This is a genomic window from Lentzea aerocolonigenes (genome assembly GCF_000974445.1).
In the GTDB taxonomy this organism is placed as follows: domain Bacteria; phylum Actinomycetota; class Actinomycetes; order Mycobacteriales; family Pseudonocardiaceae; genus Lentzea; species Lentzea aerocolonigenes.
On the sequence record NZ_BBOJ01000039.1, the window covers coordinates 1 to 54,094 of the forward strand.

General features: G+C 68.9%; 61 protein-coding genes (1 of these 61 cut by a window edge). 30 read left to right on the forward strand and 31 right to left on the reverse strand.

Annotated elements, in window-relative coordinates:
* The coding region (locus AOM45_RS46535) for a transposase (RefSeq protein ID WP_156249780.1) at positions 1–314 on the forward strand (314 nt) is incomplete at its 5' end.
* Positions 315–1,007: 693 nt separating this feature from the next.
* Positions 1,008–2,201: an HNH endonuclease signature motif containing protein gene (locus AOM45_RS46540; protein ID WP_059363048.1), complete on the forward strand. Its 1,194-nt coding sequence runs from the start codon at positions 1,008–1,010 to the stop codon at positions 2,199–2,201.
* A 591-nt stretch (positions 2,202–2,792) separates the two neighbouring features.
* On the opposite strand, the gene AOM45_RS46545 is transcribed toward AOM45_RS46540, so the two are convergent.
* On the reverse strand, positions 2,793–4,439 hold the full coding sequence (locus AOM45_RS46545; protein ID WP_059363050.1) for a glutamate--tRNA ligase: 1,647 nt from the start codon (positions 4,437–4,439) through the stop codon (positions 2,793–2,795).
* A 75-nt stretch (positions 4,440–4,514) separates the two neighbouring features.
* On the opposite strand from AOM45_RS46545, the gene AOM45_RS46550 reads away from it, so the two are divergent.
* Positions 4,515–5,696: a zinc-dependent alcohol dehydrogenase gene (locus AOM45_RS46550; RefSeq protein WP_030473382.1), complete on the forward strand. Its 1,182-nt coding sequence runs from the start codon at positions 4,515–4,517 to the stop codon at positions 5,694–5,696.
* Positions 5,697–5,715: 19 nt separating this feature from the next.
* A complete protein-coding gene (locus AOM45_RS46555; protein ID WP_030473383.1) occupies positions 5,716–6,336 on the forward strand; it encodes an L-threonylcarbamoyladenylate synthase in 621 nt (206 codons plus the stop codon).
* Positions 6,337–6,510: 174 nt separating this feature from the next.
* Here AOM45_RS46555 and AOM45_RS46560 read toward each other — a convergent pair whose 3' ends face one another.
* Positions 6,511–8,322 carry a S8 family serine peptidase gene (locus tag AOM45_RS46560; RefSeq protein WP_051784717.1) on the reverse strand — a complete coding sequence of 604 codons (1,812 nt, stop codon included), beginning with the start codon at positions 8,320–8,322 and terminating at the stop codon, positions 6,511–6,513.
* A 259-nt stretch (positions 8,323–8,581) separates the two neighbouring features.
* On the opposite strand from AOM45_RS46560, the gene AOM45_RS46565 reads away from it, so the two are divergent.
* The gene (locus tag AOM45_RS46565) at positions 8,582–9,544 is read left to right on the forward strand and encodes a hypothetical protein (protein ID WP_030473385.1); all 963 of its coding nucleotides are present in this window, start codon (positions 8,582–8,584) and stop codon (positions 9,542–9,544) included.
* 327 nt (positions 9,545–9,871) lie between these two features.
* Here the strand turns inward: AOM45_RS46565 and AOM45_RS46570 are convergent, their stop codons facing one another.
* The gene (locus AOM45_RS46570; RefSeq protein ID WP_236704086.1) at positions 9,872–10,450 is read right to left on the reverse strand and encodes an NUDIX domain-containing protein; all 579 of its coding nucleotides are present in this window, start codon (positions 10,448–10,450) and stop codon (positions 9,872–9,874) included.
* A 120-nt stretch (positions 10,451–10,570) separates the two neighbouring features.
* On the opposite strand from AOM45_RS46570, the gene AOM45_RS46575 reads away from it, so the two are divergent.
* Positions 10,571–11,677, forward strand: a complete 1,107-nt coding sequence (locus AOM45_RS46575; RefSeq protein ID WP_051784719.1) for a helix-turn-helix domain-containing protein — start codon at positions 10,571–10,573, stop codon at positions 11,675–11,677.
* Here AOM45_RS46575 and AOM45_RS46580 read toward each other — a convergent pair.
* A complete protein-coding gene (locus tag AOM45_RS46580; protein ID WP_035913786.1) occupies positions 11,674–12,561 on the reverse strand; it encodes a ParB/RepB/Spo0J family partition protein in 888 nt (295 codons plus the stop codon). The two genes, AOM45_RS46575 and AOM45_RS46580, sit on opposite strands and share 4 nt — an antisense overlap.
* 69 nt (positions 12,562–12,630) lie before the next feature.
* Complete coding sequence (locus tag AOM45_RS46585; protein ID WP_030473389.1) at positions 12,631–13,023, reverse strand: CoA-binding protein; 393 nt, start codon at positions 13,021–13,023, stop codon at positions 12,631–12,633.
* 129 nt (positions 13,024–13,152) lie between these two features.
* Here AOM45_RS46585 and AOM45_RS46590 point away from each other — a divergent pair, with 129 nt between their 5' ends.
* The gene (locus AOM45_RS46590; RefSeq protein ID WP_030473390.1) at positions 13,153–13,575 is read left to right on the forward strand and encodes a YciI family protein; all 423 of its coding nucleotides are present in this window, start codon (positions 13,153–13,155) and stop codon (positions 13,573–13,575) included.
* A 20-nt stretch (positions 13,576–13,595) separates the two neighbouring features.
* On the opposite strand, the gene AOM45_RS46595 is transcribed toward AOM45_RS46590, so the two are convergent.
* A complete protein-coding gene (locus AOM45_RS46595; RefSeq protein WP_030473391.1) occupies positions 13,596–14,315 on the reverse strand; it encodes a LysR family transcriptional regulator substrate-binding protein in 720 nt (239 codons plus the stop codon).
* 56 nt (positions 14,316–14,371) lie between these two features.
* On the opposite strand from AOM45_RS46595, the gene AOM45_RS46600 reads away from it, so the two are divergent.
* From AOM45_RS46600 to AOM45_RS46610, 3 genes are read left to right on the forward strand one after another with little or no spacing between them, the layout of a single operon-like run.
* Positions 14,372–14,728 carry a DUF5997 family protein gene (locus tag AOM45_RS46600; protein WP_174517978.1) on the forward strand — a complete coding sequence of 119 codons (357 nt, stop codon included), beginning with the start codon at positions 14,372–14,374 and terminating at the stop codon, positions 14,726–14,728.
* Between the two features lie 47 nt (positions 14,729–14,775).
* Positions 14,776–15,720 carry a non-homologous end-joining DNA ligase gene (gene ligD, locus AOM45_RS46605; protein WP_030473393.1) on the forward strand — a complete coding sequence of 315 codons (945 nt, stop codon included), beginning with the start codon at positions 14,776–14,778 and terminating at the stop codon, positions 15,718–15,720.
* Positions 15,721–15,724: 4 nt separating this feature from the next.
* On the forward strand, positions 15,725–16,630 hold the full coding sequence (locus tag AOM45_RS46610) for a DNA polymerase domain-containing protein (RefSeq protein WP_051784730.1): 906 nt from the start codon (positions 15,725–15,727) through the stop codon (positions 16,628–16,630).
* On the opposite strand, the gene AOM45_RS46615 is transcribed toward AOM45_RS46610, so the two are convergent.
* The 6 genes from AOM45_RS46615 to AOM45_RS46640 all read right to left on the reverse strand — a co-directional run bounded on the left by AOM45_RS46615 (position 16,625) and on the right by AOM45_RS46640 (position 24,974).
* On the reverse strand, positions 16,625–17,503 hold the full coding sequence (locus tag AOM45_RS46615; protein WP_051784720.1) for a bifunctional DNA primase/polymerase: 879 nt from the start codon (positions 17,501–17,503) through the stop codon (positions 16,625–16,627). The two genes, AOM45_RS46610 and AOM45_RS46615, sit on opposite strands and share 6 nt — an antisense overlap.
* Before the next feature lie 69 nt (positions 17,504–17,572).
* Positions 17,573–19,261: an ABC transporter family substrate-binding protein gene (locus AOM45_RS46620; protein ID WP_030473396.1), complete on the reverse strand. Its 1,689-nt coding sequence runs from the start codon at positions 19,259–19,261 to the stop codon at positions 17,573–17,575.
* An 88-nt stretch (positions 19,262–19,349) separates the two neighbouring features.
* On the reverse strand, positions 19,350–21,479 hold the full coding sequence (locus tag AOM45_RS46625; protein WP_030473397.1) for a dipeptide ABC transporter ATP-binding protein: 2,130 nt from the start codon (positions 21,477–21,479) through the stop codon (positions 19,350–19,352).
* The gene (locus AOM45_RS46630) at positions 21,479–22,456 is read right to left on the reverse strand and encodes an ABC transporter permease (RefSeq protein ID WP_201780197.1); all 978 of its coding nucleotides are present in this window, start codon (positions 22,454–22,456) and stop codon (positions 21,479–21,481) included. The genes AOM45_RS46625 and AOM45_RS46630 overlap by 1 nt, the downstream gene beginning before the upstream one ends.
* Positions 22,457–22,472: 16 nt before the next feature.
* A complete protein-coding gene (locus AOM45_RS46635; protein WP_236704087.1) occupies positions 22,473–23,435 on the reverse strand; it encodes an ABC transporter permease in 963 nt (320 codons plus the stop codon).
* Positions 23,436–23,852: 417 nt separating this feature from the next.
* A complete protein-coding gene (locus AOM45_RS46640) occupies positions 23,853–24,974 on the reverse strand; it encodes a cytochrome P450 (RefSeq protein WP_035913787.1) in 1,122 nt (373 codons plus the stop codon).
* Between the two features lie 69 nt (positions 24,975–25,043).
* On the opposite strand from AOM45_RS46640, the gene AOM45_RS46645 reads away from it, so the two are divergent.
* Positions 25,044–25,487: a MarR family winged helix-turn-helix transcriptional regulator gene (locus tag AOM45_RS46645; RefSeq protein WP_051784721.1), complete on the forward strand. Its 444-nt coding sequence runs from the start codon at positions 25,044–25,046 to the stop codon at positions 25,485–25,487.
* Here AOM45_RS46645 and AOM45_RS46650 read toward each other — a convergent pair.
* Positions 25,480–26,502: a hypothetical protein gene (locus AOM45_RS46650; protein ID WP_030473402.1), complete on the reverse strand. Its 1,023-nt coding sequence runs from the start codon at positions 26,500–26,502 to the stop codon at positions 25,480–25,482. The genes AOM45_RS46645 and AOM45_RS46650 overlap by 8 nt on opposite strands.
* Positions 26,503–26,520: 18 nt before the next feature.
* Between AOM45_RS46650 and AOM45_RS46655 the strand changes: the two genes are divergently transcribed.
* Genes AOM45_RS46655 through AOM45_RS46665 form a run of 3 tightly spaced genes read left to right on the forward strand, consistent with a single transcriptional unit; the run spans position 26,521 to position 28,982 of the window.
* Entirely contained in the window at positions 26,521–27,063 is a 543-nt protein-coding gene (locus AOM45_RS46655; protein WP_030473403.1) for a DUF6886 family protein, read from the forward strand.
* An 18-nt stretch (positions 27,064–27,081) separates the two neighbouring features.
* Positions 27,082–27,738 (forward strand): response regulator transcription factor, encoded by a 657-nt coding sequence (locus tag AOM45_RS46660; RefSeq protein WP_030473404.1) that lies wholly within the window; start codon positions 27,082–27,084, stop codon positions 27,736–27,738.
* The gene (locus AOM45_RS46665) at positions 27,735–28,982 is read left to right on the forward strand and encodes a sensor histidine kinase (RefSeq protein ID WP_030473405.1); all 1,248 of its coding nucleotides are present in this window, start codon (positions 27,735–27,737) and stop codon (positions 28,980–28,982) included. Before AOM45_RS46660 ends, AOM45_RS46665 begins: the two co-directional genes overlap by 4 nt.
* On the opposite strand, the gene AOM45_RS46670 is transcribed toward AOM45_RS46665, so the two are convergent.
* Complete coding sequence (locus AOM45_RS46670) at positions 28,963–29,457, reverse strand: SgcJ/EcaC family oxidoreductase (RefSeq protein WP_030473406.1); 495 nt, start codon at positions 29,455–29,457, stop codon at positions 28,963–28,965. The two genes, AOM45_RS46665 and AOM45_RS46670, sit on opposite strands and share 20 nt — an antisense overlap.
* Before the next feature lie 116 nt (positions 29,458–29,573).
* Here AOM45_RS46670 and AOM45_RS46675 point away from each other — a divergent pair, with 116 nt between their 5' ends.
* Positions 29,574–29,951: a PH domain-containing protein gene (locus AOM45_RS46675; RefSeq protein ID WP_030473407.1), complete on the forward strand. Its 378-nt coding sequence runs from the start codon at positions 29,574–29,576 to the stop codon at positions 29,949–29,951.
* On the opposite strand, the gene AOM45_RS46680 is transcribed toward AOM45_RS46675, so the two are convergent.
* From AOM45_RS46680 to AOM45_RS46690, 3 genes are all read right to left on the reverse strand, one after another.
* On the reverse strand, positions 29,909–30,154 hold the full coding sequence (locus AOM45_RS46680) for a hypothetical protein (protein ID WP_030473408.1): 246 nt from the start codon (positions 30,152–30,154) through the stop codon (positions 29,909–29,911). The genes AOM45_RS46675 and AOM45_RS46680 overlap by 43 nt on opposite strands.
* 143 nt (positions 30,155–30,297) lie before the next feature.
* Positions 30,298–30,723 carry a DoxX family membrane protein gene (locus tag AOM45_RS46685; RefSeq protein ID WP_030473409.1) on the reverse strand — a complete coding sequence of 142 codons (426 nt, stop codon included), beginning with the start codon at positions 30,721–30,723 and terminating at the stop codon, positions 30,298–30,300.
* A 107-nt stretch (positions 30,724–30,830) separates the two neighbouring features.
* Positions 30,831–31,490, reverse strand: coding sequence for a winged helix-turn-helix transcriptional regulator (locus AOM45_RS46690; RefSeq protein ID WP_030473410.1), 660 nt, complete (start codon positions 31,488–31,490; stop codon positions 30,831–30,833).
* 94 nt (positions 31,491–31,584) lie between these two features.
* Here AOM45_RS46690 and AOM45_RS46695 point away from each other — a divergent pair, with 94 nt between their 5' ends.
* The 3 genes from AOM45_RS46695 to AOM45_RS46705 all read left to right on the forward strand — a co-directional run bounded on the left by AOM45_RS46695 (position 31,585) and on the right by AOM45_RS46705 (position 33,647).
* Positions 31,585–32,730, forward strand: coding sequence for an acyl-CoA dehydrogenase family protein (locus AOM45_RS46695; protein WP_063757199.1), 1,146 nt, complete (start codon positions 31,585–31,587; stop codon positions 32,728–32,730).
* Between the two features lie 67 nt (positions 32,731–32,797).
* Entirely contained in the window at positions 32,798–33,205 is a 408-nt protein-coding gene (locus AOM45_RS46700) for a VOC family protein (protein WP_030473412.1), read from the forward strand.
* Positions 33,206–33,266: 61 nt separating this feature from the next.
* Complete coding sequence (locus AOM45_RS46705; protein ID WP_030473413.1) at positions 33,267–33,647, forward strand: class I SAM-dependent methyltransferase; 381 nt, start codon at positions 33,267–33,269, stop codon at positions 33,645–33,647.
* 7 nt (positions 33,648–33,654) lie between these two features.
* Here AOM45_RS46705 and AOM45_RS46710 read toward each other — a convergent pair whose 3' ends face one another.
* Both AOM45_RS46710 and AOM45_RS46715 read right to left on the reverse strand, forming a co-directional pair.
* Positions 33,655–34,005: a VOC family protein gene (locus AOM45_RS46710; RefSeq protein ID WP_030473414.1), complete on the reverse strand. Its 351-nt coding sequence runs from the start codon at positions 34,003–34,005 to the stop codon at positions 33,655–33,657.
* 46 nt (positions 34,006–34,051) lie between these two features.
* A complete protein-coding gene (locus AOM45_RS46715; protein WP_030473415.1) occupies positions 34,052–34,534 on the reverse strand; it encodes a hypothetical protein in 483 nt (160 codons plus the stop codon).
* Positions 34,535–34,798: 264 nt separating this feature from the next.
* On the opposite strand from AOM45_RS46715, the gene AOM45_RS53960 reads away from it, so the two are divergent.
* The 3 genes from AOM45_RS53960 to AOM45_RS46730 are packed head-to-tail and all read left to right on the forward strand — an operon-like array spanning position 34,799 to position 35,889.
* A complete protein-coding gene (locus tag AOM45_RS53960; RefSeq protein ID WP_030473416.1) occupies positions 34,799–35,050 on the forward strand; it encodes an SH3-like domain-containing protein in 252 nt (83 codons plus the stop codon).
* A complete protein-coding gene (locus AOM45_RS53965; protein ID WP_030473417.1) occupies positions 35,043–35,306 on the forward strand; it encodes an SH3-like domain-containing protein in 264 nt (87 codons plus the stop codon). The genes AOM45_RS53960 and AOM45_RS53965 overlap by 8 nt, the downstream gene beginning before the upstream one ends.
* A complete protein-coding gene (locus tag AOM45_RS46730) occupies positions 35,299–35,889 on the forward strand; it encodes a nitrile hydratase subunit alpha (protein ID WP_030473418.1) in 591 nt (196 codons plus the stop codon). Before AOM45_RS53965 ends, AOM45_RS46730 begins: the two co-directional genes overlap by 8 nt.
* Positions 35,890–35,915: 26 nt before the next feature.
* Here the strand turns inward: AOM45_RS46730 and AOM45_RS46735 are convergent, their stop codons facing one another.
* The 3 genes from AOM45_RS46735 to AOM45_RS46745 form a co-directional block, all read right to left on the reverse strand.
* A complete protein-coding gene (locus AOM45_RS46735; protein WP_030473419.1) occupies positions 35,916–37,322 on the reverse strand; it encodes a serine hydrolase in 1,407 nt (468 codons plus the stop codon).
* Positions 37,323–37,446: 124 nt separating this feature from the next.
* The gene (locus AOM45_RS46740; RefSeq protein WP_035913791.1) at positions 37,447–37,908 is read right to left on the reverse strand and encodes a DoxX family protein; all 462 of its coding nucleotides are present in this window, start codon (positions 37,906–37,908) and stop codon (positions 37,447–37,449) included.
* A gap of 58 nt (positions 37,909–37,966) precedes the next feature.
* Positions 37,967–39,652, reverse strand: coding sequence for a peroxidase family protein (locus AOM45_RS46745; RefSeq protein ID WP_030473421.1), 1,686 nt, complete (start codon positions 39,650–39,652; stop codon positions 37,967–37,969).
* 316 nt (positions 39,653–39,968) lie between these two features.
* Here AOM45_RS46745 and AOM45_RS46750 point away from each other — a divergent pair, with 316 nt between their 5' ends.
* Positions 39,969–40,292, forward strand: a complete 324-nt coding sequence (locus AOM45_RS46750; RefSeq protein ID WP_051784724.1) for an STAS domain-containing protein — start codon at positions 39,969–39,971, stop codon at positions 40,290–40,292.
* Between the two features lie 6 nt (positions 40,293–40,298).
* Here AOM45_RS46750 and AOM45_RS46755 read toward each other — a convergent pair whose 3' ends face one another.
* Positions 40,299–40,853, reverse strand: a complete 555-nt coding sequence (locus AOM45_RS46755) for a chorismate mutase (RefSeq protein WP_030473423.1) — start codon at positions 40,851–40,853, stop codon at positions 40,299–40,301.
* Between the two features lie 9 nt (positions 40,854–40,862).
* On the opposite strand from AOM45_RS46755, the gene AOM45_RS46760 reads away from it, so the two are divergent.
* Positions 40,863–41,219: an RNA-binding S4 domain-containing protein gene (locus AOM45_RS46760; RefSeq protein ID WP_030473424.1), complete on the forward strand. Its 357-nt coding sequence runs from the start codon at positions 40,863–40,865 to the stop codon at positions 41,217–41,219.
* Here the strand turns inward: AOM45_RS46760 and AOM45_RS46765 are convergent.
* Together AOM45_RS46765 and AOM45_RS46770 are read right to left on the reverse strand one after the other, a co-directional pair.
* Positions 41,208–42,074 (reverse strand): NAD-dependent protein deacetylase, encoded by an 867-nt coding sequence (locus tag AOM45_RS46765; protein WP_030473425.1) that lies wholly within the window; start codon positions 42,072–42,074, stop codon positions 41,208–41,210. The genes AOM45_RS46760 and AOM45_RS46765 overlap by 12 nt on opposite strands.
* 1 nt (position 42,075) lies before the next feature.
* Complete coding sequence (locus AOM45_RS46770; protein ID WP_030473426.1) at positions 42,076–43,773, reverse strand: cellulase family glycosylhydrolase; 1,698 nt, start codon at positions 43,771–43,773, stop codon at positions 42,076–42,078.
* Positions 43,774–43,890: 117 nt separating this feature from the next.
* Here AOM45_RS46770 and AOM45_RS46775 point away from each other — a divergent pair, with 117 nt between their 5' ends.
* Positions 43,891–44,277 (forward strand): GyrI-like domain-containing protein, encoded by a 387-nt coding sequence (locus AOM45_RS46775; protein ID WP_051784725.1) that lies wholly within the window; start codon positions 43,891–43,893, stop codon positions 44,275–44,277.
* Here AOM45_RS46775 and bla read toward each other — a convergent pair.
* Both bla and AOM45_RS46785 read right to left on the reverse strand, forming a co-directional pair.
* Positions 44,274–45,152, reverse strand: a complete 879-nt coding sequence (bla, locus tag AOM45_RS46780; protein WP_030473428.1) for a class A beta-lactamase — start codon at positions 45,150–45,152, stop codon at positions 44,274–44,276. The genes AOM45_RS46775 and bla overlap by 4 nt on opposite strands.
* 218 nt (positions 45,153–45,370) lie before the next feature.
* Positions 45,371–45,754, reverse strand: coding sequence for a hypothetical protein (locus AOM45_RS46785; RefSeq protein WP_156094431.1), 384 nt, complete (start codon positions 45,752–45,754; stop codon positions 45,371–45,373).
* 131 nt (positions 45,755–45,885) lie between these two features.
* Here AOM45_RS46785 and AOM45_RS46790 point away from each other — a divergent pair, with 131 nt between their 5' ends.
* Both AOM45_RS46790 and AOM45_RS46795 read left to right on the forward strand, forming a co-directional pair.
* The gene (locus tag AOM45_RS46790) at positions 45,886–46,677 is read left to right on the forward strand and encodes a class II glutamine amidotransferase (RefSeq protein WP_201780199.1); all 792 of its coding nucleotides are present in this window, start codon (positions 45,886–45,888) and stop codon (positions 46,675–46,677) included.
* Between the two features lie 87 nt (positions 46,678–46,764).
* Entirely contained in the window at positions 46,765–47,355 is a 591-nt protein-coding gene (locus AOM45_RS46795) for a DUF4360 domain-containing protein (protein WP_030473431.1), read from the forward strand.
* Between the two features lie 12 nt (positions 47,356–47,367).
* Here AOM45_RS46795 and AOM45_RS46800 read toward each other — a convergent pair whose 3' ends face one another.
* Positions 47,368–48,207 carry a hypothetical protein gene (locus AOM45_RS46800; protein WP_236704089.1) on the reverse strand — a complete coding sequence of 280 codons (840 nt, stop codon included), beginning with the start codon at positions 48,205–48,207 and terminating at the stop codon, positions 47,368–47,370.
* Between the two features lie 37 nt (positions 48,208–48,244).
* Between AOM45_RS46800 and AOM45_RS46805 the strand changes: the two genes are divergently transcribed.
* Entirely contained in the window at positions 48,245–48,625 is a 381-nt protein-coding gene (locus AOM45_RS46805; protein ID WP_030473433.1) for a cupin domain-containing protein, read from the forward strand.
* A 33-nt stretch (positions 48,626–48,658) separates the two neighbouring features.
* Here AOM45_RS46805 and AOM45_RS46810 read toward each other — a convergent pair whose 3' ends face one another.
* A complete protein-coding gene (locus tag AOM45_RS46810) occupies positions 48,659–50,383 on the reverse strand; it encodes an L-aspartate oxidase (protein ID WP_030473434.1) in 1,725 nt (574 codons plus the stop codon).
* Between the two features lie 64 nt (positions 50,384–50,447).
* Between AOM45_RS46810 and AOM45_RS46815 the strand changes: the two genes are divergently transcribed.
* Positions 50,448–51,050: a phosphoribosylanthranilate isomerase gene (locus tag AOM45_RS46815; protein ID WP_030473435.1), complete on the forward strand. Its 603-nt coding sequence runs from the start codon at positions 50,448–50,450 to the stop codon at positions 51,048–51,050.
* On the opposite strand, the gene AOM45_RS46820 is transcribed toward AOM45_RS46815, so the two are convergent.
* Positions 51,038–51,397, reverse strand: coding sequence for a hypothetical protein (locus AOM45_RS46820; RefSeq protein ID WP_030473436.1), 360 nt, complete (start codon positions 51,395–51,397; stop codon positions 51,038–51,040). The two genes, AOM45_RS46815 and AOM45_RS46820, sit on opposite strands and share 13 nt — an antisense overlap.
* 49 nt (positions 51,398–51,446) lie before the next feature.
* Here AOM45_RS46820 and AOM45_RS46825 point away from each other — a divergent pair, with 49 nt between their 5' ends.
* On the forward strand, positions 51,447–52,187 hold the full coding sequence (locus AOM45_RS46825) for a DeoR/GlpR family DNA-binding transcription regulator (RefSeq protein ID WP_030473437.1): 741 nt from the start codon (positions 51,447–51,449) through the stop codon (positions 52,185–52,187).
* Here AOM45_RS46825 and AOM45_RS46830 read toward each other — a convergent pair.
* Positions 52,184–53,320 carry a HEAT repeat domain-containing protein gene (locus AOM45_RS46830; RefSeq protein WP_030473438.1) on the reverse strand — a complete coding sequence of 379 codons (1,137 nt, stop codon included), beginning with the start codon at positions 53,318–53,320 and terminating at the stop codon, positions 52,184–52,186. The genes AOM45_RS46825 and AOM45_RS46830 overlap by 4 nt on opposite strands.
* A gap of 61 nt (positions 53,321–53,381) precedes the next feature.
* On the opposite strand from AOM45_RS46830, the gene AOM45_RS46835 reads away from it, so the two are divergent.
* A protein-coding gene (locus AOM45_RS46835; protein ID WP_030473439.1) for a cytochrome P450 crosses the window boundary here: on the forward strand, positions 53,382–54,094 show its 5' portion. 595 nt of this gene lie beyond the right edge of the window; only the first 713 of its 1,308 coding nucleotides appear in the window; the start codon lies at positions 53,382–53,384; its stop codon lies beyond the right edge, outside the window.

A 54,094-nucleotide genomic window follows, 5' to 3' on the forward strand; every position in this document is an offset into this window, starting at 1 on the left:
CCGGGCTCACCCCGAAACACTACGAGTCCGACCGCACGGTGCGCCGTGGTCACATCACCAAGCAGGGCTCGCGTCTATTGCGGTGGGCGCTGGTCGAGGCGGCGCAGAAGATCCCCGCCAGCGCGGGCTGGCTGGTCGCTACCCGTGACGGCATCCGGGACCGCCGCGGCAAGGGCATCGCCACCGTCGCGGTCGCCCGCCGGCTGTGCACCCTGGTCTACTTCGGCCTGCGCGACGGGCACATCCGTGCCCTGGACCCCCAGACCACCACCACTGGTTCACCGGACACCACATCACCGGACGCCGCGGCATGAGCCGCGGGCCTGGTCGTGACCGGGGCGCGGATCGCCCGAAGTCTGACCCCCACCCTCTGGTGGCGTGGTCGTGGTCTTGATTGACCCCGCCCGGTCACGGTCGCACCCCACCACGCACACACCTGCGAATAGATGACCGGCAACCAGGCAACTGGTCTGCCACCGGGAACAGACCCGGCACGGTGAACGCGACCCCACACAAAGAGCCCTCCGGCAATTTCCGGCTCGAATAGCGTGACGCGTCCAGCGACGGCGTCAAGACCCTCCGGCCCCCTCCGGGGGCGGCCTACGGCCGATCTTGACCCCGCCCGCCGGACACGCCTGCCCGCACAGAGCCGAAAACCCCGAAAACCAGCCTCAGCACGGCACTTGACCGGCCCCGCTCCTTCATAGATGACTTCGGGGCCCTTGCGAGGCGCTGTGTCGGGCGGAAAAGGTCGGATGCTTCGCACCCGCCCGATCCGAAAAGGCTAGCACCTCGCTCCCAAAGTCAAGCCCCAATCGCAGTCGTGCGTGGTTGCGTTGGGTCGTTCGGCCCACCTCATTACCGCTTGCCTGCGTTCGCATTGCCCGATTCGGCTCGCTTCGCATCGCCGCTTGCCTTCGGCTTCGCGGGGTCCCATTGACTAGTTCACCCTATCGTGCGCGGCTTTTCCTGTTATTTGTTCGTGATCTTGCGGTAGGGTAGAACACGTGATCGAAACCCGCCTCCTCTCCACAGACGAGCTGCTCCGCAGTCTCGTCGACGAGGTGACGGAAATCCGGGTTCGTGAGAATGCCGCGTTGCAGATCGTCGCCGAATTGGATCGGCGCGGAGCCGCGAGCGAGCTCGGCTACAAGGATTTGCCGAAGGTGTTGCGGCACGTCGTCCGCTGGGACATTCACGTCGCCAAGCGGTGGATCGACAACGCCGCGCTGCTGACGAATGAGATCACCCCGACCGGTAGTGAGCTCGCCCCGGTGCTGCCGCTGACGGCGCAGGCGGTGGCCGAGGGCGCGTTGTCGATCGACCACGTCGCGGCAATCGCTGCGATCATGAAGACCGTGCCTGCCGAACACGAGACCACCGTGGTCGGCTACGCGCGAGACTTCGAGCCCGTCACAGTCCGCAAGCTCGGCAAGACACTCGCCTACAGCCTCTACCAGAACGACCCGGAGCCTCGTGACGCCGAGCCCGCGCCGCCGACCAACCAGCACTTGATGCAGTGGAAGAACGGGCGGCTGGAGATCCGGGCCAAGCTGGACAAGGTCACCGGTGCGAAGTACGAGGCACTGCTGGATCCGCTGGCCAAGCCCCGCCCCGACACCGGGCAAGGCCCAGACGAGCGCAGCCGCTCCGAACGCGAAGGCGACGCCCTCGCCGACCTGGTCGACCTGATGCTGCGCGCCGACCAGCTGCCCGAACACGGCGGCGAGCCGGTCACGCTGACCGTGACGATGCGGCACGAGGACCTCGTCGAGCAGGTCGGGCAGGGCATGCTCGACAACGGCGATCACATCCCGGCCGACCAGGTCCGCCAGCTGGCCTGCAATGCGGGCATCATCCCGCTGCTGCTGGGCAGCCAGGGCCAGCCGATGGACATCGGCCGCAAGACCCGCACCTTCCCAGCAGGAATCCGCCGGACCTTGGTCGCGAGGGACCGGGGCTGCGCGTTCCCGGGCTGCGGTAGACCGCCAAGACACTGCGACGCCCACCACATCCGACACTGGGCCAACGGCGGCAACACCTCCGTCGACAACGCCGTCCTGCTCTGCCGCCACCACCACACGCTCATCCACCAGAGCAAGTGGGAAGTCAGGCTGGTCAACGGGATGCCGACCTTCTACGCACCCGACTGGCTCGACCCACAGCAAAAGCCGAGACGCAACCCGATCAACATCGCCTGACCGCCGCCAGCCAGGCCCGGCGATGCTGCCTGGCCGAAGAGGAAAAGTATCCGATGGCGAATGGGCTACGACTTTCCCCTCGCCGCGTGGCCCATTCGTCGCGCGTCGAAAATCCGCAATGGCGAAGCCGAGCCGAACCTCCCACTACAACGCAGGCAATGGCGAAGCCGAGCACCCCCAACAACCGCGATGGCGAAGCCGAGCCGGACAGGGCAATGCGAACGCAGGAAACCGGTAATGACGGAAGCCGAACAACAAACGCAACCACGCACGCTTGCGATTGGGGCTTGACTTTGGGTGCGAGGTGCTATGCTGGTTGGATCGGCCGGGCTCCTTATGCCCGGCTTTTTAAGGCCGATGTGCGCCTCGCAAGGGCCCCGAAGTCAAGCCCCAATCGCAATCGTCGCGAAGCGGCGATGACGCAACCAAAGCTCGTCATATGGCCCGCTCAACCACCAACGCAAGGCGACCAGGCCTACAAAAGGCAACCAACCCCGCTGGAACCCGCGCCGACCCACCCAAACGCAACCCCAGAAACGCAAAACGGCCCCCAGCTCCCACAGGGAACCAGGGGCCGCCGCAAACACAAGGTCAGCCGACCAACGCACGCACCCGGCGCAGCACCTCGTCCTTGCCCAACGTCCGAGCCACGGCGTGCAGATCCGGGCTACGGGTAGAGCCAGTCAACGAGACGCGAATCAGCTGCGCCGCCTCCTTGATGGAGCCGGGGTAGGCGTCCGGGTTCTTCTTGTACTCCTTGGCGTTCGGCGCGAAGCCGTGCTTGCCCGCGAGTTCGCGGATCTGGCCGAACCACTCCTGGCCGTCTTCCAGGTCCGCGTAGCCGTCGGCGAAGTCCGCGGCGAACGCGGAGATCAGGTCTGGGGACAGGCCGCCCAGGCGCTCGTCGGTGCGGTCGGAGACCAGGGGGAAGAGCGACGGGAAGAAGAAGCCGTAGGCGGTGCGGAAGTCGGACCACTTGCGGAGGTCCTTGCGGGGGTTGGCCACTTCCGGGCCGCGCTCCACTTCCAGGGCTGCCAGGGCCGCGTCGCGCTCGTCGGACAGCACGGTGACCAGCTCCGGGTCGTACGAAGCCGCCCAGGCCGAGATGCGATCAATGATCTCGGAGCCGGACAGGGTGGCCACGTAGTCGGCGGCGATGTCTTCGAGCTTCACGAGGTCGACCAAGGGGCCGGCCACGCCGCACTCCGCCAGGGAGATCGGCGACGACAAGGCATCCGCGAGAGGAAGCTCGGCCAGGCGGGCGTTCACCAGGCCCCGCATGTAGTACTGGACTGCCTCGGCCGGGAAGCCCGCCTCGATGAAGAACTCGACGGAGGCCTCGGGGTCCTTGCGCTTCGAGAGCTTGCGGCGGGAACCGCCCTGCTGCTTCATCAGCGGGGCGATGTGGGCGTACTCGACGCGCTCGAAGCCCAGGGCGTCGAACAGCTGGAGGTGGGTCGGGACCGAGGAGATCCACTCCTCGCCGCGGATCACCAGGTTCACGCGCATCAGGTGGTCGTCCACGGCGTGCGCGAAGTGGTACGTGGGCAGGCGCGGGGACTGGTCGGAGGCCTTGAGGATCACCACGTCGTTGCGGTTGGCGTCGTGCTCCAGCGGGCCCCGGATCGCGTCCACGAACGAAGTGCGCTCCCCCGCCTTGCCCGGCGAGCGGAAGCGGACGACGTACGGGCGGCCCGCGGCCAGAGCCTCGGCGACGTCCTCGGCGGTCTTGTCGCGCCAGATCGCCCAACGGCCGTAGTAGCCGGTGGGGAGCTTGGTGGCCTGCTGGCGCGCGGTGATGTCCGCCAGCTCCTCCTTCGTGGCGAAGCAGAGGTAGGCCGCGCCGGAACGCAGGAGCTCGCGCACGTAGGTCAGGTAGATCTGCTCGCGCTGCGACTGGTGGTACGGGCCGTACGCGCCGACCGCGTCCGCCTCGTCGGGCTCGATGCCGAAGTACGCGAAGGCGCGGTTGAACTGGTCGACGGCGCCCTCGACCTCACGCGCCTGGTCGGTGTCCTCGACGCGCACGATGTACGAGCCGCCGGAGTGGGAGGCGATGTCGCGGTCGATCATGCCCACGTACAGGCCGCCGATGTGCAGGTACCCGGTCGGCGACGGGCCGAGGCGGGTGACCTTCGCGCCCTCCGGCAGTCCCCGAGGCGGGTACTGCTCCTCCCAGAACGACGGCTCGGGCAGGTCCGAGGGGAACAGGGCGTCGACGACGGCACGGTCGAGCATCGCTGAGGGTCTCCAAACCGGGGAAAGAAGTTCTCCCAGGTTATCAATGCTGGACGGCGGGGAACGCCACTGGGCATGAAGGCAGTCACTTGGCACGGCAAACGCGACGTCCGGGTCGACAGCGTGCCGGACCCGGTCCTCAAGGAGCCGGAGGACGTCATCGTCAAGATCACGTCCAGCGGCATCTGCGGGTCGGATCTGCACCTCTACGAGGTCCTCGGGCCGTTCCTCACCGAAGGCGACGTCCTCGGGCACGAGCCCATGGGGGTCGTCGAGGAGGTCGGCTCCCAGGTCACCGAACTCAAACCCGGTGATCGTGTGGTCATCCCGTTCAACGTCTCCTGCAACCACTGCTTCATGTGCTCGCAGGGCCTGCAGAGCCAGTGCGAGACCACCCAGGTCCGCGAGCACAACTCCGGCGCCGCGCTCTTCGGGTACACCAAGCTCTACGGCCAGGTCCCCGGCGGGCAGGCCGAGTACCTGAGGGTCCCGTTCGGCAACTCGCTCCCGATCAAGGTGCCGGACGGCCCGCCGGACGACAGGTTCGTGTACCTGAGCGACGTGCTGCCCACCGCGTGGCAGGCCGTCGAGTACGCGAACGTCAGGGAAGGAAACGTCGTCGCTGTCCTGGGGCTCGGGCCGATCGGCGACATGGCCTGCCGCGTCGCCCTGAACCGGGGCGCCAGGGCCATCGGCATCGACCTCGTGCCGGAACGTCTCGCGCGCGCCAAGGCCCGCGGGGTCGAGACCATCGACCTGCGCGGAGCCGGCAAGCACCTCACCGACGTCGTCAAGGACCTCACCGCCGGTCGCGGTCCGGACGCGGTGATCGACGCGGTCGGCATGGAGGCTCACGGCGCGCCAGTCGGCAAGATCGCCCAGCAGCTCACCGGGCTCCTGCCGGACACGATGGCGCAGAAGCTCATGAAGGAGGCGGGCGTCGACCGCCTCAAGGCCCTCTACAGCGCGATCGACCTCGTCCGCCGCGGCGGCACGGTCTCCATAGTCGGCGTCTACGGCGGCATGGCGGACCCGATGCCGATGCTGACGATGTTCGACAAGCAGATCCAGCTGCGGATGGGTCAGGCCAACGTGTGGCGCTGGGTGCCGGAGATCCTTCCGCTGCTCACGGACGACGATCCGCTCGGCGTCGACGACTTCGCCACGCACCGCCTGCCGCTCGAGGACGCGCCCAAGGCGTACGAGACGTTCCAGAAGAAGAACGACGGCATGGTCAAAGTGCTGCTCAAACCTTGATCGGCATATCCTGCCCCGCATGGCCAAGTACATGGACGTCCACCCGGTCAACCCGCAGAAGCGCGCCATCGACCAGGCCGTGCGGATCCTGCAGGAGGACGGCCTGATCGCGTACCCGACGGACTCCTGCTACGCGCTCGGCTGCCGCCTGGGCAACAAGGACGGCATCGACCGCATCCGCGAGATCCGCAAACTCGACGACAAGCACCACTTCACGCTGATGTGCGAGAACTTCGCGCAGCTCGGCCAGTTCGTGGTGGTGGACAACGCCGTGTTCCGCGCGATCAAGGCCTCCACGCCGGGCAACTACACGTTCATCCTGCCCGCGACGAAGGAGGTGCCGCGCCGCATGATGCATCCGAAGAAGAAGACGGTGGGCGCGCGCATCCCCGACCACGTCGTCACGCAGGCGCTGCTGGAGGCCATGGGCGAGCCGCTGCTCACGTCCACGCTGCTGCTGCCGGACGAGGCGGAGCCGCTCGTGCAGGGCTGGGAGATCAAGGAACGGCTGGACCACGTGGTGGACGCGGTGATCGACTCCGGGGAGTGCGGCACCACGCCCACCACGGTGGTGGACTTCTCCAGCGGCGAGGCCGAGATCATCCGCTACGGCGCGGGCGACCCGACCCGGTTCGAGTAACTCGCTCGGGTTCTCCGGGTCATCGCGGAGAACCGGCACCCCGATCTGGTGATTTCCGGTTGCGCGGCCGGCGTCAGGTCGACTCCTGGCTGAGCGGTCCGTTCGCCCGCGCTCTCGCCGCGGCGCGGCCGTGAGGTGCGGCGACGGCCGGAGCCACCGCCGCACCACCAGGACCTACGACACGACCAGCGCGTAGTCGGCGTCGGTCGCGGCCGTCTCGACGTGACCGTCCACGTTGACGTCGGTCGCGATCACCTCGATCGTCCAGGTGCCCGCCGCGGTCGACGAGAGCAGCACGTTCTCCACGGTGTCGACGGTGTTCGCGGTGCCGCCCGACGTGGAGAAGTTGCCGGCCAGCAGACCGTTGTTGCCCCAGTACACGGTGCCGTCCGGGGCGGTGACCTTCAACGTCAGGTCGTTGACCGCAGCCTTGGTCGCGGTCGGCGAACCGGCCGGGTCCGTGTACGCCAGCGTCGCGCGCAGCGGCTGGCCGGTGGACGTGAAGGTGTACTTGCGCGACTGACCGGTCGTGAGGAGATCGGTCTCGTTCACCAGCACTGGCAGCTTCCAGCCACCTGCCTTCGCCCGGTCGTACAGGTTGCGGACCGACGCGGTGCCCCAGCCCTGGTGCGTGCGCGTCTGGTCGTGCGTGGTGCCGACGAACGTGTACTGGTTGGCGGTGTTGATCAGCAACGCCTTCGCGGTCGCGGCGTGCGGGCGCGACGCGAACACGTCACGGCCCTTGCCGGGGCCGCCGTCGAACACGCCGTCGGCCCACATCTGGAACATCAGACCGGCGTTGCCGCAGGTGATCGGCGTGGCGCCGGACGTGCCGCCGAACGACGTGGTGTAGGCCGTGTCGCTGCCGGAGGTCGTGGTGTCGATGCGGTCGTAGTAGTTGGAGATCTCGGGCTTGATGCGGCCGTCGGCGGCGGGGCCGATCGACGCGCCGCCGTTCCACTTGTCGTCCGCGCGGTCGAGGGTGTTGTAGTGGTAGTGACCGCCGACCGACAGCACGTTCTTCGCCCACGCCTGGGGACGCGAGCGGGTGCTGCCGGCGTTGCTCTGCGACTGGCAGATCAGGATGTCGTGGTCGAACACGATGCGGTCCATCTGCGCCGAGATCGAGTTGTAGCCCGTGGTGAGCGAGTCGCCCCAGCTGTTCGACTGGAACACCGCGCGGTACCGCCCGGCAGGGTCGACGAGCTGTTTGGTGTGCGCGTACCGGTCGGGGACGGTGGTGGTGCCGTAGACGGCCATGATTCCCTGGCCCTCGGGCAGTACGCCGCGGTGCGCGGACGAGACGCCGGACGCGAAGATCTGCCCGTACGTCGACGTGCCGTGGGAGTTCTCGGTGATGGCCGTGTGCTGCACCGGCGGAAGGGCGCGGAACTCCTGGTGCGTCAGGCGGAATCCAGCGTCCATCACCTCGCCGCGCACGCCCTGGCCGCGGTAGCCGCCCGCGGTCTCGACGTAGTTGGCACCGGAGGACTCCCGTGAGATCGCCATGTCCGTCTCGGGCGCCGACACGGGGTCGATGGCGATCACGGCGGGCAGCTTCGCGACCTGCGCGACCTGACCGGCGTCCAAGGTGGCCATGATGTGCTCGCGACTGTCGGACACGACGTTGACCTTGCCGCCCAAGGACCTCACCTTGTCGGCGACGACCTTCTGGTCGCGGGTGTCCTGCTCGGCCAGCGTGATCAGGTAGTCGGACGAGCCGCCCAGCGCCGCGATCTGCGGTTGCGCCTGGAACGGGCGCACCTCGCGCACGTAGTTCAGCCGCGCGACGCGCGAGGTGCTCGTCATGCGTGCGATGTAGGTGCCGTCTTGGACGAACGCGCCGAGCCGCACGCCGAGCCCCTTGAGCTGGTGGCGGTGGGCGTCGGACAGCGTGGTGCGGAACTGCAGCAGGTAAGCGCTCTCAGCCGGAGCAGCGACGGCAGGAACGCCGCTGATCAGCGCGAACGCCGATAAGACTGACAATGTTGTGCGCAGCACGAATAGAACCTCCACATCGGCAGGGGATGGAGGCGACCGGAGGTCAGTCACCGCCCGTGATCAGGACGTTACCGTGAAACACCAGGTCAGGACATCAGTCGATCGGCGGTGATCATCTTGACGGGCGGTGTAGAACAATCCCTTTGGCGGCCGATATTCACATTCACCCGAATGGTGCATCCGGGGTAACGTCCGGTCAGGTATGCCCGACATGCCCGGCAAAGCATTTCCGCGCGGAGGACGGATGTCTGTCTCACCTGAGCAGCTGATGGAAGAACTGCGCACGTTGTGCCGGGGGCGCGGTGTGCAGACTCCGGGAATCGACTTGCACGTCGGCCCGGCGCTGCGCCAGGTGTGCGGCATCGTGGAGACCGACGGCGCGGAAGCCGTCAGAACGAAACTGAAGGACTGGGTGACGAACGCGGTGCGCGGTTTCCCGGTGGAGGTCCGCAACGCCGTTCTGGCACCGCTCGGACTGCACGAGGAAGCGCAGTTCCGGTTCCTCAACGAACGCATCGAGTGGCTCGCGAAGCAACAGGACCGCGGCGCGCGCACGGTGCGCAGGAGGATGGACGCCGGACTGCAGCGCCTCGTCGAGGTGGCACTGCAGCCGGTACCTTCGACGACGCACGCGGCGCCGTCGGAACTCTGGCACGTCAAGGAGTTCGACGCGCTGCTGAAGCTGGACGGCCCGACGCCCGCCTGCACGGAACGCCGGACCGTCGTGGCTGACACCGACGGTGTCAACGAGATCATCTGGTCGATCACGATCCCCGCCCCCACGCCCGACGGTGCACCGGGGGATCTGGACGTGGAGGTGTTGCACGGGGTGGAGCTCATCGGCCACGAGCGTCCGTCCCCGCGGCGCTTCCTGATGAAGCTGCGGTTGCCCCGACCCCTCAACGCAGGGCAAACACACCAGTTCGCACTGGAGGTGCGGGTACCGCGGGGACAATCGATGCGTCCGACCTACGTGTTCTGGCCGGAGCGGATGTGCGAGTCGTTCCGGTTGCGGGTGCGCTTCGACCGGGACGACCTGCCCGAATCGGTGTGGCGCGTCGAGGAGGCCCTGGCTCGCGACACCGACGACCTGACACCTTGGCCGAGAAAGCTGCCCGTCGACGAGATCGGCGAGATCGACGTGTCGTTCCCGCATCCTCGTCAGGGCCGCGGCTACGGCGTGCAGTGGATGCCACGCGGTGCCTAGTCGGGGTGGATCAGATGTTCATGCAGAAGTGCGGTTCCACGGCTGACACCTCCCTCTCGTGGTCAGGGAGAACCGCAGTCCGAAGTCGGGTCAGAACACCGATACCGTGAAGAAACTGCCGACCACGAATCCCAGGAAAAGGCAGATCGCGGCAACCTTCACAACGGTGGCGAGTGAGCAGATCATTCTCATCGAGAAATTCACCTTCTCATTCTGACTGGCGCTTCGGGCTGATGTTCTCGCCGATGCACCAAGAGTGACTTTTCGCCAGTCGAATGAGAACGGGTTTCCTGTTTCCTCTGAAAGGATGAAACTCTGGCCCCGCTGTTACTGGGCCGTGCGACGCAGGGCCATCACGAGCAACGCGTGGGAACTGCCGGCGTGCGGGAGCATGCCCTGACGGACGAGGTCGAGCGCGCGGCAGAACGGCATGGTGCGCACGCGCAGGTCGGACTCACCGGGCCCGAGATCGGGTTCGCCCTGGGTGAGGCCGGTGGCGAGGAAGATGTGGTCGACGTGGTTGCTCAGGCTGTCCGCGCCGTGGATCTGCCCCAGCCGCTCCCACTTCTCGGCGCGCAGCCCGGTCTCCTCCGCGAGCTCACGACGTGCCGCGGCCAGCGGATCGGCGTCCGTGTCGTCGACGGCACCACCGGGCAACCGCCACTCGGTGCCGCCGTGGGTGTAGATCCACTGCCTGGTCAGCACGACGTGGTCGTCGTCCTGGATCGCGAGGACCGTCACCGATCCCGGCGCCACCACGTGGGTGTAGGTGCCGTGTCCGCCATCCGGTCTTACGACGTCGTCCGCGCGCACCTCGAACCACGGGGACCGGTGCACCACGTTGGTCGCCAAGCGCTGCCAGACCATCACCACACCAGCCGCCTCGTCGGAGCGCGTCATCACCATGACTCACATGGAACCATCGCCGACCGCTTCAATCAGACCCAGTTGATCGTCAATCTCCGGCCAATTAATGGACATTCGGTATCCAGGAGTTTCAACGCGTAGACACTCCCCGAAGAGGGGGTGAAGCCGTTGTCGCCCACGTTCGCACAGGAGGTACGCCGCCTGCGCACGGAGCGCGGGCTCTCACTAAGCCAGATGGCCGGTCTCGTACCGTACAGCAAGGGGCACCTCAGCAAGATCGAGAACGGACAGGTGCACCCGAACCCCGAAATGGCCAGGATCTTCGACAGCGTGTTGCACGCGGACGGCCATCTGATCGAACTGGCGGACGCTCCGGTCCGGCCGATTCCGAGCGATCACACCGCACTGCTCACCTACGACTCGATGTTCGACAACCACCGCGCACTCGGCCACCGGCTCAGCCCGGAGGTGGTGCTCGTCAGCCTGCGTCCGCAGGTGGACGTCCTGAGTTCCATGGCCCGCTCCGCCGACGACCCCGGCCTCGGCCGCGGCCTGTGGCTGCTCGCCGCCCGGTACGCCGAGTACGCGGGCTGGATGGAGCAGGAACGCGGCGACGACGCGTCCGCCGCGGAGCTCACCAAACGCGCCGTCCAGTACGCGGCCAAGGGCGGTGACCTGGAGCTCGAGGCCTGGGCCCTGGTCCGCGCCGCGGAGTTCGCCCTGTACCGGGGAGACGCGCACCAGACGGTCCGGCTGGCCCGCAAGGCGGGCAAGTCCCGTTCGCCGGCGGTGAAAGCCGGTGCGGCACAACGGGAAGCGCAGGGCTACGCGCTGGCCGGCGCCGCGGGCCTCTGCCAGGAGGCACTGGACCGCGCGGACGAGCTCCAGCGGACTGTCGGCGAATCCCCTTACGGCTCAACGAGTCTGGTCGACCAGGTGGCCATCGCGCGCGCCTGGTCGTTCCACGACCTGGGCCGCCACGCCGAGGCCGCCGCGATCCTCGACACCCAGATGCCGCTGATCGCCCCGACCGCCCTGCGCGCCCGCACCCGCTTCGGCCTGCGCCGCGCACTGGCCCACGCGGAGGCGGGCGATGTCGACCACGCGTGCGAGCTGGTCACCGCGCTGGTGGACGACATCCGCCAGGTGCAGTCCGCGACGGTGCACATCGACCTGACCGCGTTCAGCAGGTTGCTGACCCGCCTGCGGCCGGCGGCGGGCCGCGAGGTGATGCGCGAGATCAACGAGATCCTGTTCGCGGGCTAACCCGCGGCACGGTTCTCGTTCTCCAGCGCCTCCGCCATCTGCGCCCACGCCTCGGCACAGCCGCGCGCCATCTCCGCCACCAGTTCACGGCAGTGCGAGGGCACCCCGGACGCGACCGCGGACCACTCCCCCGACGACACCGCGTGCGCCTCCAGCCACCGCAGCACCAGGCGGCCGTGCTCGGTGAACCGCAACGACGGGTCGCGCCGCAGGATCGGCAGGGTGGCGCCCGGCGCCCTGACGTCGGCACGGACCACCGGCACGGTCGTCCGCTCGGCGGTCCGCATCCGTTCCGGCACCGGATCCATCCCCGCGTTCAACCGCCGCCGCACGTCCCTGACCGTTCCCGGGGAGACCCCGGCGGCCCGTGCGATGTCGCGCAGGGAGGCGTCGGGCCGTTGCGAGATCAGCTGCCCTGCCAGGCGGCGCCCCGCGGCCGAGTTGACCGGGCGGACCTTGCCGTCCCGCCCCACCCGCACGGCCGCCTGCCCGCCCACGGCGCGGCGCAGCACACCGACGGACTTCGCGGCGAGCCCGGTCGACGCCGCGATGGCGCGGTCGGACCACTGCGGGTGCGACCGCAGCAACCTCCTGGCCGCCGCCTCGCGGTCGGCGGTCGAGAGCGTCGAGACGTTCAGCGACACGGACAGGCCGAAGACGTCCTCGGCGGGACCGTCGACGTACTCGACCTCGACGGAACGGCAGCCGCGCAGCACCGCGGCTTTCAGCCGGTGGTTGCCGTCCACGACCCTCATCGTGGCGCGGTGCACCACGATCGGTGACAGATGAGCGCCTGAAGACGCCAGCGAACGAACGAAGTCCTCGCTGCAGCCGGCCAGCCGCGGTGAATCCGCCGGCCGCAGCGTGGCGATGTCGACGAGCATGCGAAACCCAGCCCCCCAGGCCGTTTTGTCCGCGGAACCCCCAAAGTGTCCTCGGACGATCTGGGCAGGTTACCGCGAACGCCACTCGATCGCGGGACACACGTCCATCACCATGCGCAGTCCGGCGTCCTTCGCCCGCCGGTAGGCCTCGTCGTCCACCACTCCGAGCTGGAACCAGACCGCCTTCGCGCCGACGGAGATCGCCTCGTCCACGAACCGACCGGCCTCCTCCGAGCGGCGGAACACGTCGACCGCGTCGACCGCGAACGGGATGTCCGCGAGCGTGGCGTAGCCCTGCTCACCGTGCACGGTCTGCGCCGACGGGTGCACCGGCACGATCTTCTTGCCGCGCTGCTGGAGGAACCTGGCCACGCCGTGGGCCGCGCGGGACGGGTTGTCCGAGAGCCCGACGATGGCCCAGACCTGGCAGTTCTCGAGGATCCAGTCGACGTCTTCGCGCATGTCACCAGCCTAACCGCGCCCCACGTGATGTGATGGCGGTCACAATCCGGTCGAGCTCGTCGAAAGGTGGCGCCCCCGATCGACGCCTGGATAGAACGAACCGGACACACCACAGCTGAGGAGATCGAGATGCGGTTCATGGTCATCGTCAAGGCCACCCCGGAGACCGAGAACGGCGCGATGCCGACGACCGAGGAGCTCGCCGCCATGGGCAACTACAACGAGGAGCTGGTGAAGGCCGGTGTGATGCTCGCGGGCGACGGGCTCTACCCGAGTGCCAAGGGCGCGCGGGTCGCGTTCGACGCCAAGGGCGCCACGACGGTCATCGACGGCCCGTTCACCGAGGCGAAGGAACTGATCGCGGGGTTCTGGATCTGGGAGCTGCCGTCGCTGCAGGACGCCGTGGAGTGGCTGAAGAAGGCGCCGTTCCAGAGCGGTGAGGTGGAGATCCGGCAGGTCCACGGCCCCGAGGCGTTCGAGAGCATCGTCACGCCCGAGATCCAGGCGCAGGAGGACCGTCTCCGCGAGCAGATCTCCGCGCAGTCCCAGTGACGCGGGCCCGGTGACGCGGCTCAGCGGCCGCGGCGGGGCTTCGCGCGCTTGGCGGCCTGCTTCGGCTGCCGGGCCTTGGCGGCGCCCTGCCTCGGTTGCTGCTTGCGCGGTGACTGCGGCTTCTTCGCGGCCGGCTCCGGCGCCGGGCCGCGGGTGCTGTTGACCGTGCGGCCGCGGACCACACCGATCATGTGCTCGACCAGCTCGGGGTTCTCGTCCCGGATCGGGAACGAGAACGCCACGCGGGACTGGGGCGCGTCGGTCAGCGGCACGTACTTGAGGTCCTTGCGGTGGTGCAGCCGGGCCAGCGACTGCGGCACGACCAGCAGGCCGACGCCGGCGGCGACGAGCTCGATCGCGTCCGCCGTCGTCTCCGGACGTTCGACGGGCGCCTGACCGGGCCGGGCGTCCCACGCGAGCGGGTCGTCCAGAGGCTGCCACAGGACGTGGTCCTTCAAGTCCTCAAGGGACAGTTCCCCGGCCGCCGCGAACTCGTGGTCCTTCGGGAACACCACGACGGTGGTCTCGGTGTAGAGCGGGATCGCGTGCAGGTCCTCGCGGTCTCCCGGCAGCCGCAGCAACGCGGCGTCGGCCTCACCGGACCGCACCTTCCCGGCCGCTTCGGCCGCGGTCACCTGGAGGAGGTGCAGCGGGGTCTCGGGCAGGCGGTCCTGCCAGACTCGTGCCCACTTGGCCGGCGTCACACCTGGCACGTACGCGAGCGTGAACGATCCGGTCACGTGCTGAGGCTACCGGACGCTGCCGTTACTCTTTGCGCATGAAGTCGCAGCAGACCATGAAGCCCGCCACCGCCGCCAAGAAGCTCGGCGTGTACCTCGAGGCCACGCCCGAGGAGTTCCAGGCGGGTGTCGTGTCGCGCGACGAGCTGAACGAGCTGCAGGCGAACCCGCCGGAGTGGCTGCGGGACCTGCGCCGCAACGGCCCGCACCCCAAGCAGCTCATCGCGCAGAAGCTGGGCATCTCGACGTCGGGCCTGGTTCGCGCGGGCATCACCGAGGCGCTGACCACGGACCAGATCAACGCCATCAAGGACGAGAACCCGGACTGGCTGGTGCGCGAGCGCGCGACCTACAAGGAGTTCAAGGCCGAAGAGGCGCGGCTCGCGGAGAAGGCCAAGCTCGAAGAGGAGTGATCCGCGTTCGGGCTGAGGAAAGGCCCCGGAGCGGTTAGGTTGGCTCCATGGGCAAGTCCCCGGCTGTGGAGCTCGAGGTGGAGGACCGCGTCGTGCGGATCTCCAACCCCGACCGCGTCTACTTCCCCGCGCGCGGCGAGACGAAGCTGGATCTCGCGAACTACTACCTGTCCGTCGGTGACGGAATCGTCCGCGCGCTGCGGGACCGGCCGTGCATGCTGCACCGCTTCCCCGAGGGCGTGACCGGCGAGAAGGTGCACCAGAAAAGGCTTCCGCACGGCGCACCGCCGTGGGTGCGGACCGTGCGGGTGCACTTCCCGCGCTACAACCGTCACGCGGACGAGTTGCGCGTCACGCACGTCGCCGACGTGATCTGGGCCGTGCAGATGTCCACTGTGGAGTTCCACCCGTGGAACTCCCGTGCGGCGGACACCGAGAAGCCCGACGAGTGGCGCATCGACCTCGATCCCGGCCCGGACTGCACGTTCGACCGCGTGCGGCGGGTGGCCCTGGTGGCGCAGGAGGTGCTGGCCGAGCTCGGCGCGACCGGGTTCCCGAAGACGTCCGGCAGCAAGGGCCTGCACATCTACGTGCGGATCAAGCCGGACCACGGGTTCGCGGACGTGCGCAAGGCGGCGCTGGCGTTCGCGCACGAGGTCGAACGGCGCGCGCCCGACGACGTCGAGACCACGTGGTGGCGCAAGGACCGCGATCCGTCACTGGTCTTCGTGGACTACAACCAGAACGCGCGGGACCACACGATCGCGAGCGCCTACTCGGTGCGGGGTTTTCCCGAGGCCACGGTGTCGACGCCGATCCGGTGGGACGAGATTGCCGACGTGGACCCGCGCGAGTTCACCATCGCCACCGTGCCGAAGCGCTTCGCCGAGCTGGGCGACCTGCACGCCGGCATCGACGACGCCGTGTGGTCGATCGAGCCGCTGCTGGAGTGGGCCGCCCGAGACGAACTCGAGGTTCCCGGTGAACAGTGAGCAGATGAAGTTCTCGAGCCTCGACCAGCCGTTGTTCGGGGGCGCGGTCAAGGGCGATCTGGTGGAGTACCTGGACTTCGTCGCCGACCGGTTCGTGCCGGTGCTCGCGGGGCGGCCGCTGTCGGTGTGGAGGATCCTGCGCGGCCAGGACCCGTTCATGCAGAAGAACGTTCCCAAGTACACACCGGACTACGTGAAGACGGTCGAGGTCTGGGCGGAGGCGTCGCACCGGCAGATCAGGTACGCGTTGTGCGACGACAAGCAGACGCTGATGTGGTTCGCGAACCAGCGGGCCGTCGAGTACCACGTGCCGCTGTTCGTCAGTGATCATTCTGGGGACGGCCACCAGACCCACATGGTCCTGGACGTCGATCCGCCGGAGGGCGCGGAGTTCGACGTCGTCGTGAAGTCGGCGTTCCTGATCCGCGAGGCACTCGGTCAGGCCGGGCTGGAAGGCGCGGTGAAGACCAGCGGGGCCAAGGGTGTGCACATCTTCGTGCCGCTCGAGCGGCACGACCCCGACGACGTGGCCGCGGCGACGCGGGCCGTGGCGGCACGGGCGGAGCAGCTCGATCCCGACCTCGCCACGACCGCCTACATCAAGGCAGAACGCGGCGGGAAGGTGTTCCTCGACTCGACACGGGCCTGGGGCGCCACGGTCGTGGCCGCGTACAGCCCGCGGCTGCGGGAGGGTCTGCCGATCTCGTTCCCCGTGCCGTGGGAGTCGCTGAAGGACGTCACCCCGGCCGACTTCACGGTGCGGAGCAGGTTCGACGACGACCCGTGGACGTCGCTGATGCCGGCGCCTCAGCGGCTGCCGGAGGACCTGATCACGCAGGGGCACGGCATCCCGGTCGCCCGCGTCGTCGCCATGCACGAGGGCAAGCGGCGCAAACGCGAGAAGTCATGACGGGTCGGAACCGCGCAGCGCGGCCCACCACAGTCCCAGCGCGGCGGCGACCACCGACGCCGTGGCCCAGCCCGTGAAACCGGTGCCGTCGACGTAGGCCCAGAACAGGCCGACGAACGGCGCGGGCACCAGGAGCACCGCGTCGGTCCGCAGCTGGGTGAGCAGGCCGCGAGGCGCCCGCGTCTCGGGATCGGGCCGCGCGGGGTTGTCCAGCCGCCGACCGCGCGGGTGTCTGGTCACCGGCCGCCCGGACGGGTACACGGTCACGCCGTCGATCACGGCGACCCGCCCGCCCCGCAGCTCCACCTCCGCCGGCGACGGCAGCGTCACGAGCACCGGGTCGTAGTAGACGGGCAGCCAGTGCTCGACCGGTCCCTCGATCTCCAGCCACGACCGCACCATCAGGCCCGACTGCACCCGGATCCGCCGCACCGACGCGGTGACCGGCTCGGCCCGCGCCGCGCGCACCGACAGCAGCAGGCGCACCAGACCGGCGAAGAGCACGAGGAGCACCACCGCGACGGCGAACGTCACGCCGCCCAGCGCGCGATCGGTCTCCAGCACCAGGTCCGCGCCGCCGATCGCCGCACGGTCGGGATGCGCGGGATCGAACGCCACCTGCGCCTGCTTGCCCACGACCCGGTCGCCGTCCTGGTACGGGATGCGGGCGGTACCCGACGGGAAGCGCACCTCGACCGCGCCGTCGGCGTACGAGACCACGGACCCGATCTCGCGCCCGGTCAGGGAGGACAGCTGAGCACGGCCGTCCGAATAGGACAGCCAGCAGAACAGGCCCACGACGAAGCACACGAACACCACGACCGCCGTGGCGAAGACGCCGTGGCGCAGTGCACGAACCCGGGAACGCAACACGGAAAGCTCCAAGCAGAAGCGAACGGCCCGGCGGAGGACCCGCCGGGCCGTTCGGCACCTGACCGCACATCAGCTGGTGAAGCCCATGTGGATGTAGTCGTACGGACGGTTCGCGTACGCGACCGCGCCGAAGTTGGCCACGGTGTTGCGCACGCAGACGGCGCCAGGGGCCTGGTACAGCGGCAGCTGGTGGCCCAGCTCCCAGATCTTCTTGTCGGCCTCGTTCGCGAGCGCGATGCGCTTGGTCTTGTCCAGCTCACCGTTCGCCTGGTCGAGCAGCTTGTTGACCTCTTCGCTGCCGATGTGGCCGTAGTTCTGGTTGGTGCTGGCCGGATCGAGGTAGTAGATGCCCTTGCTGTCCGAGATCGGCGTCGCGGAGGACGTCCAGCGGAAGGCGGTCATGTCGAAGTTGCCGACGTTGATGTACTGCTTGAAGAAGTCGGCGACCGGCACGGCCTGGATGTCGATCTTGACGCCGATGTCCTTCAGCTGCGACTGCGTCAGCTTGGAGATCTGGTCCGAGACCGGGTTCGGCGTCGGGATGACGAGGCGGACGACGAGGTCCTTGCCGTCCTTCTTGCGGACGTCGCCCTCGAGCTTCCAGCCCAGTTCGTCGAGCTGCTTCTTCGCCGCTTCCTTGTCGAACGCCGCGATGGCCGAGTTGTCCTGGTAGCCCTCGGTGCCGATCAGGAAGTAGTGGTTGCCGACGACCTGCGGCGCGCCCTTGAGCATCTGGCCCAGCAGCGCCGTCGCGATCGCCTTGGTGTCGATGCCCTTCATCAGGGCGACGCGGACCTTCGGGTCCTTGAGGATCGAGGTGTCCGCACCGTTGAAGGTCAGGTGCGTGTAGTCCGCCGTGGCGGCCTGACGGATCACGGCGCCCGGCGTGGTCTTCGCGCGCTGGAAGTTGTCGACGCTGGAACCGATGTCGTACCAGTCGATCTGGCCGTTGGCGAACGCGTCCGCGGTCGCGGTGCGGTCGACCTGGCGGAACGTGATCGAGTCGAGCTTCGGCTTGTCACCCCACCAGTTGGAGTCGCGCACGACGGTCACGATCTTCGCGGTGCGGTCGATCGAGCCGATCTTGAACGGGCCGGCGGTGACCTTCGGCGCGTCCACCCAGCCCTTGTTGAACTCCTCGGGCGAGTCGAACATCGACTTCGGGTAGAGGGGCGAGAAGATGCCCTCCCACTCGGCGAACTTCTTCTTGAACGTCACCTTGACGTCCAGGTCGGTCGCGCCCTTCTCGACCTTCTCGATGTCCTCGTACCCGGTGGTCGTGGAGACCTCGTAGGCCTTGTTGGTGCCGTTGAGGGCCTTCCACATGGACTCGAAGTCCTGCCACGTGATCGGCTTGCCGTCCGACCACTTGGCCTTGGGGTTGATCTTGAACTCCAGGACCTGGGGGTCGGTCGAGGCTAGCTTCGCCTCTTCCAGGTAGTCCTTGTTGGGCTCGATCTTGGCGTCCGCCGACTGCTTGAACAGGCTCGGCATGAACGTGCGCATCATGTCGGCGCCATCACCGACCGTGCCGTCGAGCTGCCAGTTGTTCCAGTTGTCCGCCATCGTGGTGATCGGCCAGTTGAAGTTGCCGCCGTCCTTCACCTTGGACGCGTCCTGCGGATTGATGTCCGCCTGACCGACAGCCTGATCCGCTCCCTTGAGCCCGGTGTCGTTCTTGGCGGGCCCCCCACACGCGGTAAGCGTGAGGGCGACCGCGACCAGCGCGGCCGCTCCCACCTTGGTACGTCGACTCACTGCCGTGAACCTCCCTCGTGCCCGGACACCATGGCCGGGGACAACTGTCTGTTCGTGCTCGCAGGTCATCTCTGCCACTCCTGGCGACTCAGAGGACCTGACGGATCTGGGCGAAGTGGCAGGCGGCCTCGTGGTCGAGGGCCTGCACCTCGCGCGGCGGTTCGAGCTCGATGCACGTGCGCTGCTTCTCGGGAGGCAGCGAGGCGTGCAGGAAGCACCGGGTGCGGAACCGGCAGCCGGACGGCGGGTTCGCCGGGCTCGGCAGGTCGCCGGTGAGCAGGATCCGCTCCCGCTGACGTTCCTTCGCGGGGTCGGGAATCGGGATCGCCGACAGCAGCGCCTGCGTGTACGGGTGGCGCGGCGCCTCGAACACCGAGTCCACGTCGCCGATCTCGACGATCTTCCCGAGGTACATCACGGCCACCCGGTCCGCGATGTGGCGGACGACCGAGAGGTCGTGCGCCACGAACAGGTAGGCCAGTCCGAGGCTCGACTTCAGTTCCTCCAGCAGGTTGATGACACCGGCCTGGATGGAGACGTCGAGCGCGGACACCGGTTCGTCGAGCACGACGAGCTTCGGTTCCAGCGCGAGCGCCCGCGCGATGCCGATGCGCTGGCGCTGACCACCGGAGAACTCGCCGGGATACCGCGACAGCTGCTCGGGGCGCAGCCCGACGAGCCGCATCAGCTCGGGCACCCGCCGGTTGATCTCGTCCTTGCCGTAGCCGTGCACCTGCATCGGCTCCGCGATCACGTCGTGGATCGTCAGCCGCGGGTCCAGCGACGCCATCGGGTCCTGGAACACCACCGACATGTCGCGGCGGATCGCCTTGCGGCGCTTGGCGTCCAGCTCGGACACGTTCGTGCCGAGGACGGAGATCTCGCCGCCCATCGGCTTCTCCAGGCCGAGGATCTCCATCAGCGTCGTGGTCTTGCCGCAGCCCGACTCGCCGACGAGGCCGAGGGTCTCGCCCTCGCGGATGTCGAACGTGATGCCGTCCACGGCGTGCACGGTGCCGACGCGGCGCTTGAACACCACGCCCTTGTTGACCGGGTACTCCTTGACCAGCGCGTCGAGCCCGAGCACGACCCGGCGCTCCTCGCGCGGCACCTTGGCGATCTCGGCGGCCTCGACGACCTCGGCGCCGAAGATCTCCGCGGCCGCCTCGGCGCCCTCGGTGTCGGTCGCCGCGATCTCACCGGTGCGGATGCACGCGGCGTGGTGCTCGGCCGAGCCGTCCACGTTGATCAGCGGCGGTTCCGCGGTGTGGCACGCGTCGACGACCATCGGGCACCGCGGCGCGAACGGGCAGCCGGGCGGCAGGTCGGTCAGCGACGGCGGCTGGCCGGTGATCGGCACCAGCGCCTGCTTCTCGCCCACGTCGAGGCGCGGGATCGACCCGAGCAGGCCGAGCGTGTACGGCATGCGGGGCTGCGAGTAGATGTCGTCGACCTTGCCGGTCTCGACCGCGCGGCCCGCGTACATGACCATCAGCCGGTCCGCGAACCCGGCGACGACGCCGAGGTCGTGGGTGATGATCACGATGCCGGCGCCGGTGACCTCCTGCGCGGTCTCCAGCAACTGCAGCACCTGGGCCTGCACCGTCACGTCGAGCGCCGTGGTGGGCTCGTCGGCGATGATCAGGTCCGGGTCGTTGGCGATCGCCATCGCGATCACCGCGCGCTGCCGCATGCCGCCGGAGAACTCGTGCGGGAACGCCTTGGCGCGTTCGGCGGCGTTCGGGATGCCGACGAGGTCGAGCAGCTCGGCCGCGCGCTTGGCGGCGGCGGCCTTGGACACGGAGCCCTTGCGGTGCACCAGGATCGCCTCGGCGATCTGGTCGCCGACGGTGTAGACGGGCGTGAGCGCGGACAGCGGGTCCTGGAACACCATCGAGATGCGCCGGCCGCGGATCTTCGACAGCTCCGCGTCGCTGCGTCCGATGAGCTCACGGCCCTGGAACTTGATGGAACCGCTGATGCGCGCCGACGGCGGCAGCAGGCCCATGACGGCGAGCGACGACACGGACTTGCCGGAGCCGGACTCGCCGACGATGCCGAGCACCTCGCCGGGCGAGACCTCGTAGCTCAGCCCGCGCACGGCGTGCACGCGGCCCGCCTCGCTCGGGAACGACACCTGGAGGTCTTCGACCTGCAGAACCGGCCCTTCGACCACCGGGTCGGCCGGCGAGTCGAACAGGATCTCCGAACTGGTCATCAGGCGGCCTTCTCCTCGGTGTCCTTCTTCTCCCGCTTGCGCACGCGCGTGGAGGTGGGGTCGAGCGCGTCGCGGAGCCCGTCACCGACCCAGTTGACCGCCAGCACGAACACGACGAGGAAGCCCGCCGGGAACAGGAACAGCCACGGGAAGGTGGTCGCGGACTCGGCGGCCGTGCCGATCAGGGTGCCGAGCGAGACGTCGGGTTGCTGGACGCCGAACCCGAAGTAGCTCAACCCCGTCTCGGCGAGCACGGCCGACCCGACGTTGATGGTGGCGTCGATGATCAGCAGTGACGCCATGTTGGGCACGATGTGCTTGGCGATGATGGTGCGTGCGGGCTGGCCCATGAACTTGGCCGCCTTCACGAACTCGCGTTCCTTGAGCGTCAGCGTCATGCCGCGCACGATGCGGGCGGTGATCATCCACTGGAACGCGGCCAGCATGAAGACCAGCAGCCACCACGACTCGCCGCGGAACAGCGGGCTCAGGATGGCGATGATCAGGAACGACGGCAGCACGAGCAGCAGGTCGACGATCCACATGAGCGCGCGGTCGGCGGCGCCCAGGAAGTAGCCGGCGGTCGCACCGACGACGGCGGCCACCAGGGTCGAGATCAGCGCCACGAGCAGGCCGATGATCAGCGACTTCTGCAGTCCGCGCATGACCAGCGCGAACATGTCGGTACCGATCTTGTCGGTGCCGAAGACGTGGTCGGCGTAGGGCGGCTGCAGAAACGCGGTGTAGTCCTGCTGGTCGTAGCTCCACGGGCTGAGCAGCGGCCCGACGAACGCCATCAGGTACAGCACCACGATCACGCTCAGGCCGACCAGGGCGAGGCGGTTGCGCACGAAGCGGATCAGCACCAGGCGGCCGCGCGTCATCGCCTTGTCCGGTTCGGGCGCGGCGTCGACAGGGCTTCCGGAGGCGGCGCCGGAGGTTCCCGCGGAGTCGCCCTCGTTGAGGATCACGGTCACGTCGTCGTCACCTTGCCTAGTTCACACGGATTCGGGGGTCGAGCGCGGCGTACAGCACGTCGGCCAGCCAGCCGGAGAACAGCACGCACACCGCCACGAAGAGGGTCACCGTCGCGGTCACGTTCGTGTCCTGCGTCGAGATGCCCTCGATCAGCCAGTGCCCCATGCCGAACCAGTTGAAGATCCGTTCCGTGAACGTGCCGCCGACGACGAGCAGGCCGAAGCCGAACGCGAACAGCGTCGCCATCGGGATCAGCGCCGTGCGCAGACCGTGCTTGAACAACGCCTGGCGGCGGGTGAGGCCCTTGGCCTGCGCGGTGCGCAGGAAGTCGCTGCCGAGCACGTCGAGCATCGACGAGCGCTGGTAGCGGCTGTAGTAGGCGATCTGCCCGAGCGCGATCGTCAGCGTCGGCACGATCAGGTGCTGCAGGCGGTCCCAGAGGTGCTCGAACCAGGTGCCCTGGAAGTTCGGCGTCGTCTCACCGACGAACAGCAGCACGTTCGTGCCGACCGCGTCGTTGATGTCCTGCGCGCCGATCTTCAGCAGGTTGCCCAGCACGAAAACGGGCGTGGACAACAACACGAAGCTGAACAGGGTCGCGAAGTAGTCGCTGAACTTGTACTGCCTGATCGCGCTCACCACGCCGAGCAGCACGCCGAAACCGATGCCGAGGGTGATACCGAGCAGGAACAGCCGCAGGCTCACGCCGACGCGGCGGCCGAGCTCGTCGGTGATCGGGCGTTCGGTGATCGTGTGGCCGAAGTCGCCGCGCACCACACCGCTCATCCACGTCACGAACCGCTGCGGGATCGGCTGGTCGAGGTGCAGGTCTTTCCGTTTCGCCTCGATCGTGGCGGCCGGAGGGGGTGGTTTGCGTTGTTCCAGCACCCCGATCGGGTCAAAAGTGACGGAGGCCAACGTGAACGCCAGGAACGTCGCCACAAGGGCGAGCACCACGTAGTTGACCAACCGTCGCAACAGAAATCCGGCCACCCGTGTTCAGTCCTCTCCCCGGTGGTTGCGATGTCGGCGCACTGGATTGCAGTGGACGAGGTGCAAGAGATTAACCGCCGTTCCGGCGGACCGCCGCCCACCCCTGGCAATGTGCAGGGGACCGCAGACCTGGCCATAGTCACCCAGACGTGACAAAAAGGCCGGGCGAACTGCCACTTCAACAGTTGACGCTAATCCAATTGTGTGTCCAAGCGTGACCATTGTGCGGCCAGATCGCCGTATTAACCGTGAAGTTCTGTTGCGTCTCGGATGGATGTGACGCATACGGGTGAATGCAATCACCGGAAGATGTGGGACAAGCAGCGCAATGTGATCCAAAAACGGGCATCACGCTGCGGAGCGCCTTGTGCGTGCGCTGTTACTGCATCGATCAGGTGCAGGTCAGGCCTCCGTCCAGCGGACCGGCAGCTGGGCCACTCCACCGACCAGCTGTTCCGCCCGGAGGGTGAGCTGCGCCACTTCGACGGCCAGCCCGAACATTTCGAACCGCGTCACGAGAGCCGTGAAGATCTCCGTCAGTTCGACCCGCGCGAGTGGTGCACCGATGCAGAACCGCGGACCGTGACCGAAAGTCAGGTGCGGGTTCTGCTCGCGGGGCGTGAACGCCGCCGGGTCGGGGAAACGGGTCTCGTCGCGGTTGGCCTGCTCGACGCCGAGCAGGACCAGGTCGCCGGACGGGATGTGCACGCCGTCGATGTCGATGTCGGCCATGGCGTAGCGGGGCATGCCGATGTCGTCGCTGCGCCGCGAGGCCGGCGAGCGGTGCCGGAGGATCTCCTCGACGACGTCCCCGACGCTGTCCGGGTTCTTCCTGAGCGCGTCCCACTGGCCGGGGTGCAGGCTCAGCAGCATGACGCCGCGGTCGATCACCGCGACCGTCGTCTCGTGGCCCGCGAACAGCAGACCGGCGCTGAGCTGCGCGATCGTGTCCTCCTGTCCGGGCGGGGTGCCTTCGACGAGACGGGTGATGACGTCGTCGCCCGGCTCCTTCTTCTTCCGTTCGACGAGCTCACCGGTGTAGGCCCAGAGGTTCGCGAAGCCCTCCTGGGACTTCTTCGGGTTGTTGAGCGTGCTCATCGCCTCCGACCAGAGCCGGAACGTCTCGCGGTCGGAGAAGGGGACGCCGAGCAGCTCGCAGATCACGAGCACGGGCAGCTTGAACGACACGGCCTCGTGGAAGTCGGCCGGCTGGGGCTGCGCGACGAGCTCGTCGAGGAGGGTCTCGGCGAGGTGCCGCACGCGAGGGCGCAACCGTTCCATGTTCCTGGCGGAGAACGACGGCGCGAGCATCCTGCGCATCCACGTGTGGCGCTCGTTCTCCTCCTGCGCGGTGCCCTGGCGCGGGCGGCCGAGCACCGCCGAGTCGATGAACTTCGGCGCGTTGTCCGGGTCGACGTGGCTGCGGCCCAGCCTGCGGTCGGCGAGCAGCGTCCTGATCTGGTCGTAGTCCGTGACCAGCCAGGCCTGGTCACCCGCGGGTGTTGGTACGCGCTTGATCGTCATCGGTCCCCCCTAGATCCGTCGTATGCGACGCGTCGCATCCAACGTACCTTCTCGCCTAAACTTCGCGCCATGGTCGATGCCTTCCACGACGCGGAAACCGTGATGGCGCACTTGCGCGCGTTGCGACAGGAGTTGCTGACGACGTCGATGGAACCGGCGGGAGACCAGGCCCGCAGCGGGTTGACCGCGCCCCAGATCGGGCTGATCCGCTCGCTGGTGGTCGAGGGGTCGGCGACGGTGACGGAGCTGGCGCGGCGGCTGAGCCTGTCGCACTCCACCACGTCCGGGATCGTGGACCGGCTGCAGGCGCGCGGGCTCGTGACGCGGGAGGTCGACCCGTCCGACCGCCGTTACACGCGGGTGCAGGTCACCGAGCCGGTGCAGAACTACACGCGGGAGATCTCGGAGGGTCCGTACGCACGGCTGACGTGCGTGCTGGCCGAGGCCTCCCCCGCGGAACGCAAGGCCGTGCTGGACGGACTGGAGACGTTGCGGGCGTTGCTGGCTAGGTGACCTGCCACAGCCGGCCACCCGCGATCAGGAAGACCTGGTCGCCGGCCTTCTCCGCTGCCGTCACCTCGCCCTTCGGGCCGTTCGCCGGACGCTCTTCCTTCTCGGACACCGCCTTGACGCCGTCGTGGTCGACGAAGAGCGTCGGAACCCCGTTGACGGGAACGGGCGCGGCGAGCTTCGCGTCGTCGCCGACCGGGACCTCCGGGGTGGTCAGCTTCTTCCACTCCGGACCCGACCACCAGGCGAGCTTTCCCTTGCTGCGGCCGACGACGTGGCACGTGCCGTCCCAGCAGCGGGCGGCCAGCGCGGCGTCGCCGTCCGGGAGGGTCGCGGTGGTCCAGGTCGTGCCGTCGAACTGCCAGACGGCCGCGCTGACCGCGCCCTTCGCGATCTGCCAGCCGACGACGAGCGCGCCGTCGCCGTTCGGCGTGACCGCGAGCGGGAAGCGCAGGAGCTCCTGCGAGCTCTCCAGGACGGTGCCGGCCGACGGCTGACGGGTCCACGTCTCGGCGGCGTAGGTCCACACCGCGATGTCGAGCCCCGCCTTGTCGCTCTGCCAGGTACCGATGATCAACGGCCCCTGCTTCGTGCGGACCGGGCCGATCAGCTCGCCCGCGCCGTAGCCGCCGAACGTGCTGAACGCCTGCGTCTTCTCGGTGATCTGGCGGGTGTCACCGGTCCAGGCGCTCCACCGGACGTTGCCGTGCGCGCCGCCGCGTTCGCCACCGACACCGGTGATCGTGGTGCCGTCGGAGGTGATCCCGTACCAGTGCGCTTCCTTGCCGTACGGGGTGGTCGGGATCAGCTTGGAGTTGGCGAGGGCGCCGTTCTCGCCGCGCACGACCAGCTCCGGGTGATCGACCGGGCGGGTGCCGACCAGGAGCTGGTTGCCGTGGGTGGCGAGCGTTTCCGGAGTCGCCGAGAGGTCGACCGCGGCGAAGGTGGGCGAGTCGCCCCCGCCGGTCGGCGCGCAACCGGTGAGGACCAGCAAAACCGCGAGCGTCAGCCTCCGCATGCGGGAAAGTATGACCACATGCGCCCCGAGCCCGGTCAGGTTCTGCACTTCTCCGAAGATCCTTCGATCACCCGGTTCGTCCCGCACCTCGCGGCGACCGCGCAACAGCCCGGCGAGTACGTGTGGGCGGTGGACGCGAGCCGCTCCCCCGACTACTGGTTCCCCCGCCAGTGCCCGCGGGTGATGGCGTGGACGATCTCCGGTTCGTCCGACGGAGATCGCGACCGGATCATCGGTCCCGGCTGCGGGACTCGGGTGCACGCGGTCGAGTACGGGTGGCTGGAGCGCATGCGGACCGTGGAGCTCTACGCCTACCGGTTCGACGCGGCACCGTTCCGGCCGTTCGGCGAGGACGGGGACGGGCGCGGGGTGGCGATGGTGGCGACCGAACCGGTCGTGCCGCTCGGACCGGCGGAACGGGTCGGTGATCTCTTCGCGCTGCACGAGCAGGCGGGGATCGCGCTGCGGGTGCTGCCGACCCTGTGGCCGTTCTGGGACGAGGTCACCGGCAGCACTCTCGAGTGGAGCGGCATCAGGCTGAGGAACGCTCAGCCTCGCTGACTGGAATGATCAGCCGCCATGCGGGTGCTGCTGGTGGAGGACGACGAGCCGATCGCGGAATCGCTCACGCGCGGGCTGTCCCGGTACGGGTTCGAGGTCCGGTGGGTGCGCACGGGCGCGGAGGCGCTCGCCGACGACGACGAGGCCGCCATCGTGCTGGTCGACCTCGGGCTGCCCGACATGGACGGCCTGGACGTCTGCCGCGAACTGCGGGCCCGCGGTGACGTGCCGATCATCGTGATCAGCGCGCGGTCCGACGAGGTCGACCGGGTGGTCGGGCTGGAGATCGGCGCCGACGACTACGTCACCAAACCGTTCGGCGTGCGGGAGGTCGTCGCCCGGATGCGCGCGGTGCTGCGGCGCGTGCAGCCGGCCAGGTCCGAACCGGCGCAGGAGCGCGGGCGGGTGCTCATCGACCGGCGCGGGCGGCGCGTGCACCTCGACGGCGCCGAGCTGGAGCTGACGCCGAAGGAGTTCGACCTGCTCTCGTTCCTGGCCGAGGAGCCGGGCGCGGTGTTCACCCGCGAGCAGATCATGGAGGCCGTGTGGGACGAGAACTGGTTCGGTCCCACCAAGACGCTGGACGTGCACGTGGGGGTGCTGCGCCGCAAGCTCGGTGACGCGGCGTCCCTGGAGACCGTGCGGGGCGTGGGATTCCGGCTGGTGCTCACGTGATCCGCCAACTCGTCTGGAGCTACGTGCTGCTGGTCGCGGTGGCGATCGCGGCGTTCACCGTGCCGGTGGCGTTCACGCTGAACAACCAGCTCTACGGCGACGCCGAGAACACCGCGCGCCGCGAGGCCGACACCGCCGCGCTGCTGCTCGCCTCCGGTGACACCCGGTCGTTGAACGCGCTCGTCGACGCCTACGAACAGCAGACGCCCGGCAAGATCGACGTGCTCGGGCCGGAGGTGCCGCCCGGCAAGGTCTGGGACTCCGAGGGCCTGAAGCTCACCGTGCGGGCCGCACGGCCGGACGGCACGATCGCCGGCGCGATCCGGCTGTCCTATCCGGACGACCCGATCATCGACCGGCTCTGGTACATCTGGGGGTTCCGCGCCGCGCTGGCGGTCGGCGTACTGGTCGTGGCGGCGTTCCTCGGGCTGTGGCTCGCGCGGAGGGTCACCCGGCCGTTGCGCGAGCTGAACGCGATGGCGGGACGGCTGCGCGACGGCGACCTGACCGCGCGGGCCGAGGAGACCGGGCCGCCGGAGACCCGCACGCTCGCGCGGACGCTGAACACCGCCACCGAGACGATCGGCACGCTGGTCGGCTCGCAGCGGGCGTTCATCGGCGACGCCTCGCACCAGCTGCGCACGCCGCTGACCGCGTTGCGGCTCTCGCTCGACAACGTGGCCGACGGCGTCGACGACCCGCACGTGCGTGAGGACGTCGAGATGGCGACGGCCGAGGTCGTGCGGATGTCCCGGCTGGTCAACGGCCTGCTCGCGCTGGCACGGGCCGAGGCGAACGTCGCCCACCCCGAACCGGTGCAGGTGCTCGACGTCGTCGCCGAGCGGTTCACCGCCTGGCGCGCCGCCGCCGACGAACGCTCGATCTCGCTGGTCAGCGAGGGGTTCGACATCCGCGTGCTCGCGACGCCGGGGCACCTGGAGCAGGTGCTGGACAACGTGCTGTCCAACGCGCTCGAGGTGTCCCCCGACGGCGGCACGATCCTGGTCCGCACCACCCGGCCCGGCCTGCTGGAGATCATCGACTCCGGGCCGGGCCTGCCCGACGCGGACCGCGCGCGGGCGTTCGACCGGTTCTGGCGCGGTCAGGGCCTGACCGGCAAGGGCGGGTCCGGCCTGGGCCTCGCGATCGTGAAGCAGCTCGTCACCGACGACGGCGGTTCGGTCGGCCTGGCCGCCGCGCCGGGTGGCGGGCTGTGCGTGCGGATCAGGCTTTCTCCGGCATAGCCGACGAGTGGTGGTTCACGATGAGCCACTTCCCGTCGATCTTCTCGTAGACGAACGTGTAGCGAGCGTCCACGGTGGTCGGCTTGCCGTCCTGGGTGAGCGCGAACCGGTACGTGCCCGCGTCGATCGCGTCGTCGGCGTCGAGGACGGCGACGTGCGAGTCGAGGATGGTGCCGCTCGGCTTGCTCTTCAGGAACTTCACGAAGTAGTCGACGATCTCGGCGCGGGTGGACCGCACCTGGTTGGACACCGTGGGCAGCAGGACCGCGTTCGGAGCGTAACGGTCGGCCACCTTCTCGGGGTCACCCGTCGCGAGGGCCGCGTTCCAGTCGGCGAACAACGCCTGGATCTGGGCGGCGGCCGGCTTCTCGTCGGTCTTGGGGGCCGTCTGCGCCGGGGCGCTGGAGCAACCGACAACGAGAGCGGCAACTCCTGCCAGGCCGGCGGCTCCCAGGATGCTCTTACGCAATGTCATCACCCATCCGTTCGTGTGGCTGTTGACCTCCACTTTCGGGTTAGGCGAGGAAGCGTTCGGACAGCTGATCTCCAGCGTTCGGACAAGCTTTCGGAAAGCCTGGTAAATGTGGACGTATGGGACTTCTCAGCGGAATGATGGGGAACGCGTCGAAACTCGACCCGAGGGCGGCCGCGAGCGAGTTCGGACGGCTTTTGGCGCAGGGGGAACAGATCCACGCGGCGTACCAGTTGGTGCGCGACTCGTTCCTGTTCACCGACCGGCGGTTGATCCTGGTCGACAAACAGGGCATGACCGGCAAGAAGGTCGAATACCACTCGGTGCCGTACAAGGCGATCACCCAGTTCTCGGTGGAGACGGCCGGTCACTTCGACCTGGACGCGGAACTGAAGATCTGGGTCTCGAGCAGCGACGTGCCGATCTCCAAGCAGTTCGGCAAGGGCGTCGACGTCTACGAGGTGCAGGCGCTGCTGGCGGCGTTCGTGGCGCGGTAGTCGTCGACGACGACCGGCGTGTGCGCGGTGGTGAGCCGGGGCTGCGAGGCCAGCACGACGACGATCTCGGCCAGCCCGAGGAGCAGCGCGGTGACGACGGTGCTGGTGTCCAGCAGGATGTTCAGCACGGTCAGGACGGCGGGCGCGACCCGGCTGCGGACCAGCACTCGCATGATGACGGTGGCGCAGCGGGTGGTGGACATTTCCGTTCCCTTCCAACGATTTCGCTCTCACAGATACGTCGAACCAGCACCCGCGGTTTCGACGTCCGAGCGCGAAAATCTGGGCTGCGCAACGAAAAATCCCCCGCAGGCACGTGGCCTGCGGGGGATTTCGCTTGCGGGGTCTAGCGAACCTGCAGCATCGGGCGGAACCGGTCGCGGTAGGCCCACGCCAGCCCGATCTCGGCGGCGACCACCACGACGGCGATGCCGATGCCCGACGGCTCCAGGAAGACGTGGAACAGCAGGATGTTCACGAGCATCGGTGCCAGCAACGCGAGCGCCAGCGGCACGAACCGGCCGGCGACAAGGAGGACACCGGCGACGAGCTGGACACCGGACGCCAGCTGCAGCATGTAGCCGGTGGCGTAGAGCGCGGCGCTGAACGCGACACCCGCGGGCGCGAGCGTGCTCGGGTCCGGCGCGGGCATGAAGTTCAGGAACCCGTTCAGGCCGGTCGTGGCGAAGAGCAGGCCGACGAGCACGCGGGTCACGATCGTGGCGTAGCGGCCGACAGCGATCTTGCGGGCGGCGGTGGCGGTGGCGGTCATGTCGTGTTCCTCCTGGGCTCTCGTGTCCTTCCACTGATGCGTCGAACGGCCACCGCACCGGATCGACACAACGCCCGGAAAAATCTTGAAAAACTTGTCCGCGCTGGTCAGGCGCGCGCCGCGCGGACGTACTCCGCGACCGGGCTGAGCTTGAGCCAGTCCGGCAGGCCGCGCACCACCCAGCGCGGGCCGGTCAGCTCGATCGTGCCCGCGCGCACGGCGTCGAGCAGCTCGAACTCCCCCTCCCACATCCGGTACAGCGTGGCGATGTCGGACGCCAGCACCGCGTCGACCTCCAGGCCGGGGTCGGTGTAGCAGATCGAGGCGTCACCGGGCTCGAGGACGAGCCAGAACGTGCGGCGCCGGTCGTTGATGCGGAACTCGATGTTCGCGCGGCGGCTCAGGGTGCCGGTGTCGATGCGGCCGTGCATCCACCACATGAGGACCTCGGGGTCGAGCTCGTCCGCGCGCGGGTCGCCGAACGCGTACCGGGCGCCCCAGTCGGCGAGGCCGAACACCAACGGGCGCAACGCCTGTCCCGCCGGCGTCAGGGTGTAGCCGTCGCCGGTGCGCTGGACGAGACCGGCGCCGGCGAGCTGCCGCAACCGCCGGGACAGCAGGGCGCGCGAGAGTCCGGGCAGGCCGCGGGAGATCTCGTTGAAGCGCGAGGCACCGACGAGCATGTCCCGCACGATCAGCAACGTCCACCGGTCGCCCAGCACCTCGACGGCGCGGACGATCGGGCAGTACTGCGCATACGTCCTCACAGGGGAAGTTTCCGCCGCCGCGGGGCTTTCGTTACCGCCGCCCGGTTCACTTTCAGAACTACCTGCGGGGCTTGCGCGTTCTTACGTTCATCGCATGACAACTCTTGAAACACCCCGAGTGACCAGCACGTTCCCGACCGTCACCAGAGACGACGACGCCAGGTTCGTGGACCTGGCCGCCCGCATCGGCGCGATCGCCGCGGCCCACGCCCCCGAACACGACCGCGACGCCACGTTCGTGAGCGAGGCTTACGAGGCCATGCGCGAGGAGGGCTACCTGGCGTTGGCCGTACCCGAGGAGCTGGGCGGTCTCGGCGCCACGATGCGCCAGGTCTGTTACGCGCAGGCAGAGCTCGCCCGGCACGACGGCGCGACCGCGCTGGCCGTCACCATGCACCTGTACCTGACGCTGATGCAGGGCTACCGGCGCCGCAAGGGCGCACCGGACGCGGAGGGCATCCTGCGGCGCGTGGCCGCGGAAGGCCTGGTCATCGCCACCAGCGGCGGGTCGGACTGGCTGTGGCCGACGACGACCGCGACGCCGGTGGACGGCGGGTTCCTGGTGTCGGGGCGCAAGACGTTCTGCAGCCAGTCGCCGCGGGCGAACGTCGTGGCCACGTCGGCCGTGCTGGGCGAGGAGGTCCTGCACTTCAGCGCACCGTTGAACGCCGACGGCGTGCGCATCGAGGAAACGTGGGACACGCTCGGCATGCGCGGCACCGCGAGCCACGACGTCGTGCTGGAGGACGTGTTCATCCCGGCCGAGAAGATCGCGGCACGCCGGCCGTACGGGGAGTTCGGCGCGCCCCTGTTCGCGGCGGTCGTCCACTTCGCGCCGGTGTGCGGCGCGACGTACTTCGGCATCGCGGCCGGTGCGCGGGACGTGGCGGTGCGGTCGACGTCGAAGAACGCCGTGCGGCAGATCGGGTTGATGGACTACAAGCTGCGCACCGCGTGGTGGTCGCTGATGGGATCGATCGAGGAGCTCGGCGAGGACTACACGGCGGGCGCCGAGGCGACCACCACGGTGATGCTCGCGAAGCGCCAGGCCGTCGTGGAGGCCGTCGAGGTCGTGAACATCGCGATGGAGGTCCTGGGTGGACGGTCGTTCTTCAAGCGGTCACCGCTGGAACGCGCCTACCGCGACGTGCGCGCCGGAACGTTCCACCCGCTCACGCCGGAAGCCACACTCGTGTACGCGGGCAAGGTGGCGCAGGGTGATCCGGGAGTAACGGAATAGCTTCAAGTTGTAGGCCTGCCAAGGCTTTGCGAGGATTGCGGCCCGCTACTTCGAAGGAGCGATTCCGGTGGCCACTCGCCTCAACCCGTACCTGCGCTTCAACGGTGACGCTCGGCAAGCGATGGAGTTCTACCAGAGCGTTCTCGGCGGCACCCTCAACATGAACACGTTCGCCGAGTTCGGCATGCAGGACTCGCCTCAGGCGGACCAGATCATGCACGCCCAGCTGGAGACCGACCAGGGCTACACGATCATGGCCTCCGACACGCCGCCCGGCATGTCCTACAACCCCGGCGACACCATGACCATCTCCCTGTCGGGTGACGACGAGGTGCTCAGGACGTACTTCGAGGCGCTCGCCGACGGCGGCAAGATCGGTACCCCGCTGGAGAAGCAGATGTGGGGCGACGAGTACGGCGATCTCACCGACAAGTACGGCATCAACTGGATGGTGAACATCGGCGCGCCGCGCTGACGACGCTCCGGCGGGGCCGCTGTGGTGGCCCCGCCCGCCGCGTTGTCGCATCATGTGGACCATGAGCGAGCGTCTGCGCGGCGTGGTCGACCAACTCGCGATCCGCTCGGACGAGCGGGTGCTGGAGATCGGCTGCGGGCAGGGCGTGGCCGCCACGATGGTGTGCCAGCTGCTGTCCACCGGCACGCTCACCGCGATCGACCGCTCGACGAAGATGGTCGAGGCCGCGACCCGCCGCAACGCCCCGTACGTGGCCACCGGCAAGGCAGAGTTCCTCATCGCGTCGCTGGAGGACATGAACCTCGGCGACCGCAGGTTCGACCTGGTCTTCGCGGTGCGCGTCGGGCTGTTCCACCGCGAACCCGAACGGGCTCACGCGCTGTTGCGCCCGTGGCTGGCACCGGGCGCACGCGTGCTGTCGTTCTTCGACGTGCCCGTTTAGGGACGCGTCACCAGCTCACCAGGCAGAACGGGTGGCCGGCGGGATCCGCGTAGACGTGGAACCGCTCGCCGCCTCCTTCGAGCCGTCGCGCTCCGAGCGCCAGCACCTGCTCGTCCGCCGCCGCGAGGTCCTCAACCCGCACGTCGAAGTGCAGACGCGCGGATTCCTGCGGCCACCGCGGCGGTTGCAGGCTTTCGACCCGTGCGAACGCCACCCCTGGACGGTCCGGGGCGTCGCCGATGACGACGAAACCGGGGTCGTCCTGGACCCGGACCATGCCGAGCAGCGTCGCGTAGAAGTCCGCGAGGGACCGCGGATCAGGGCAGTCGATCACCAGGCCGTGCCATCGTCCGATCATGCGAGGGATCGTGACACCGCATGCGGACAGCGACTGTCCTGGATCATCAGATCCGCTTGAGCAGGTCCTCGATCAGCTTCTTCGACGGCTCCACCCCGGCCGGCGAGACGACCTCGATCTGGGTCTTGCCCTTGCGCGCGGCGACCGTGTGCTGGGTCGTCTCCGCTCCGCCGGCCGTGGCCTCGTAGGCCTCGTCCTGGAAGCCCTCGATCGCCTTGGCCTTCTCCGGCTTGCCCTTGGCGAACGACGCGGCCGTCGCGTTCGTCGTGAACCGCACTTCGACCGGCATGCCCGAGCCCACGTACCTGCACGTGGTGACGGACTTCTCGACGGTCTGCTGCTGGCCCTGCAACCGCAGCCCGAGCGCCTTGCCCACGACGGACGAGTTGGCGTTGGCGCAGTTCGGGCCGTTGCCCGCGGGCTGCTCGACGGTGGTCGGGGTCGTCGGCGTCTGCGTCGGGGCGGCCTCCGGGGTGGAGGTGCAGGCGGCGAGCAGGAACGCGGCGGCGGCGAGGAGGGGGATGCGCACATCCCTACATCGACCGCGCCGCCTCCGCGTTACCCCGATCAGGTGCCGCCGATCAGTCTGCCTGCCGAGGTCGTTGATCCGTCGAGAGTCAGCCTGGGCACTTCGTCAACGCGGGCCTGCCGGTCGGCCTCCTGGAAAGTGACACCGAGTTGCTGCCCAGGAGCCGGCCGGTGGTTCCCGGCAGGCTCGCGGAGGCCGGGCTCGAGTTCCACTTCCCGAACTCGCGGGAGGCGGCGCAGAATCTGGCTGAGCGCAGGAGGTGAGATGCCGAGGATCAACGACGTCGGCGGGGTGGACGGGTTCGGGCCGGTCGAGCAGGAGCTGGACGAGCCCGGTTTTCACGCTGACTGGGAGGCGCACGTGTTCGCCATGAACCGGGCGCTGATCGGACGCGGCCTCTACAACCTGGACGAGTTCCGGGACGCGGTCGAGCGGACGATGTCGCACGAGTCGTCGTACTACGAGAACTGGTTCCGGGCCATTCAGACGTTGCTCAGGGAGAAGGGCCATGTCTGAGCACCGGAGAGGCGACCGGGTTCGGACGTCCACTGTGGACCCGGACCACCACACGCGGCTGCCCGCCTACGCGCGCGGGAAGACCGGTGTGGTCATCGGTACCGATGGCGTGCATCCGCTCGCGGATCTGAGAGCGCGGGGAATCGAGCACCCGCAGCAGGTTTACCTGGTGCGGTTCACCGCGCAGGAGCTGTTCGGGCAGGGCGACCACAGCGTGACGCTGTCCCTTTGGGAGGAATACCTCAGCGATGAGTGACGACCACGACGACTCCCCGATCGCCGCGCGGGTGCGGGAGCTGGAAGCGATCCTCGAGGAGAAGGGGTTGCTCGACGCGGCCGAACTGGACCGCGCGCTGGAAGCCTTCGCGCACAAGGCGAGCCCTGCCAACGGGTTCCGCGTGGTCGCGCGGGCGTGGGTCGACGACGACTTCAAGGCGAAGCTGCTGGAGAACGCGAACGAGGCGTTGCCCGCGGTCGGGTTGTCGATGGGCGGCGGGCTTCAGGTGCAACGGCTGCACGTCGTCGAGAACACGGAAAACGTGCACAACGTCGTCGTGTGCACGCTCTGCAGCTGCTACCCGATCGCCCTGCTCGGGCCGTCTCCCACCTGGTACAAGAGCACGGCCTACCGGTCGAAGGTGGTGAGCCACCCGCGTGAGGTGCTGGAGCAGTTCGGGCTGGAGTTGCCCGCCGGCACGGAGATCAGGGTGTGGGACGCGAACGCCGAGTCGCGGTACATGGTGCTGCCGCGCAGGCCCGAGGGCACCGAGCACCTGAGCGAGGACGAACTCGCGAGAAGGGTGACGCGCAACGGGTTGATCGGCACCGCGGCCGTGTAGCACGACCGCGGTGCCGCGAACCCGAACTAGATGTTCTTCATGATGTCGTCGATCGCCTTGCCGAGCTGCGCGTACTTCTGCGTGTACAGCACGGGGTAGACGCCGGGCGGGTCGGCCGGGCGGTTCGCGTCGACGTAGTCGGTGCCGAGGTTGCAGAACACCACGACGATGTAGTTGCGCTTGTCCTTGCCGCGGAACGACTTCACGATGCCCGCGTCGGAACCCGTGGTGTCGACCCAGCCGGTCTTGTGCGCGAAGGTCACCTCGGCGGCCGCGTTGCACGGGCGGACGTCGCGGTCGTAGACGGCGTCACCGACGGTCACGGTGCCGTCCGGCTTGATCCAGCGCGCCGGCACCTGCTGCGGGAGGCCCTGCACCGGGTAGTCGCGGCCGCACCAGTTCGGCGTGGACAGCATCTCGTTGTGGCCCTGGCCCGCGAGCGTCTCCTGGAAGAACTTCCGCGACGAGTACGAGAGCTCGTTGCGCGTGACCTGCTTGCCGCCGTCGGTCGTCCACAGCACGCCCGCGCCGCCGTTGACCAGCAGCAGGAGCTTCGCGGTGTCGAGACCGCTCATGTTCGAGCCGATCCAGCGGCCGCCGTTGCCCGGAATGGTGCCGGTGACCATGAGGGTGGGCATGCCGAGGTCGACGAACGTCTTGTTGACCTGGTCCCACGCGTTGAGGTCGTGGATCATCTTGATCAGCGCGCAGGTGGACTCGTTCTGCGACTTCGTGATCATCTCGTCGAAGTGCTGCCGGATCTTCTTCACCGACGGCCCGCCGCACGCCTCGCGCACGGGGTTCGGCTGGTAGACGTAGTCGGCGTCGAGGTCGACCTTGCCCTCGTCCGCGAGGCGCAGCACACCGAAGCCCACCATCAGCTTCAGCACGGACGCCGGGTACGGCGAGGAGAAGTCGATCGCGGCGTTCTCGCGGCCGGCGAGCACGTCACGCGTGCCCTTGCCGCCGTTGGCGTCCCACTCGTCGTCGTCCCACCAGCGGTAACGCACCTGGTCGGTGGACAGGCCCTTGTGCTTGACCGGCACCACCACGCCGTTCGGGTACTGCGGGCTGAGCAGCACGTTCGCCACGGTCTTGGGCCTGCCGACCGGGTCGAGCTCGATGATCGCCGCGTCCATGTTCGGCGTCTGGTGCAACGGCTTGCCCGCCGCCAGCGCCACCCGCGCGCGAGTCCGGTTCATCAGCTCGGCGGGCGACGCGTCGTACTTCTCCCGCGGACCCGCCGACCGCAGAGCGGCACCGCTCGCGGGCGGCGTCAGGTCGATCACGTCCTTGAAGTTCTGCGCGACGATCGCTTCGCGCAGGCTTTCGGCCAGCCGGTGAGTGCCCTCTTCCGAGGCCACGGCCGGCGCCACTGCGGCACCCGTCAACGCGAGCGCCGTGCACAGCACGGTGAAACGCTTGAGTTTCATTGACTTCCCCAGTCGAAGTGGATCTGACGAGAAGCTACCAGTGAGCCGTCCAGACCCGAGAAAGCGCTCTCCACCGACCGCGCGAAGGCGGGAGCCGCCCGACCCCGAGTCGAGCGGCTCCCGGTCATCGCACCCTCGGGTGCGATGAGGCGATGACCACCGCGGCGGCGACGGTCACCAGGTTCTTCAGGATGTACTGGGCTTCGAACGACGCCAGCAGCGGTCCGGACCACATCTCACCGGGGAACAGCACCAGCGGTGTCGACACCAGCACGACGTGGCCGATCAGCAGGACCGCGCACAACCGGGGTGCGCGAAAGCTCAGCAGAACCAGCGCGATCCCGATTTCGGTGATCGCGGCACTCAGTCTCGCCAAATCCCCGTGGACGATCCCGAACGTCAGCGCGGAAACCGTGCGTTCGACGAGATCCTGGGCAGGGCTGCCACCGGGAAAGAGCTTCAACACGCCGAACCAGAGGTACACGACCCCCAGTCCGATGCGCAGCAGCGGAATTCCCGCGCCACCCGCGAAACGGGTGAGGCGCTCTTCCGTGCTTTCGCGGCGTGTGGTTTCTGGACGCAACATCGATCTCCCTCTCCTGTCTGGCTGCCACCACCCAGCCAGACAGGAGGAACGAGAGAGATCAGTTGCCGGTCTGCGGGTCCCCGAGCGGGTTCAGCAGGTCGGCCTTGCCCTCGAACGCGAACAGCAGCAGGTCGACCATGCGGAACGTGCTGGAGTCCGGGCCGAGCGTCGGCCGCCAGTACGGCGAGCGCACGATCGAGATCCGGCTGCCCTCCATCGCGCGGTGGAAGACCTCCGCGGTGATCCGCCCGCCGACCGGGCCCATGCGTCCGTTGCCGATCTCGGCCTCGCGCAGGATGTAGAACCACAGCGGCGTCGCCTCGACGAGCCGGGCCTTCTGCTCCTGCGACAGGCCGTCGAGGACGGCGCCACCGTTGCCGGTGAGGATCTGCTCGGCGGTGAGCGGCTCGACGCCGAACAGCTCGGCGATCTGCTGTCCCGACGCGAGCTCCATCATCGAGGCCCTGGTCAGGTTCCGGAACGCGAGGTTGCGCTGGATCTCCGGGAACTGCGTGCCGCGTCCGCCGAACGTGCCGGCCGGCAGCCTCGTCAGCGGGTCGACCAGCAGCGTGTCGATCCGCTTGGTGACGTTGCCGCCGTCGAACTCCGCCGGTGCGACCAGGTCGTCCCGGCCGGCCTCGGTGAAGTCGTAGAGCCTGCGGAAGTCCGCGATCCAGTTGCTGGGCAACGTGAAGAAGTCGCCCCTGGTCACGTCGTCCAGGTCCGCCGGAAGCGCCGACGACGGGTCGAAGTTGCCGCTCACCCCGGTGAAGGTGAAGAGCTGGAACAACGACGCCGGCGCCTGGACCGGTCCGCCGCTGCGGAACACGCGGTTCCACTGGTACGCGCCGCGGACCTGGCTGTGCCCGAAGCGGTACGACGCGACCGAGAACTCGATCGGCATGGTCGGCGAGTTGTCGCGGCGGTAGCAGCTGCCGGGCTCCTCGAAGAACCTGCGTCCGTTGGTGAAGACGTCGTCCACGATCGCCGGGTCGATGATCCGCGGCAGGTGGTCGGTCTTCAGCATCCACTGGTAGTGCCGGACCACGAGCTCCTTGGCGGCGCGGAACAACCGCTCACCCGTGAGGCCGGTGAGCGCGAGCTCGTCGACCACGCGGTTGTGGAAGCGGATGAACGCGAGGTGCGTCTGCGCCACCACGAGGTTCTCGTCGTTGCGCGGGTCCGGGATCAGCGGGAGCCGCCGATCCGCCGCCGTGCCGGCCGTCCCACCGCGGCGCGGCAGGTCGAAGCCCTCGAACGGGACGTTGGTGCCCTCGTCCGGGAACGGGACCGGTGTCGTGGTGCCGACCTTGAGCTTCACGCCGTCCTCGGCGTAGAAGGCCTGGTCGTCCTTGTCGCGCGGGCCGCGGCCGTAGACCGAGTCGAGGTCCAGCGCCGGCGAGCGGCCCTGCATCAGCTCGTCGAGGTTGACGTCCTGGCCCAGCTGCGACTCGGTGCGGTCCATCGTCAGGTCGTGGTCGACGAACTGGCCGAGGTAGGTGAACCCCGCCGGGACGGCTGGGTCCGCCGAGTCGGGCTGCGCGACGTTCGCGGTGATCGCGGCCGCCAGGGCGACGCGCGTCTCCTCGTCCGTCCGCGGGCCCTTCGGTCCCAGTCGTGAGAACCGGAACCTGCGCAACTCCTCCGCCGTGGAGGGCTGACGCGTGACGGCTCCACCTTCGCCGTCGAATTCCAGCACACCTTCGCCCACGACGAAGAAACTGTCGCGCACGTGCCTCTTCATGTGATTCCCCCTGTTTCCCCTCTACCAGGCGACCTGTTCTCCCCAACAAGCACCTGCCCCGACACCAGTCTCCATACGGTCGAAATTTCCGTCGAAGCTTTTGGCCACGACCAAAACGTCGTCACTCAGCGGATACGAAGTGGTCCGGAATATTCGGGAAATCCGGGGGAATCACGATCTTCGCCGCACGCCGGCTTTCAGATCTTGAATTCGAGCGGCGTCGTGCCGCCGGCCGGGGCACGGCGGCAGGCACACCGGTGGTGAACCGCTCAGCGGATCCGGTTTCTGGGCGGCCCGGAGTGGGTACCACTGCGAAATGCTCGAAGTCACGGTGACCGAGTCGTCGCCTGCCTCCACCCTGCTCACCGTCTCCGGTGAACTCTCCGGCTCCGGCTCGGAACGACTCCTGGCCAAACTCGACCGCCTCCTCGACCAGGGCCACCGCTACGTGGTGCTGGACCTGTCCGCGGTGAGCTTCTGCGACTCCAGCGGGGTGAGCGCTCTCGTGCGCGGACACGCCCGCGCCTCCGCCGCGGCCGGCGGGCTGCGGCTCTCCGCGGCTTCCGAACAGGTGACGCGCGTGCTCGAACTGTCGGGGCTCGCCAGAATGCTCGGGCTCAAGTCCACAGTGGAGCTCTAGGAAGCCCTACTCCGCACACACTTCGCGCATCGCCTCGCTCAACGCTTTCTCGTGCAACCGGTCCAGGTGGTGCAGCACGACCGCGGACCGTTCCGCGATCGTCGCGTGGACCTCGCACCTCAGCGTGGGACGGCGGAGCTGCTCGGTGTCCTTGAGCTCGGCCAGGATGTCCGTCGTCAGCCGGTCGAGGATCGGGCGGACCTCGGTGCCGAGGTCGGGGCGGTGCTGCGGGACCTCCTCGGGGTGCTCGGTCCAGCGCGCGTAGAGGCCGCGCTGGACGAGCTTGTTCGCCTCGATCTGGGCGCGGAAGAAGCGTGCCGCGTTCTCGGGGTCGAGGCCGAGCTCCGCGGACCTGGTGCGCACGCCGTCGAGGACCTGCTTCTCGCGGGCGGGGTCGTCGATGGGCTGGGAGGTGCCGAACTTGGCCGCCGCCACCAGGTCCGCGACCTGGACGCGCTGCACGGCGAGGTCGGTGAGCTCACCGAGCGGGCCGACGGGGTGCAACGACGCGGCAAGGGTGAGAGCTACCGCAAGGGTCTTCATGATCTCCGAGAGTGCCATGATGGCGGGGTGGAGTCCACGCGCATCGACCGTTGGCTGTGGGCGGTCCGGCTGACCAAGACCCGCCCGGACGCCGCCCAGGCGTGCCGGGGCGGCCACGTGCGCATCAACGACAAGCCCGCGAAACCGTCCACGACTGTGGTTCCCGGCGACCAGGTCCGTGCCCGCGTCGGCGACAAGACGCGGATCGTCGAGGTGGTCAGGGTGATCCAGAAACGGGTCGGCGCGGCGGACGCGGCCACGTGCTTCATCGACCGCACTCCCCCGCCACCGCCGGACATCCCGATCGCGCGGCGCGACCGGGGCGCCGGGCGGCCCACGAAGCGCGAGCGGCGAGTGCTGGACCAGTTCAGGTCACAGAACTAGCTCCGTCAGCTCCGTGAGCGAGGTGCCGAGCGGCAGGTCGACCCTCAGCGAGGCGAACTGGTCGCCGCGGGTCTCACCGCGGTTGATGATCACGACCGGCAGGCCCGCGGCGGCCGCGCGCCGAACGAACCTGAGGCCGGACATGACCGTCAGCGAGGAACCGAGGACGAGCAGGGACCGTGCGCCGTCGACGAGGGAGTAGCACTGCTCGACGCGCGGGCGCGGCACGTTCTCGCCGAAGAACACGACGTCCGGTTTGAGCACGCCACCGCACTCCAGGCAGCCGACGACCTCGAAGCCGCGCACCGCCTCCTCCGGCAGGAACACGTCACCGTCGGGGTTGATCTCGTCGGTGGTCGCGGCGAAGTCCGGGTTCGCCTCGCGCAGGCGGCGGTCCAGTTCGACGCGCGGCGAGAGCAGCCGGCAGTCCAGGCAGATCACGCGGTCGAGGCCGCCGTGCAGCTCCACGACGTTCCCGGTGCCCGCGGCCTGGTGCAGGCCGTCGACGTTCTGCGTGATGACGCCGGACAGCTTCGGCGACAGCCGCGTCACCGCGTGGTGGCCCGCGTTCGGACGTGCGCGGGCGATGGTGCGCCAGCCGACGTGGCTGCGGGCCCAGTAGCGCTGCCGGCCCGCCTGGCTGGTGGTGAACTCCTCGTACGTCATCGGGGTGTGCTTGCGCAGGGACCCGCCTTCGCCGCGGTAGTCGGGGATGCCGGACTCCGTGGACAGGCCCGCGCCGCTGAGCACCAGCACACCGCCCTGCGCGACGATCGGCACGACGTCGGTGAGGGTGGAGGTGCGCGGCAGCGACGGGCCCGACGACGACCAGCTCAGAGTGGGCCTAGTTCGCACTTCACCAGCTTACGTACCAGTTCCGCAGTTCGGCCTCCGCCGCCGCCACGTTCCCACCCGACGAAGCCGTGACCAGCGCGAACTGACGTCCGGAACCGCCGCGCAGCAGCAGCTTGTCGCCCTGCACGGTCGACGACGCCGAGCTCACCACGAGCGGCGAGCGCAACGACTCCGGCAGGTGCACCTCGGTCGGCGCGGCGCCGCCGTTGGAGTCCCACACGAGCACGGCGAACGGTGCCGAGCCGACGAGTGCGCGGACGTTCGGCAGCGGGATCTGCTGCCACGTCTGGTAGGCGCGGTCCTCGTAGGTGAACGCGAGCGTGGTGCCCGCGACGGCCTGCGGGTAGACGCGGTCGACGAGGGCGCGTTCGACGGTGAGCACGGGGTTGCCGGCCGCGTCGAGCTTCACCGCCGAGAAGTGCTCGTCGTTCATGGCATCGCCCTCGGTCTTGACCTTGTCCGGGTTGTCGTTCATGAGCTCGCGGTGACGGCCGTAGTTGGTGTCCCAGTGCCACTGGCTGCCCGAGACCACGGTCCCGCGCGGCGCCGACCACCAGCGCGCACCCGGCGAAGTCGAGTCGAGGCCCTGGTAGATCGCCTTGAGCACCGACGAGAGCTTGTCGGAGGTGTTGCCCGAGACCGGGTGCCCGAACTCGGAGACGATCGCGGCGGTGCCGAGCGTCTTCGCGCGTTCGCGGATCGTGCCGAACGCCTGCGTGTACTGCCCGTCACCCGCCTTGCCGGGCATCAGCAGGCCGGACTGGGCCTTGCCGTCGTAGAAGTGGGCGTTGAAGACGAACCGCTCCCCCAGCGCCGGCACGAGCGTGAGGCCGCCGGGTTCGGCGAAGAAGTCGACGTTCTGGTTCCAGAACACGAGCGGCTCGACGAACGCGGGCTTCGAGGTCCAGCCCGCCTGGTCCATCTTCGCCCGGAAGCGCTGGTAGAACGGCATCAGGAGATCGCGCTCCCACTGCTGGGAGTTCTGGCCGCTGTCGTACTTGCCCGCGTAGGGCTCGTTCAGCGGGTCGACGCCGACGACGAGCTTGAACTCGTTGGCGGGCAACGCTTCCCTGACGTGCTTGAGCGCCTCGCCCGCCGCGTTCAGGAACGAGTCCTGCACTCCGTTGCGGTTGTGCCAGAAGTCGTAGGTGGCGGCCGTGACGGCGTTGTTGCTCTTCATGTTCTGCCCCCAGTGGAAGCAGAGACCGCACGACTCCTTGGGATACCCGCTCGCGGCCCACGCGGGCGCGCCGTCGCCGGTGTACCAGCTGCCGGAGTTGAACAGGTAGCGGGAGTACAGGTCCTGGTGGAAGTCCAGGTACACGCGGATTCCCTGGTCGGTGAACGTGCGCAGCTGCTCGGTCACCTTGGCGAGGTAGGCGTGGTCGATCTGGCCGCGCTGCGGTTCGATCCAGGCCCAGGTGAGCAGGAACCGCACCGCGTTGGCGCCGGTCAGCTGCTTCATCGCCAGCGCCGACTTGCGCGCGTCGGCCGTGGACGCGAACGGCAGGCCGCGGTACTCGGCGAGCTTCGCCGTGCCGGAGACGTTGAAGCCGCGCAACACGACCTCGCGGCCGTACTCGTCGCGGAACACCCCGCCCGACACGCGCAGCTCGGAGCCGTCGAACGACTCCGCGCGCACGGGGGTGATCACCCACGCGAACAGGAACAGGACTGTCAGGAGCACCGCTCGCCGCATCGCCGCCGCCTTCGGGAACGTGAATGAGATTCGCGTTGCACGCTAGCCGGTGAATTCCTGCCGGGCTAGGGTCGACTGAGCGCGTTCGACGCTGTTCGACGATTTTCCTGGGGAGGCATGGTGGATCTGATCACCCGTGACGACGTCGAGGTGCTGGAGCACACCGTCGCCGACGAGCTCACCGCGATGAGCGAGGCGTGGGACTGGTTCGAGAACCTGGTGGGCCTTCGCGGTCGCAAGATGTTCGCCCGCGTCGACGAGACCGCCGGCACCTACACGGTCTGCACGCCGCGCAAGCCCGCGGACTCGTTCGACCTGACCGTTGGCGTGCTGCCCGGCGGCCGGTACCGGCGCACGGTGCTGGAGGGTGAGCCGCCGGAGCTGTACGAGCGGGTCGGATCAGCCATGGAGGGGCTCAAGGCCTTGGGGCCCTGGGACTCCTCCCGGCCGCTCGTCGAGTTCTACCGGCGGCACACCGTGATCGAGCTGTGGGTGCCGGTCTAGAGCGCGCCCGCCACGATCCGGGCGGCCTCGACCAGCAGCGGTTCGTCGGCCGGCGCGTCCTTGTCCGAGGGCTTCGTCGACAGCACGGCCACCACGATCGGCGAACGTCCTGGCGGGAACGCGATGCCGGCGTCGTTGGTGGTGCCGTACTTGCCGGTGCCCGTCTTGTCGCCCCAGCGCCAGTCCGCGGGCAGCCCGGCGCGGATGCGGTGGTCGCCGGTCGTGTTGGCCAGCAACCACTTCGTGAGCTGGTCGGCGTCGGCACGGTTGAGGGCGTGGCCCAGCGTCAGGCGCGCGTAGCTCTGACCGATGGCGCGCGGCGAGGTCGTGTCGGTGACGCGACCGGGCTCAGCCGAGTTCAGGTCCGGTTCCCAGCGGTCCAGGCGCGTCACGGGGTCGCCGATCGAGCGGCAGAACCGGGTGACGGCGGTGGGCCCGCCGAGCTCGCGCATCAGCAGGTTGGCCGCGCAGTTGTCGCTGAAGGTGATGGTCGCGTCGCACAGGGCCGAGACGGTCATGCCGTTGGCGAGGTTCTCCTTCTTTTCGGTGATCTTGGCGTAGCCGGACTTGATGCAGTCGTCCTCGGTGTAGTGGATCACCTTGTTCAGCAACGAACCGTCCTGGTCACGGCGCAGGATCGCCGCGGCCACGAGGGTCTTGAAGGTGGAGACCATCGGGAAGAGCTCGTCCGCCCGGTGCAGCACCGTGCGACCGGTGCCGGTGTCCGTGGCGAACACGCCCAGGCGTGCGTTGTGCTGCCGTTCGAGTTCGCGCAGCTTGCCGGTGACCGGCGAAGCCTGTGCCTGTGCGGGCACGGCCACGGCCAGCGCTGCTCCGGCGCCCAGTGCCAGCACCGCACGTCGGTTAACACTCAACGTCCTGCTCCCCTCTGAGGAAACCTCTCCACAGGACAGGACGCGCGGGAGATCAACTGGTTGTCAATGAATCCTGCGCCAGCACGCGAGGAACGTGAGCGCGGCGAGCAACCACCCGGCCGACGCGAACGAACCGGCGCGGCCCGTCATAGGCTCACGCGTGGGAGTGTGCCGCCGTTCGGCCCAGCGCGCTCCTCGAAGATCAACCGGCCTGCCGGTCAGCGGCGCCGGTCGGCCGTGTTCCAGTTCTGGGGAACCCGCTCGGTGGCCTCGGGGTCGATGGCGTGCCGCGCCACGTGCCGGCCGGGCTTCGGCTTCTGCTGCTTCTTGGCCATGAGCATGAGGACCACGGCCACGATCAACCCGACCGTGGCGAGCCCGGCGGCGGCGGTGCGGGCCGCGGGGTGGTCGAGGACCAGTGAGCTGACCGTCAGGGCGAGCACGAGGGCCGCGAGCGGGCCGATGACGGCGAGGTCCTGGCGTTCCTCACGCGGTTCGGCGGTCTCGGGGGGCGCGACCGGGGCGGCCGGTGTCCGCACTTCGATGGTCTCGAAGTTCCCGCGCTCGTAGGGCGGGGGACGTAAGCCGGGAGGGACGGTCACACCCAGCATGCTGCCCGAGGAGGGCGCGCCGCCGCAAACCTCGCATTTCACGTGCGGTACGTGTTCCCATGTAGCGCTGGGTGGAAGAGAGGTCCGTCATGTGCCGGTGGCTAGCTTATTCCGGTTCGCCGGTGCTGTTGGAGGAACTGCTCTACGCGCCGGAGAACTCGCTCGTCATGCAGTCCAAGCACGCGCGGCTGGGCGCCACTGCGGTCAACGGTGACGGGTTCGGCATCGGCTGGTACGGCAGTGCGAGCACGCCCGGGCTGTTCCTGAGCACGGAGCCCGCGTGGAACGACCGCAACCTGCGGGAACTGTCCGCCCAGATCACCGCCGACCGGGTGTTCGCGCACGTGCGGGCGTCGACCGGCGGCGCGGTGCAGCGGTCGAACTGCCACCCGTTCCGGCACGGCAGCTGGCTGTGGATGCACAACGGGCTCATCGCGAAGTTCTCGCGGGTGCGGCGCGAGCTGATGCTGGCGGTCGACCCCGAGCTGTTCCCGCTGATCGAGGGCTCGACGGACTCCGAGATCATGTTCTACCTCGCGATCAGCTTCGGCCTGGAGCAGGACCCGCCCGCCGCCGTCGCACGCATGGTCGGGTTCGTCGAGGACGTCGGCAGGCGCGCGGGCGTCGAGTACCCGGTCCAGATGACCGTCGCGGTCACGGACGGCTCGACCACCTGGGCGTTCCGCTACTCGAGCCGCGGCAAGTCGCGGACGCTCTTCCACAGCACCGACGTGTCGACGTTGCGCCGTCAGTACCCGGACAACCCGGCGCTGCACGACCTCGCCGACGACTCGCGGCTCGTGGTGTCCGAACCGCTGGGTGACCTGGTCGGGGCGTGGCAGGAGGTGCCGGAGTCGACGTGCGTGATCGTGCGGCCCGGGGTCGAGGAGGAACTGCTGGCGTTCAAGCCGTGAATCGTCAGGCAACCGTCAGGTAAGGCCGGGGTTTCGTCACTACCGTCTGGTGCTGCCACCGCCACGGACCCCTCGGAGAGGTTCCTCATGCTGACTACGGCAGCGGCAGCACTCATCGCACTATCCGTCCTCGCCCCGGCAGAAGAAGAGCCGGAAGAGCCCGCCCCCGCGCTCGAGGTCGTGACCGTCAACGGCACCGGTTGCCCGGCCGGTGACGCCGACGTCCGCACCGACGGCAGAACCTTCACCATCGGCTACCACACGTTCCTGGCACGGGCGGGTGGTGGATCGTCACCCGTGGACATGCGGAAGAACTGCCAGATCAACCTCCGCGTCAACGTGCCGCAGGGCTACACCTACGGTCTGGCCCGCACCACCTACGAGGGCTACGCACACCTGCAGCCGGGCGCGACCGGCGTGAGCCGGATCAGCACCTACCTGCAGGGCACCTCGCCCACCGCGGTGGTCAGCCAGACGTTCACCGGGCCGTTCAGCGACAGCTGGGAGACCCAGTACCGCCCGAGCGCCTCGGAGATCCAGTGGGCGCCGTGCGGCTCGCCCCGCAACATCAACATCAACGGCGAGGTGCGCGTCACGCTCGGCTCGGCGGACCCGGACAGGCTCAACTTCGTGATCGTGGAGTCCAGCCGCGGAACCGTGCGGGTGCGGCGCTGCTGAGCCCCGGCCTGGTCAGCCGCGGAACGCCCGGTGCAGCACCACCCAGATCTCGCCGGGCCGTTCCACCGCGCCGGGGAACCACCCCGGCGCGACGGCGTAGGCCAGTTCCTCGGCACGGTCGAGCAGGGTGCTGACCGCCGGCTCGCCGACGACGATCACCGCCGACCAGTCGACGTGGGCCATCAGGAAGTCCTGGGTGACGCCGAACCGCTCCTCCAGCACGACCATCAGCTCGTGCCCGGTGTCCGGGCCCGCGTCGACCTCGCTGACGTCCGGAACCTCCTGTTCCACAACGTCTTGTTCGTCTTCCTCGTCCTCTTCGTCGTCCTCGTCTTCCACGTAGTACTCCGACCAGACGTGCTTGCTGATCGAGTAGATGCGCGAGATCAGGTCGTCCGTCTGCTCCTCGGTCATGACCAGCTCGACCGTGTGGCCCTCGGTCAGCGTGAAGGTCAGCTCGATCTCCGGCACGTCGCCCGAACCTGGGACCGCGTCGACGTTGCCGGCCACCTCGCCGAACACGTGGGAGTCCGCGGTGCTTTCCCGGCCCATGCGCATCGACGGCAGGTTGGCGGCCATGTCCACGACGAGCCGCGCCGCGGTGAAGAAGTCGCCCTTGCCGCGGAACTCCGTGCGGCTGCTGGTGAGCGTGCGCCCGATACCGGTGGGGTCGACGCGAGCCTCGACCACGCCGGTGCGCTCCTCGCCGTCCCATCTCGCGAACACCGTGACGCCGTTGGACAAGCGCTTGCGGTAGTTCTCGTGGTGGCCGTGGCGGGCGAGCTCCCACCCTGCCACGGACTCGGGCCAGTCCTCGTCGAACAACGGGTTTCCTCTCGGTGGGGAATTCACGTTGTCACAGAACGGCTCGCTGCGTGGTCCTTTTGGCATGAGCGAACTGAAAGTCGAGATCCTCGCCGAGTCACCGGGCGTCGCACCGGTCCCGTCCGGCCTGGTGGCGCGCACGATCCTGGTCACCCTGCCGCCGGGCAGCCCCGGCGCGCCGCCGCACCGCCACCCCGGCCCGATCTACGCCTACGTGCTGAAGGGCGCCATCACGTTCGAGCTCGAAGGCTCGCCGGAACGCGTGATCCGGGCCGGTGAGGCGTTCTTCGAGCCCGGTGGAGACGTGATCCACTACAAGGGCGCGAACCACCTCGACGACGAGGAGTCCGCACTCGTCGCGACGATGATCTGCGAGCCGGGGCTGCCGGTGCTCACCGTGGTGAGCCAGGAAGAACTGGAGGCGCGCAAGCACCTGCGGGCGTGACGGGTGAGGGGCGGGAACCCCGCCCCTCACCGATCACTCGACCAGCTTGCCCGCCGTGTCGACCTCCCTCATCAGCGACGCGATCTCCTGCGGCACCGGCGGAATCTCCTCCCGCTCGACCTGCCCCGGCCCCGCCCAGACGAGGTTCACCTGCTGCGCGGGATCCAGATCCGGGTAGTCCGACCGGTTGTGACAGCCGCGCGTTTCGCGACGTTCGAGCGCGCACTCCAGGGTCGCGCGGGCGGACATCGCCGACGCCAGCAGGTCGAACGCGTGCGCGAGGTCGTGGTGGCCGGCGAGGTCCGGGTGCACGCCGACGTCGCGGATGCGGGCCTCCAGCTCGTCGAGCTCGGCGAGGCCCTTGCGCAGGCTCGCCTCGTCGCGGACGACGCCCGCGTGCTCGGTCATCGTGTTGCGCAGGGATCGTTGCAGGGCACGGACGTTCTCCGGGCCGTCGGCGCCCAGCAGCCCGTCGACCTCGGACCGCGCCTCGGCGAGCGCTGCCTGCGAACGTCGTTGCGCGGTCAGGGAAGCCGAGTACTCCGCCGCCGCCTCGCCGACGATCCGGCCGTACACCAGCAGCTCGATCAGCGAGTTGCCGCCGAGCCGGTTCGCCCCGTGCAGGCCGCTGGACGCCTCACCGATGGCGTACAGACCTTCCACGCCCGTGGAGTGGTCGGCGGGCGACACCCACACGCCGCCCATCGAGTAGTGCGCGGTCGGCGCGATCTCCATCGGCTCGCGGGTGATGTCCTTCATCTGCAGTTCGAGCAACGTCTGGTAGACCCTGGGCAAGCGGCGCATGATCTGTTCGCGCGGCAGGTGCGACACGTCCAGCCACACACCGCCGTTCGGAGTGCCGCGGCCCTCCTTGATCTCGGTGTACGCGGCCAGCGCCACTCTGTCGCGTGTGGACAGTTCCATCCGCTGCGGGTCGTAACGCGTCATGAACCGCTCCCCCAGCGCGTTGGTGAGGACGCCGCCCTCCCCGCGTGCCGCCTCCGACACCAGGGTTCCGGCCGCGTTCTCCGGTTCGAGCAGGCCGGACGGGTGGAACTGCACCAGCTCGGGGTCGCGGATCCGGCCGCCCGCGAGCACGGCCAGCCGGAACGAGTCGCCGGTGTTCTCGTCGCGGCGGCTCGACGTGCGGCGCCAGATCCGGGTGTGGCCTCCTGCGGCGAGGATCACCGCGTCCGCGTGGAAGACGTGCCGGGTACCGGTGTCGAGGTCGAACCCGTACGCGCCGAAGACCACGTTGTCCCGCACCAGGATCCGCGTGATGTAGCACGAGTCGTGGATCGGGATGTTCAGCTGCGCGGCCCGGTTGACGAGCGTGCGCTGGATCTCCAGACCCGTGTAGTCGCCGGCGAACGACGTGCGGCGGTAGGTGTGCGCGCCGAAGAACCGTTGCGAGATGCGGCCGTCGGTCTCGCGGGCGAACGGCATGCCCCAGCGTTCGAGGTCGGCGATGCCGCGCGGCGCCTGCTCGGCGACGATCCGCACGACGTCCGGGTTCGCGAGGAGGTAGCTCTCCTTGATGGTGTCGGCGGCGTGCTGCTGCCACGTGTCGGCGGGGTCCATCGTCGCGAGCGCGGCGTTGATCCCACCGGCGGCGAGGGCGGTGTGCGCGTCGGACTTGGGGCGCTTGCCGACGACCAGCACGTCGACCCCGCGTTCGGCGAGTTCGACGGCGGCGCGCAGCCCGGCACCGCCGGTGCCGATCACGAGTACCGAGGTGGCTGTCTGGTGTTCCGTCATACCTGTAGGACCACGCAGCGCCGCGGGATGTGACTGTTGGCCCGGCAACACTAGGATCAGTGGCGTGTTCGTGAAGCTCTGTGGTCTGCGCACCGAGTCCGATGTCGCCGTCGCCGTCGAAACCGGTGCTGACGCCGTCGGTTTCGTGCTGACCGCCAGCCCCCGCCAGATCGATCTCGACCTGGCTGGGAGGCTCGTCGCGGACGTGCCGGCGGACGTGCTCACCGTCGCCGTGGTGCGCGGCATCACAGCCGCCGAAGCCGGTGAGATGGCGCTGAAGACGGGCGTGCGCGCGTTGCAGCTGCACGGCGACTACCCGAAGGACGCGTTCGACGAGCTCGCGGACCTGCCGTTCCAGCTCGTCCGTGCCACCGCGCTCGGGCCGGACACGGACGTGCGGACCGGCGCGTTCGGCGAGGAGCTGCTGCTGATCGACTCCCCCGTCGCCGGGTCGGGCGAGCAGTGGGACATCACGCGGCTCGACGAGAACCGCCCGTCGGGCAAGTGGGTGCTCGCGGGCGGACTGTCGCCCGAGACGGTCGCCGGGGCGATCAGCGCGGCCCGGCCGTGGGGCGTCGACGTGTCCAGCGGCATCGAGTCGAGCCGCGGCGTGAAGGACCACGGCCGGATGCGCGAGTTCGTCGCCGCCGCACGTCAGGCGGCGTAACCCGGGATGTCCTCCACCCGCTCGTAGACCGGCAGGCCGCGTTCACGGGCGATCCGCACGTCCTCGTCCGCGCCGGTCGACTCGCCGGGCAGCCGCAGCACCGCGTCGCAGTGCCTGAGCAGGCGTTCCGCGGTCGGATACATGATCTCCGAGGCGATGGGATCCGCCGGAGAGCTGCCGCCGGCGCCGCGCAGCACCGGCAGCGCGACCCATTCGCCGATCATCGGCACGTGACCGCTGCGGAAGATCGGCCACGCCGCCTCCTCCAGCCGTTCGAGGTTGCGCGCCATCAGTGCGGGGTCGTCCCCGGTGCCGGAGCGGTAGGGGCCCGCGATGAGAATCAGCATGCGATCGACCATAATGTGCAAGACTCGGCAAAAACAAGGAGAAACGTGCATGCTGGCTGCCCAACGCCGTGACCTGCTGCTCGAACGCCTGCGCACCGACGGCCGGATCGTCGCCAAGGACCTCGCTGCCGAAGTCGGCATCTCTGAGGACACGATCCGTCGTGACCTGCGCGATCTCGCGGCGGCGGGACTGTGCCAACGCGTGTACGGCGGCGCACTGCCCGTTTCCCCCGCCATCGCCGACTACGCCACGCGTCAGGGCGTGCAGGTCGATGGCAAGCAACGGGTCGCACGAGCAGCAGCGGCGTTGATCGAGCCCGGCAGCACGGTGATCCTCGACGGCGGGACGACCACCCTCGCGCTCGTGCGCGCGCTACCGCTCGATCTGCACGCAACGGTCGTCACGCACAGTCCGACGATCGCGAGCGCGTTGGAAGAGCATCGGGACGTAGAGGTCTATGTGATCGGTGGACGACTCTTCAAGCACTCGATGGTCGCGTGTGGTGCCGCCGCCGTGGAGGCCGCACGGGGCGTGCACGCGGACCTCTTCTTTCTCGGCGTCACGGGCGTGCACCCCGAAGCAGGCCTCACGACCGGCGACGCGGACGAGGCCGCGATGAAACGCGCGCTCGCGCATCAGGCCGCCGACACCTACGTCCTGGCCAGCTCGGAGAAGATCGGCACGGCGTCGAGGTTCTCGGTGCTGCCGTTCGCCGAGGTCGCCGGCGTGATCACGGACGCGGACAACGCGATCGTGCGGGCGTTGGAGGCGCCGGTCATCCCCGCCTAGATCTGCAGGAGACCCTTGGGAGAGCCGTAGGTCCGGCCGCACTGCGTCAACGCGAGCACGCCGTGCCCCTCCACGTCGCCCTCGAAGTACGTGGGGTCGACCGACAGCTCCTCCGCGACCTCGGTCGCCCAGATGTCCTCCAGGTCGTCGTTCTCGTCGCTCCAGTCGTGCGGCAGGCCCCTGCCGTCCTCCACGTCGAGCTCGCCGATCTGCTCCTCCGCCTTGAACGCGTCGTAGTAGCGGACGATCTCGCCGTCCTCCGCGATGCACCACGCCGTCCAGCCGTCGCCGCAGCTCATGCCGTAGTAGTGCGCCTCGCCGAACACCGCGCTCAGCACCGCGCAGATCTCCGTGACGCTGCGGGTTCCGTGCGCGAACGGCTCACCGAACACGAGCGTCCAGCCGTCCCACGCGCCCGTCACGTAGACCCTGGCGCACTGGACGTGCTCGTCGTCCTTCGCGAACACGTGCTGGTCGTTGTTCCAGGCGGACGCGCCGAGAACCTTGGTGACAGGTACCGGATCGTGGAGTCCGCAGACGCCGAGCACGGCCTTCTGGTTGTCGGTCCTGATCGCGTACCAGCCGCCGCAGAGGTGCATCTCCTCGGTGCCGTACTGCTCGTCTTCGATCTTGACGCCGATGAACCGTTCGATCATCTTCCGGTCCTGCGGCGACACCGCGTCCGACCCGGCGACCTCGACGATGCCCGCCAGCGCGGCCCTGCGCACGGCGCCCTTGGCCGTTCTCCGCGTCTCGTGCAGCAACGGCAGGACGTCCGGTCCCATGGTCCCGAACGCCCACAACGCTTCCCGTTGCGCGTGGTGGTCCTCGTCCGCCAGCAGCGGCAGGAGTTCCCTGGCGTGCTTCAACGCGTGCTCGCCCCGGAACATGCTCGCGGCTTCCCTGCGCACGGCGTGGTGCGGGTGCCGCAGCGCCGCGAGGTAGACCTCGTCACCGGCCCGCAGCAAGGAGAACGCCCGGCACGCCTGCCGCACGACCTGACCGTCCTCTGAGGTCGCGATCAGCTCCACCACTTCGTCAAAGGCCGTTACGCCCTGCTCCCGCACGAAGTCCTCGACCTCGCGTCTGAAGTCGTCGAGGTCCATGCGGTCGAGCAGCGCCCGGATCTCCATGGCGCGGCAGGATACGCGTGCCTTGACTCGCCGCCCCGCAGTTCGGCAGTCTGCCAAACTGATGAGTACGTCAAGCCTGGCAGAGGAGCACGTCAAACCGGCGGTGCGCTGGGGAATCGGCCACGCGCTGCCACGGGCGGTGCTGCGCCTCGCCGCGCGCCGCGGCGACCTCCAGGGTCGCATCACCGTCGAGGCCTCCACGGGCGCCGACCTGACCGGCCTGTTCGACGAGATCCGCGCCCGCGGCCCGCTAGCCGCCACGAAGGTCGGCCACACCACCACCCGACACGAGGTCGTCAAGGCCGTGCTGGGCGACGACGCGTTCATCACCGCCCGCCCGCGGTTCGGCGCCGGCGTGCTCGGCAAGCTGGCCGCGTGGTCCGCCACGAACGTGATGCACCCGGTCCAGCCACCGTCGCTGCTGGCCGTCGAACCGCCGTCGCACACCCGCTACCGCAAGCTCGTCACGCGGGTCTTCACCGCCCGCGCGGTCGAGCAGCTGCGCGGGCGCACCCAGCAGATCACCGACGAGCTGCTCGACGACCTCGATCCGGCGAACCCGGTCGACCTGATCGAGGCCTACTGCGGCCTCCTGCCGGTCACGGTGATCAGCGAGATCCTCGGCGTGCCACCGGAGGAACGCGCCACCGTACTGGCCCTGGGCGGAGCCGCCGCCCCGAGCCTCGACCTGGGCCTGTCGTGGCGCGTCTTCCGCGACGTCGAAGCCGGCCTGACGACGTTCGACGCCTGGCTCACCCGCCACCTCGACGCCCT

Excerpts from the sequence above, each read along its gene's own strand:
- AOM45_RS46695 (WP_063757199.1), top strand. The coding sequence starts at position 31,585 with ATGACAACTCTTGAAACACCCCGAGTGACCAGCACGTTCCCGACCGTC.
- AOM45_RS46610 (WP_051784730.1), top strand. The coding sequence starts at position 15,725 with ATGAAGTTCTCGAGCCTCGACCAGCCGTTGTTCGGGGGCGCGGTCAAG.
- AOM45_RS46755 (WP_030473423.1), bottom strand. The coding sequence starts at position 40,853 with ATGGCACTCTCGGAGATCATGAAGACCCTTGCGGTAGCTCTCACCCTT.
- AOM45_RS46580 (WP_035913786.1), bottom strand. The coding sequence starts at position 12,561 with ATGCTCGTCGACATCGCCACGCTGCGGCCGGCGGATTCACCGCGGCTG.
- AOM45_RS46745 (WP_030473421.1), bottom strand. The coding sequence starts at position 39,652 with ATGAAGAGGCACGTGCGCGACAGTTTCTTCGTCGTGGGCGAAGGTGTG.
- AOM45_RS46565 (WP_030473385.1), top strand. The coding sequence starts at position 8,582 with ATGTCTGTCTCACCTGAGCAGCTGATGGAAGAACTGCGCACGTTGTGC.
- ligD (WP_030473393.1), top strand. The coding sequence starts at position 14,776 with ATGGGCAAGTCCCCGGCTGTGGAGCTCGAGGTGGAGGACCGCGTCGTG.
- AOM45_RS46820 (WP_030473436.1), bottom strand. The coding sequence starts at position 51,397 with ATGCTGATTCTCATCGCGGGCCCCTACCGCTCCGGCACCGGGGACGAC.
- AOM45_RS46550 (WP_030473382.1), top strand. The coding sequence starts at position 4,515 with ATGAAGGCAGTCACTTGGCACGGCAAACGCGACGTCCGGGTCGACAGC.
- AOM45_RS46775 (WP_051784725.1), top strand. The coding sequence starts at position 43,891 with ATGGTGGATCTGATCACCCGTGACGACGTCGAGGTGCTGGAGCACACC.
- AOM45_RS46810 (WP_030473434.1), bottom strand. The coding sequence starts at position 50,383 with ATGACGGAACACCAGACAGCCACCTCGGTACTCGTGATCGGCACCGGC.
- AOM45_RS46805 (WP_030473433.1), top strand. The coding sequence starts at position 48,245 with ATGAGCGAACTGAAAGTCGAGATCCTCGCCGAGTCACCGGGCGTCGCA.
- AOM45_RS46675 (WP_030473407.1), top strand. The coding sequence starts at position 29,574 with ATGGGACTTCTCAGCGGAATGATGGGGAACGCGTCGAAACTCGACCCG.
- AOM45_RS46585 (WP_030473389.1), bottom strand. The coding sequence starts at position 13,023 with ATGCGCGAAGACGTCGACTGGATCCTCGAGAACTGCCAGGTCTGGGCC.
- AOM45_RS46735 (WP_030473419.1), bottom strand. The coding sequence starts at position 37,322 with ATGAAACTCAAGCGTTTCACCGTGCTGTGCACGGCGCTCGCGTTGACG.
- AOM45_RS46795 (WP_030473431.1), top strand. The coding sequence starts at position 46,765 with ATGCTGACTACGGCAGCGGCAGCACTCATCGCACTATCCGTCCTCGCC.
- AOM45_RS53965 (WP_030473417.1), top strand. The coding sequence starts at position 35,043 with ATGTCTGAGCACCGGAGAGGCGACCGGGTTCGGACGTCCACTGTGGAC.
- AOM45_RS46660 (WP_030473404.1), top strand. The coding sequence starts at position 27,082 with ATGCGGGTGCTGCTGGTGGAGGACGACGAGCCGATCGCGGAATCGCTC.
- AOM45_RS46645 (WP_051784721.1), top strand. The coding sequence starts at position 25,044 with ATGGTCGATGCCTTCCACGACGCGGAAACCGTGATGGCGCACTTGCGC.
- AOM45_RS46555 (WP_030473383.1), top strand. The coding sequence starts at position 5,716 with ATGGCCAAGTACATGGACGTCCACCCGGTCAACCCGCAGAAGCGCGCC.
- AOM45_RS46680 (WP_030473408.1), bottom strand. The coding sequence starts at position 30,154 with ATGTCCACCACCCGCTGCGCCACCGTCATCATGCGAGTGCTGGTCCGC.
- AOM45_RS46545 (WP_059363050.1), bottom strand. The coding sequence starts at position 4,439 with ATGCTCGACCGTGCCGTCGTCGACGCCCTGTTCCCCTCGGACCTGCCC.
- AOM45_RS46825 (WP_030473437.1), top strand. The coding sequence starts at position 51,447 with ATGCTGGCTGCCCAACGCCGTGACCTGCTGCTCGAACGCCTGCGCACC.
- AOM45_RS46830 (WP_030473438.1), bottom strand. The coding sequence starts at position 53,320 with ATGGAGATCCGGGCGCTGCTCGACCGCATGGACCTCGACGACTTCAGA.
- AOM45_RS46650 (WP_030473402.1), bottom strand. The coding sequence starts at position 26,502 with ATGCGGAGGCTGACGCTCGCGGTTTTGCTGGTCCTCACCGGTTGCGCG.
- AOM45_RS46670 (WP_030473406.1), bottom strand. The coding sequence starts at position 29,457 with ATGACATTGCGTAAGAGCATCCTGGGAGCCGCCGGCCTGGCAGGAGTT.
- AOM45_RS53960 (WP_030473416.1), top strand. The coding sequence starts at position 34,799 with ATGCCGAGGATCAACGACGTCGGCGGGGTGGACGGGTTCGGGCCGGTC.
- AOM45_RS46625 (WP_030473397.1), bottom strand. The coding sequence starts at position 21,479 with ATGACCAGTTCGGAGATCCTGTTCGACTCGCCGGCCGACCCGGTGGTC.
- AOM45_RS46770 (WP_030473426.1), bottom strand. The coding sequence starts at position 43,773 with ATGCGGCGAGCGGTGCTCCTGACAGTCCTGTTCCTGTTCGCGTGGGTG.
- AOM45_RS46750 (WP_051784724.1), top strand. The coding sequence starts at position 39,969 with ATGCTCGAAGTCACGGTGACCGAGTCGTCGCCTGCCTCCACCCTGCTC.
- AOM45_RS46710 (WP_030473414.1), bottom strand. The coding sequence starts at position 34,005 with ATGATCGGACGATGGCACGGCCTGGTGATCGACTGCCCTGATCCGCGG.
- AOM45_RS46570 (WP_236704086.1), bottom strand. The coding sequence starts at position 10,450 with ATGGTGATGACGCGCTCCGACGAGGCGGCTGGTGTGGTGATGGTCTGG.
- AOM45_RS46600 (WP_174517978.1), top strand. The coding sequence starts at position 14,372 with ATGAAGCCCGCCACCGCCGCCAAGAAGCTCGGCGTGTACCTCGAGGCC.
- AOM45_RS46740 (WP_035913791.1), bottom strand. The coding sequence starts at position 37,908 with ATGTTGCGTCCAGAAACCACACGCCGCGAAAGCACGGAAGAGCGCCTC.
- AOM45_RS46685 (WP_030473409.1), bottom strand. The coding sequence starts at position 30,723 with ATGACCGCCACCGCCACCGCCGCCCGCAAGATCGCTGTCGGCCGCTAC.
- AOM45_RS46705 (WP_030473413.1), top strand. The coding sequence starts at position 33,267 with ATGAGCGAGCGTCTGCGCGGCGTGGTCGACCAACTCGCGATCCGCTCG.
- AOM45_RS46590 (WP_030473390.1), top strand. The coding sequence starts at position 13,153 with ATGCGGTTCATGGTCATCGTCAAGGCCACCCCGGAGACCGAGAACGGC.
- AOM45_RS46640 (WP_035913787.1), bottom strand. The coding sequence starts at position 24,974 with ATGACGATCAAGCGCGTACCAACACCCGCGGGTGACCAGGCCTGGCTG.
- AOM45_RS46730 (WP_030473418.1), top strand. The coding sequence starts at position 35,299 with ATGAGTGACGACCACGACGACTCCCCGATCGCCGCGCGGGTGCGGGAG.
- AOM45_RS46655 (WP_030473403.1), top strand. The coding sequence starts at position 26,521 with ATGCGCCCCGAGCCCGGTCAGGTTCTGCACTTCTCCGAAGATCCTTCG.